Genomic DNA, 57,444 nt, shown 5'->3' with positions numbered 1-57,444 from the left:
GTAGAAGAGCGGGTCGCCCTCCGCGAGCACGGCGACCGTCCGGCCGGCGTCCAGGTGGGCGGCCAGCCGGGCGGCTGCGGCCTCGTAGAACTCCTCCATCGCGCCCTGGTAGCCACCGGGGTGGTCGGTGGTCTCGGTGGTGACCGGGTAGACCAGCGGCTCCTCGATGTGGGTGTCGCGCAGGTGCTTCGCGGCGATCGAGCGGGCGATGGACCGGCCGTGGCGGGCGCTGTGGTAGGCGACGACGTCCGCCTCGCCGATCACCTCGACGGCCCGCAGGGTCATCAGGTTCGGGTCGCCGGGGCCGAGTCCGACCCCGTACAGGCGGCCCTTGGGCTGCGCGTCGCTCATTCGGCCACGCTCGCGATGGCGTTGAGGGCGGCCGCGGCGATGGCGCTGCCGCCGCGGCGGCCGCGCACGACGAGGTGGTCGAGGCCGCAGGGGTGGGCGGCGAGAGCGTCCTTGGACTCGGCGGCGCCGATGAAGCCGACGGGCACGCCGATGACGGCGGCCGGGCGCGGGGCACCCTCCTCGATCATCTCCAGCAGCCGGAACAGCGCGGTCGGCGCATTGCCGACCGCGACCACGGAGCCCTCCAACAGGCCTCGGTCGCGCCACACTTCGAGGGCGGCGGCGCTGCGCGTGGTGCCCATCCTCGCGGCGAGTTCCGGGACCGCGGGGTCGGAGAGGGTGCAGATCACGTCGTTGTCGGCGGGCAGGCGCTTGCGGGTGACCCCGCTGGCGACCATCTGGACGTCGCACAGGATCGGCGCGCCCGCCTCCAGCGCGGCGCGGGCGCGCAGCACCACCTCGGGGGTGTACCCCAGGTCCTGGGGGAGGTCAGTCATCCCGCACGCGTGAATCATGCGCACCGCGACCTGGGCGACCGAGGCGGGCAGCCCGGAGAGATCCGCCTCGGCGCGGATCGTGGCAAAGGACTGGCGGTAGATCGCGGCGCCGTCCTTCTCGTACTCGAACACGGTGTACTCGCTCATTTCTTCACTGCGGCTTCGGACTCTGGGGTGATGAGGTGGTCTCGCGGGCGGCCGTCAGGGCGGCCGCCAGGTCCGGCCGGTGCGGCAGGGGCCGCCCGTGCACGGAGAGCCGGTATCCGTCGGCGGTGGCGAGCGCGTCGACCCACTGCGTTCCCCGCGGGTGGCCGCACCGGCGCTCGCAGCCGGACCAGTGCACGGGCAGCGGCCCCCGCGCCCGTTCCACGAGGGCGCGCGCGTCGGCACGTACGTCCGCCAGAGACTTCGCACAACCGGGCCGTCCCGTACAGGCCGTGACGGACTGCCAGGGGCTGTCCGCGGCGACGACCAGACCGGCGTCCTCCAGCAGGGCGGGGCCGTCGACGGGCCCACGGAGGGGGGCGCCGGGGAGGACGACGGTACGCCAGGGGGTGATCCGCAGCCCGTCGCCGTGACGGGCGACCTCCGTCAGGGTCCGCCACTGGCCGGTGGTCATCCGGCCCAGCGGGGGCAGGACGCACAGGTCGCCGCGCGGGCCCGGGCCCCGTCCCCAGGGCCGGGGCGGTGCGGCGTACGGCCAGTCCACCACGGCCTCGCGGACGGCGCCGATACCGGCGGCGGCCAGCCGGACCGCGAACTCCCCTTCGTCCAGGGCGTGTCCGGCGGGCAGTTCGGCCACGCGCCAGGCGCGGGTGCCGGCCGCGTCCACGGCGTCGAGGAAGTACTCGGCGGCAAGCAGCGCGGCCCGCGGGGCGTCCTCGTCGGCGACGGACACGGCTGCCGCGGCCGCCCCGAGACGAACCAGCGCCCGGTCGCCGGGCCGCCCGAGCACGGTGATGTCCGGATCCAGTGCGGCCACGTCGCCACGGCCGTCGTCGAGGGCGAAGAGGAAGCGGCCGGAGAGGGCGGTGACCCGGGTGTTCGCGCAGAGCAGCCGGTCCAGCTCGCGCACCCGGGGCAGTACGTCCTGCGAGGTCGGGGTGGCCACGATGTTGCGTACGCGTTCGTGCGCGGGCGCGGGCAGCAGCCCGGCGGCGTCCAGCACGGCGGCGAGTCCGGTGCCGCAGCCCTCGGTGAGGCCGCGCAGCTGCACGTTGCCGCGGGAGGTGAGTTCGAGGTGCCCGTCGCCGAACCGGTCGGCGGCGGACGCGAGCTGCGCGGCCTGCTCGGCGGTCAGCGCGCCGCCGGGGATCCGGACGCGCGCGAGGTGGCCGTCGTCCGCCGCGTGCAGCTTGAGCGCGCCGGGGCAGGCGTCACCGCGGTCCCGTATGACGGGTTCGTCCCGCGATACGGCGGAGGGGGGCTGGGGCATGGCGGCGAGCATACCCACGATTCCCTTCCCCGGAACTGTGTCCACCGCCACCCTCCGTCACCCACCGCACGCTCTCAGCCTCACCCGAACCCTCCTCCCGGCACCCTCCCAGCCCGGCCGCCCCCTTCCGGCCCGGCCGCACCCTTCCGGCCCCGCGCCACACTTCCAGCCCCGCCGACACTTCCCGGCCCGGCCGCCGCCTTCCAACCCCGCCGATGCTTCCCGACCCCGCCGCCCACTTCCCGGCCCATCGGCACCTCCCGGCCCCGCCGCACCCTTCCAGCCCCGCCGGCGTTTGAGGCGCGGGGGTCCGGGGGCAGAGCCCCCGCAGCGGCGCCGCACCAGCACACCCACAGGCCCGACCGCCGGAACCACCCGCAGAGCCCCCGCAGCGGCGCCGCACCAGCACACCCACAGGCCCGACCGCCGGAACCACCCGCAGAGCCCCCGCAGCGGCGCCGCACCGACCCACCCCCACTCCCGACCACCGGAACCACCCGCAGAGCCCCCGCAGCGGCGCCGCACCGACCCACCCCCACTCCCGACCACCGCAAACGCCACCTAGGATGACCTTCCGGCGGCCCATACGGTCCGCCGTCGCCGAGGACGGCGACATGGGAGGAAGCCCGGTGCGAATCCGGCGCGGTCCCGCCACTGTGAGCCCGGCAGCGTCACACCGCCGGGTGAGTCAGGAACTCCCGCTGTCCTCACTGCCCGGGGCGCGGAAACCCCGAGGAAGGCCTGCCGCCGCATGATCCTGCTGCTGTCGACGTCCGACACCGATCTGCTCAGCGCCCGCGCAGCGAACACGGCGGACGCCCCCGTCCCGTACCGGTTCGCGAACCCCTCCCGCCTTCCCCTCGACGACCTCCCCGGCCTCCTCGACGGGGCCGACCTGGTCGTCGTACGCCTCCTCGGCGGCCTGCGCGCCTGGCAGGACGGCCTGGACCTGCTGCTGGCCTCCGACCAGACCCGCCCGGTCGTGGTCCTGACCGGCGAACAGGCCCCGGACGCCCAGCTGATGGAGGCCTCCACGGTGCCGATCGGCATCGCGGCCGAAGCGCACGCCTACCTCGCGCACGGCGGCCCGGCCAACCTCGGGCAGCTGGCCCGGTTCCTCTCCGACACCGTGCTGCTCACCGGCCACGGCTTCGAGCCACCCGCCGCCGCCCCCACCTGGGGCCCCCTGGAGCGCACCGCGCAGCGGACGGACGGCCCCGAGGTCGCCGTGCTCTACTACCGCGCCCACCAGATGAGCGGAAACACCGGCTTCGTGCACACGCTCTGCGAGGCCATCGAGGCCCACGGCGCCCGGCCGGTCCCCCTCTACGTGTCCTCCCTGCGCACCCCGGAGCCGGAGCTCGTCGCGGCCCTGGGTTCCGCGGACGCGGTCGTCACCACCGTCCTCGCGGCCGGCGGTACCAAGCCCGCCACCGCATCGGCGGGCGGGGACGACGAGTCCTGGGACGCGGGCGCGCTCGCCGCGCTCGGCGTGCCGATCCTCCAGGCCCTGTGCCTGACCGGCTCCCGCGCCGCCTGGGAGGAGAACGACGAGGGCCTCTCCCCGCTCGACGCCGCGACGCAGGTCGCCGTGCCCGAGTTCGACGGCCGTCTGATCACCGTCCCGTTCTCCTTCAAGGAGCTCGACGAGGACGGCCTGCCCGCCTACGTGGCCGACCCCGAGCGGGCCGCCCGGGTCGCGGGCATCGCCGTACGCCACGCGCGTCTGCGCCACATCGAGCGGCGCGAGAAGAAGGTCGCGCTCGTCCTGTCCGCGTACCCGACGAAGCACTCCCGCATCGGCAACGCGGTCGGCCTGGACACCCCGGCGAGCGCCGTGGAACTGCTGCGCACCCTCATCGCCGAGGGCTACGACTTCGGCCCGGTCACCGAGATCCCCGGTCTGGTCTCGGGCGACGGCGACGAGCTGATCCGCGCCCTAATCGAGGCCGGCGGCCACGACCAGGACTGGCTCACCGAGGAGCAGCTGGCCCGCAACCCCGTCCGCATCCCCGCCGCCGACTACCAGCGCTGGTTCGCGGAGCTGCCGGCCGAGCTGCGGGACAGCGTCGAGGAACACTGGGGCGAGGCCCCGGGCAACATGTTCGTGGACCGTTCGGCGAACCCCGAGGGCGACATCGTCCTGGCCGCCCTGCGCCGCGGGAACCTCCTCATCCTCATCCAGCCGCCGCGCGGCTTCGGCGAGAACCCGATCGCGATCTACCACGACCCCGATCTGCCGCCCTCGCACCACTACCTGGCCGCGTACCGCTGGATCCAGGCGCGCGCGGAGGACGGCGGCTTCGGCGCCGACGCGATGATCCACCTGGGCAAGCACGGCAACCTGGAGTGGCTGCCGGGCAAGAACGCGGGCCTGTCCGCGGCCTGCGCACCCGACGCCGCGCTCGGCGACCTCCCCCTCATCTACCCGTTCCTGGTCAACGACCCGGGCGAGGGCACCCAGGCCAAGCGTCGCGTCCACGCCACCCTGGTCGACCACCTGGTGCCGCCGATGGCCCGCGCGGAGTCGTACGGCGACATCGCGCGCCTGGAGCAGCACCTGGACGAGTACGCCCAGATCTCCGCGATGGACCCGGCGAAGCTGCCGGCCATCCGCGCCCAGATCTGGACCCTGATCCAGGCGGCGAAGCTCGACCACGACCTGGGTCTGGAGGAGCGTCCGGACGACGACGGCTTCGACGACTTCCTGCTGCACGTCGACGGCTGGCTGTGCGAGGTCAAGGACGCCCAGATCCGTGACGGTCTGCACGTGTTGGGCGGTGCCCCGACGGGCGAGGCCCGGGTCAACCTGGTCCTCGCGATCCTGCGCGCCCGCCAGATCTGGGGTGGTACGACGGCCCTGCCCGGGCTGCGCGAGGCCCTCGGCCTCGACGAGTCCAAGGCCACCCGTACCTCTGCGGACGACGTCGAGGAGCAGGCCCGCGCCCTGGTCCGGGCGATGGAGGACGCCGACTGGTCGCCGGACGCCGTCGCCTCGGTCGCGGCGGACCAGTCGGCCGACGTCGCGGCGGTCCTGTCCTTCGCGGCCCGCGAGGTGGTCCCGCGGCTGGCCGGCACGACGGACGAGATCGCCCATGTGGTCGCGGCCCTGGACGGCCGGTTCGTCCCGGCCGGCCCCTCGGGTTCCCCGCTGCGCGGCCTGGTCAACGTCCTCCCGACGGGCCGCAACTTCTACTCGGTGGACCCCAAGGCCGTGCCGTCGCGCCTCGCGTGGGAGACGGGCCAGGCCCTGGCCGACTCCCTGCTGACGCGCTACCGCACCGACAACGGCGAGTGGCCGGCCTCGGTGGGCCTGTCGCTGTGGGGCACGAGCGCGATGCGCACGGCGGGCGACGACGTGGCCGAGGCCCTGGCGCTGCTCGGCGTCCGGCCGGTCTGGGACGAGGCCTCGCGGCGCGTGACCGGGCTGGAGCCGATCCCGCTCGGGGAGCTGGGCCGGCCCCGCATCGACGTGACGCTGCGCATCTCGGGCTTCTTCCGTGACGCGTTCCCGCACGTGATCGGCCTGCTGGACGACGCGGTGCGGCTCGCCGCGTCGCTGGAGGAGCCGGCCGACCAGAACTTCGTCCGGGCCCACGCCCAGGCGGACCTGGCCCTGCACGGTGACGAGCGCCGCGCGACGACCCGTATCTTCGGCTCGCGGCCGGGCACCTACGGGGCGGGCATCCTGCAGCTGATCGACTCGCGCGACTGGCGCACGGACGCCGACCTGGCGGAGGTCTACACGGTGTGGGGCGGTTACGCCTACGGCCGCGGCCTCGAAGGGCGCCCCGCCCGGGACGAGATGGAGACGGCCTACAAGCGGATCACGGTCGCGGCGAAGAACACGGACACCCGCGAGCACGACATCGCGGACTCGGACGACTACTTCCAGTACCACGGTGGCATGGTGGCCACGGTCCGCGCCCTGCGCGGCACGGCCCCGGAGGCGTACATCGGCGACTCCACCCGGCCGGAGACGGTCAGGACCCGCACCCTGGTCGAGGAGACCTCGCGCGTCTTCCGGGCCCGTGTGGTGAACCCGAAGTGGATCGAGGCGATGCGCCGCCACGGCTACAAGGGCGCCTTCGAGCTCGCGGCCACGGTGGACTACCTCTTCGGCTACGACGCCACGACGGGCGTGGTAGCCGACTGGATGTACGACAAGCTCACCGAGACGTACGTCCTGGACCCGGTGAACCGCGCCTTCCTGGAGGAGGCCAACCCGTGGGCCCTGCACGGCATCGCGGAGCGCCTGCTGGAGGCCGAGTCCCGCGGTATGTGGGAGAAGCCGGACGCCCGGATCCTCGAAGCCCTGCGCCAGGTGTACCTGGAGACCGAGGGCAGCCTGGAGGGTGAGGCGGAGTAGCCCGCCGGCCGCCCCCGTACCCGGCGAAGGCCGTCCTCCCCACCCGTCAGCGGGTGCGGGGGGGACGGCCTTCTCGCGGTCGCCCTTCTCGCGGTCGCCCTTCTCGCGGTCGCCCTTCTCCGGCCGGAGCCGCGTACCCCGAGTACGCGCACCGCCGGAGGGAAGGGGTGCTACGCCTTGACCGTCTGGTTCAGCGCGACGAGCGCCTGCGCCCACCGTACGTACTTCAGCTGTCCGAAGTCGGCGACGGTCCTGACGCCGAACGCCTCGTGCAGCAGCTCGCCGTCCTTCTCGCTGACGCCCTTCAGGGCGGCCACGGGAGCGGCGAGCACGTCGGCCAGCGGCTTGTCGGCCCACGCCTTGTCGAGCACCTTGTCCAGATCGATCGCCATGAGTGTCCCTCCGGGAACATCGGCACCACATACGCGGGCAAACCTAACTCAATCAGACAATCAGCTCGCGCTGCGGCACGCCGCCGGTGTGTCAGGAGATGCCCTCGACCCGCTTGCCGTCGACGAGGTACCGGGGCAGATGCGGCAGCCGCTCCGGGTCGATCGGGAAGCCCTGGTCGTGGGCGAGGCAGGCCATGGCGAGCGGACCGAGCGCCACCCGGGCGCGCGGCGCCCCGGACTTGCCCCAGTAGCCGCCGTGTTCGGCGAGCGCCTCGGCCAGCACCTCGGAGAAGGCCTCGTGCTCCCGGGTGAAGAAGCGGTGGAAGAGGGAGACCGGCTGGAAGTCGATCCGGTTCACGAACTCGTCCGGCGCGTGCGTGAGCTCCTCGGGCAGGGACGTCCGGATGGCGGCGAGCAGCTTCTCCACGACCGCGTCGACGGGGCCACCGGAGAGGTAGGTCCGCAGGGTGTCGATCCAGTGCAGGACGTAGGCGTCGACGCCGTCGTCCTGCCGCAGCGTCTCCAGCGGGACCGCGCACAGCCGGGCCACCTGGTCGTGCGCGCGGCAGGCGAGCGCGAGGTAGACGGCGTCGAGCCAGGCGCGGGCGTCCGCGGGCGGGGCCGCGGACGTGGCGGGCAGCCGAAGTGTGTTCGCCTCGCCCAGATACCACTGCTCCGGCCCGGAGCCGGCGAACAGCGCGGTACCGAGCCGCACGGCCGTCGCCCACGCGTCCCACGTGTCGAGCTCGGACACGACGGGATCGGCGATACAGCGGACGTGGGCCAGCGCCAGGGCCGAGGCGAAGGCGTCACCCAGCCCCGACGGATCCTCCGCGAGCCGGGCCACGGACTCGATGGTCGTACGGGTCAGTTCGGCCGGATCGGGGGCGTCTCGACCCGCGAGGATCCGGCCGGCGCCGTCGAGCCGGACCAGCCCCTTCATCAGGGCCTCCAGCTCCTGCGGCGGCTTGAGCGACAGCGTCCGCGTCTCCTCGTCGACGACCGTCAGCGAGGTCAGGCCGCCCCGGTGCCACCAGTACACGCGCGGCGACAGGCGCCCGGGCCCGTCCTCGTAGGCGCCGAGGCCGTACATGGCCAGGTCGTTGACGGCCTGCACCACCGAGCCGTCGGCTATCGGATGGAAGGCCAGCAGGTGCCGGGTGGGGACGACCACGAGCGCACCGGCGGAGGGCAGCGACGCGCCGGTGACCTGCAGCGCGAGTTCCCCGAGGTACAGCGCCTTCGAGGCCACGAAGTGCGAGTCGCCGAAGACGGAGTGCAGCGTGGCCCGCCCCTCCAGGGTGATCTCCTCGTACTCGACGGGCACCCGCATCAGGTTGGCGCGCCCCGCCCGCCCCACCTCCTCGGCCCCGGCGCGCTCCACGTCCGCGTCGGTGAGCGAACGCACACTGGTGGGCTCGTCGAGGGCGTACGCGAAGACCAGTTCGTCGGCGACCACCCGCGCATACCGCATCCCCCCGGCGACCTCGGGGGTGATCAACCCGACGGGCAACAGCCGCGCGTGCACCCCCCGCAACAGCTCCTCGCCACTCTCGCCACCACGACCGGCCCTGAATTCACCTGAGTTGTCTCGATTCACCCCCGAACCCTACGAGACCCCGCCGACAATCACGGCACCCAGCGCCGGGGGTTCCGTTCCCACTCCGGAGCCACCGTCAGGCTCCGATCGGTACAGGCGTTAACTCGACAACACCCGCACCGTGCCCTGCCTGCTTCCCAATCCCGGTAACCGCGACTCCGCGATTACATCTGAGGTTGAAAGGGTGAGGTGCCAGGGGGCGTTGGCGGTGCTACATCCTCGTCATGAGGTACGCGGATGGAGGCGGTCTGACCGTTGCGGGGCGGGCGAAGCGTGAGGCGGTGACCTCAACACCGTCGAAGGCGTCCGGGCCCACCTGACGAAGTCCCTGGCCAACCTCGCACCCCGCACGATCGACGACCTCACCCCGCTCGTGAAGAACCGCCTACGCGGCATCCAGCGCCGACCCGAGACCCTCGACGGCTTCATCGCCGAGACCGGACTCGGGCTGGAGCCCCCGCAACCCTGTCACCCCACCCTTTCAACCTCAGCGTCATCGTTGCCGTCGAACGCCCCAGAAGTCCCGCCAGAAATTAATCTGGCGGGGCCTCTTTGGGCTGCTGCATCTACCGCTCGAACGCGCCCACTAGAGCCGCTGTTCGCATTTCCCTCAGAGCGGACTGCTACTTCTGCGGACTCTTGCAACGCCCAAGCCAGAACTGCGAGAACTCGGTTGCTCCCAGTTCTGTGTGCGGATGCGCAGCCAGGGAGTCGTATACATCTTGACTACTTTTAAGTCATTCCACAATGCACACACACCACCCCCCGGCCGTCGAATAAGCCATCCACCCCGGGAAGCGGGGTTAGATATGATCGCGGGGAATCAGGGTGATAATTCGGTTCTCGATTTCGACATCCGAGAGATTCCCCCCGATGGCATGCCATTGCGAAATCTCCTTGGCTTCCCCCAAGGACATTTCGAACGCATCATGCATTGACGTCACCACCCCAAAGGCGGTCGCCCCTCGACCATCGCCTGGACCTATCTCAGATACAGCCAGAAGCAGGACGGAGGTTATGGACCTCTCAGCCATCCAGCACTCTTGAAGCTTAGACGCGATTTCCCGCTTCCTTGCCGGAAGGTCGCTCGAATCCATTTTCCCCTAGATCACGAGAATGTTACGAAGAATTCGGTAAAGTTTCCGGGATTTCCGGCAACGAAATCAGGCTCAATCGTGGCACGAGTGAAGCCGTTTCTCCGCGCAAATTTCCCGGTAAACGTATGCCAAACGGCCTGCCGGGGGGGCAGCCCCATCTGCACTGCAGCATTGAGGGACTGCAGATTAGAATCCAGCTCACCCTCGTTCCAGACGCCGTGAATCCCATTGACCTGCCTGCCGGCACCTCGCCAAGCCTCCATTGCGTCAGTGAGCATCTGCGACCCTCGAGGAAGTCCGGGAACATCTCCAGGAGCACGAACAATCGTCTCCAGGATCCCATCCCGATCCAATGATGCTTCAATTCCCTGAAGTCCCGAATCTCCGCCGTACCCATTCACCCACTTCCCGCCTCCAGAAGTGGATGTTCCGCAATTGTGGACCAGGACTGGCGTGGCGCCTGCCAACACATAGTACGTGTGCGCGCTGGGGTGGCTTCATCTGCAATTTCGCAGGTCAGCGCGATTCGGCCAGTCCGTGGGTGTGAGTGGAAGTGCCCTGCTGTGCTCCCCTGTTGCCGTCGGCATTGCCGTCAGACGGCTGCGCGCGTGAGGGCGGTGGAGTGGGCTTTGGCCGGTGTCCTGCCCGGGTTGGGGTCGGGCATGGTCAGGGGGCCTTACGCTGGCCCGGCAAACTCGGGCAGGTCGTGATCCTGCCCGGAATTTGAACGAGTGGCCCCCGGCCTTGCCCGACGCGGGCCCCGACCTGGGGAGGTGGGTAAAGCCCACGGAGCCGACCGCCCCCACCTCCGGGCCTCCGCCCCGGCCAACTCCCCGCCGTCGCCTCACCGTCGGCCTGGCGCTCGCCGGGCGGGCGCGTCCGGCTTCTCCTCGCTTCCGGCGCAACGCTGTGCTGTTTCTGCGCGGCCTGGTCGCCGGCCGGCCCGCGGTGGCGGAGCCGAGAGCGGGCCGGGTGGGCGGCCGTGCCGCGCGCGACCCGCGTCAGCGGGTCGCCTTGACGACGTAGAGAAAGTTTGGACGCATCCCGCTTCGGTGGAACGCCCTGGCTGTCGGTTGAGCGTTCGGCTGGGCTGCTGGCCCGGTGAGATGGCCTGTGGGTGTGGGTCCCGCTACGGCCGCCGGTGGGGCCCTACTCGGCGCGGCTCACCTTGGCGTGATCAGTGAAGATCCGTCTGAAGAGGTCGTGGCCAGTGCTCCCGGTGTGACGGAGTGCCCAGTCCTGCCCAGCTTCCTGCTCATCATGAGGGCCGGATTCGGCCTGACACCCATCGGTGACGCAGAACGCTTCGTAGGTGACGCCACCTTCAGGAACGTGGCGGATGGTGTGGGAGATAATTCGGTAGACGGCACGCGTGGTCACTGGTGGCCCTCCGGATGGCGTCGCATGTAGACGTTGCAGTCGCTGACGGTGGTCATGTCTCCGACCACACGGGCCCGGTCACGTACGTTGGCCAGCTCGACACAGCCCGCACAGCCTTCGACGGGCCTCGGCTCCGGATCCAGGCGCAAGGGGAGTTCGACTGGCGGGGTCGAGTACCTGGTCGGCTCCGTCATGTAGATCGCCACCTCTCGAACGTCACATGGCCGACCCCTTGACAGGTCGGTGCTCTAGTTCAGTATTCGAGTGGCCGAAGCACTCCCGCTACGGTTCGTAGTGCACTAGTGTGCTCTCACTGACAGCACGTCAACTCATTGGAGGGGCACGCCTTATGCCCAGTCCCAAGACGTTCACGAAGATCGCGGATCACTTCCGGGAGCGCATCCTGTCGGGAGAGCTTGAGCCAGGCGCCAAGCTGCCGACCAACCGCGAGATCGCCGGCCAGTGGCAGGCCGCGGCTGCTACTGTCTCCCGGGCCTTGCAGGCCCTTCAGGTGGAGAATTTCATCCGCACCACCCCGCGCGGCACGTACGTCGCCGACGACCCGCGCTGGACCTTGTCGGCGCGGGACCGGCTGGCTCGGGTCCAGCGGGTGAAGTCGTTCCTGGCCGAGGGGGAGACGAGCCGGGTGACGGCTGCCGAACTGATCACCCCGCCGCTGTACGTGGCGGAGATCTTCGACCTGGAGCCCGGGGACCAGGTGGTGCGGCGCGAGTGGCTGGCCGGCCGGGGCAAGACCAGGACCGTGTTCGCCGTGACCTGGTACCCGGCCCCGTTCGCCGCCCTCGTACCCGACCTGCTGAACACCGCCCCAGGCCGTAACCACGGACTGTCCGCCCGGGTCCTGGAAGCCACCGGGCGCACGATCACCCACGCCCGAGACGACATGCACGCCCGCCCCGCCGACGCCCGAGAGGCGAGCGCGCTCGGTCTGCCGGTCGGCTCCCCGATCCTGGCCGGCGCCCACCGATGGTCGGACGCGGAAGGAATCATCGAGTACGGAGAATGGTGCCTGCCGCCCCGCTTCACCATCGGCTACGAGTACCAGCCCTGACGGTCAACGCGAGGCGTCCCCGAAAGCCACGAACAAGCTTTCGGGGACGCTTCACGTTGAGGCGCCCGTCTCAGTTGGCGTCGCGGCCTTCGAGTCGCTCGACGAGTTCTTCCCGTTCTTCGATCCGTTCAAGCACCCACTGAGCGCGTGGGCGCACATGCTCGGCTTCCGCGGACACCTCTCCACCAAGACCCGCACCTACTCCATCACTCTCGATTCGCTCCATCATGTCCGCGCGGCCTGGTACCGCCGCCACGCCTCCGCGCGAATTCGGCACGCTCGTGATCGGCCACTGGGCCTTCGACGGCATCGGCCTCACCCCCGACCTCGAACGGTTTGCCGCCCTCATCGGCGGCCGGCCCCGCTCCGAGGCGGTGACGGCCTGTGCCTGACGACGAACTCCTCACCGTCCCCGAAGCCATGGCTCGCCTCGAGATCGGCCGCTCCGCCCTCTACAACCTCCTGCGCGCCCGACAGTTGGCCTCGCTCACCGTCGGCCGAGCCCGACGCATCCCCGCCCACGCCCTCAGCGACTACATCCAATCCCACCTGGAAGAGGCCGCCCGATGACCGTCTCGAAGCGGAAGGCCCGTGCCAACGGCGAAGGCGCCATCTACTGCATTCGGTGCTCAAGTCAGCCTTGGAACACGCCGTCCGCGAAGACGAGCTGCCCCACAACGTCGCCCGGAGCGTCAAGACCACCGCATCCCGGCCGAGGCGCATCCGACCCCTCACTGCGGTCGAGGCCCGCCAGTTCCTCGACGCTGCCCGCGCCGACCGGCTCCACGCGCTGTACGAACTTGCCTTGCGCACCGGCCTCCGGAAGGGAGAACTCCCCGGCCTGCACTGGGAGGGCCTCGAACTCAACGGCGGAACGGCCGGTATCCGACGCTCGCTCCAGCGCACCCGCGTCGGCGACCTCAGCCGCCCGCCCGAGCATCCGAACGCCGAATAGCCCTCCCCACCGAATGCCTCCACTCCCTCAAGAAGCACAAGGAACGGCGGGGCAAGGAGCGTGAGACGGCAGGACCGGACTGGAGAGACAGCGGCCTCGTCTTCACCACCCCGACTGGCGGCCCGCTCGACCCGGCCAACCTCACCCGCCGTTTCCGTAGCGTCCTCGACCGAACCGGGCTCCGCCGCATCCGCTTCCACGACCTTCGGCACTCCACCGCGACCCTGCTCCTGGAACAAGGCGTCGACCTCGTCGTGATCAAGGAGCTGTTGGGCCACGCACACATCGGCGCCCGCCGCAGACGTCGTCCGCTGACGTCGCCGTCACCGTTGCCGTCAGACGCCCCAGGTGCCCCGCCGGAGCCGAATCCGGCGGGGCACCTTTGGGCTGCTGAGTCCCGCTCTAGAAGGCGCTGGGAAGACCCGCTATATCGCACCCTCCCCGGAGAGGACTTCGCCGTAATTACGGAGGAGGACCGGGGTGGCGTCTGCGAGCACGTAGCGGGCATACGCGGGCCGACTTACCGTGCACCAACCGCTGTTTCGACAACTACCAACGGCCCCAACGGAAACGAATCCGCTGGGGCCGCCAAGTAACTACCTACACGCCAGCAAGTCACAGGTGGTACATATCCGCACTGGGCGCCATTTGATTTATGCTTCTCGATTTCTTGCCGAGTCGCGCCGCTGCCACCTCAGAAATGAAATTTTCCAGAGCCGATGCCTTGACAGTCAGCAGCTCGATAGAAGCGAAAGAAGCCGACCGGCGGAAGCTGCCACTCTGCGGTCTGCATCCCGCGCAAGAACCTCGACGACTTGCCTGTGCGCTAGCACCGCATCCTTCGCCGCCACCTCCCAGGCGACCTTTTCTTCGAACGCTGAACGATATCTCGGATCGGCCGCATCCGAAGCATCTGCCCACTGCGTTGTCTCGTAAATCGAGGTGATCAACTCCAGCACCTCCACTCGACACTGCGCCTCGGGGTGACCTGCCAGTTCCACAAGGAATGGAACAGTGACCGGCGTGACCTCAGACACCACGAAACCGAGCGCACAGACCCTATCCGACAACTCATCCACAGCCGCACATGCGGCTGGCCCATCGGCCCACGCTGCCCGCGAAAGCAAAGCGGGAATTCCCCCTGCCGGGCCAGTTGCGTCCGACAGATCGGCCCAGCGCACTGCAGCCAACCGCTTAAGAACTCTACCCACTACGGCGCCCCATTTCCTGGGTACAGGTCAGCGATTCGGAGCCTGGCCATGACGAGTTGACACGACTCACAAGCCGGGAGGAGGTCCCTGTATCGCGGGTGATCGAATGGCTTACGGAGGACCGCCAAGCTACTGCTCCCTCGCACTAGGTCCCCGGCTTCCATCGCCTGCGCAATACATCCGATCTCGGCACAACCACCGTGATGTCCTGTCTGATCAAGAACCCTACGAAGGGGAAGGGGAAGGCTCCGCCTTGCCTCTCCAACCCTGCGCGTACTTACGTCAAAATACGCACCTCCCGAAGGAGTCAGTAGAACACTTGCCGCGCCCTCGTTTTTCCCAGGACCCAGACGACTGAGATCCGCGAATGCGCGGAGATCACTTTCGGCACCCCCGCAGTTGTGTACGAGGACCGGGCTGGGGAGGCGTCGTCCTCAACCAGGGACCGAAGGGGAACACCTCCCTGTTGCTCTTCCCCAACCACCAGACCAAGACGTGGGAGTTCGGCCTCGCCAATCCCCAGGCTGCCGGGTGGCCCTACGACACCACCAACCGGACCAACAGTGCGGCAGCCATAGCCTTCAAGACCTGGACCCGGCTCACGGCCGTCTACGACCACACCACGGGCCAGATGCGCCTGTACGTCAACGGCACCCTCGCGGGAACCGGTCACCACAACGCTTCCACGGGCCCGGCCCCCGCCGGCCCCCTCACCCTGGGCCGGTACGAGGAGGGCGACGCCGCCTCCGGCCTCGTCGGCGGCGTCAGCAATCCGGCCGTCTACCCCTATGCCGCCTCCGTGACCGCCGCGGAAGCAGCCGGCCCCATCAGACTGACCGCGGCCGCCGGCAACTGCGTCGACAACAACGGGAACAGCCCCGACGACGGCAACCGGATCCAGATCGCCGCCTGCAACGGCACCGACGCCCAGAAGTTCCAGATCCGCGACGACGGCACCATCCGGACGAACGGAGCATGCCTCAACGCCACCGCAGCCGGTACCGCCAACACCACGCCCGTCGAGCTCCGCGCGTGTGACGGCAGCGCGCCGAGCCAGAGGTTCCTCCCCCGCGCCGACGGAACCATCCACAACCCCGTCTCGGGCCGCTGCCTCGACCTCGGCTACGCCGACACCACGCCCGGTCGGCAGCTCTGGCTCTGGGACTGCACCGGTTCCGCCGCGCAGCGCTGGAGCGTCCCGATCCTCGGCACCGCGCCGCTTCCCGTACCTGTCCCGTAACGCCGACCGCGATCACCGCACGGAGGCCGTCTTCCCGTCCCCGGGGAGGCGGCCTTCGGCGCTTCCCCGGGGACGGGGCGCAATCCCTCGAAGGGGGGCATCGACACCTCCGGGTGATTCGAACGGCCCGTAGCCGCGCCACCGTTGGGGTCCGGGGCGACGTCGCAAGTGTGTGCGGGCGTTCGTTCCTCGCGGGCCGTGACGCCGCTCTGAGCAGCCACGTTCTTCCGGCGTCAGTTCGCAGCCGCAGCGTCTCGGGAGGAATCTTGCGATCCTTGCACGTTCATGTGGTGTTCGACCCGGCATCGGGCGGAGGTGGCCGCGCATGAGGCTCCTCAAGCGGCCCACGGCCCTCCAGCCCGCCGTCTCGGCGAGCGAGCGGCGGCTCTTCGGCGGACCCCTGCGCTACGACGCCGGCTGGTCCCACCACGACTACGCCCGACTCGAAGGGCGGCTGCTGTCCACCCTGCGCTCCATGCCCCGCATGGTCGCCGGGACCCTGCGCCTGGCCTGGGACACCGACCGGCCCGCCCTGCTCACCGTCGCCGCGTCCGAGGCGGGCCAGGGGGTCACCTCCGCCGTCGGGCTGCTCGTCCTCAGCGAGGTGCTCCGCACGCTGCTCGGCGCGGGCAGTCCCGCCGAGCGGCTGCACGCCGCCATGCCCGCCCTGGCCGCAGGCGCGCTGGTCGCCGTGCTGGGCGCCGTACTGGCCTCCCGGTCCACCGCCGCGGCCGGACGGCTGGAGCCGAAGATCGAACGGGCCGCGCACGAGCAGTACTTGAAGGCCGCCGTGGAGGTGGAACTCGAAGCCATCGAGGACGGGGAGTTCCGGCGGCTGCTGGACAGCGCCCAGTGGGGGCCGCCCTCGGCCCGCCGTACCGTCGGCGCCTGCGTGGCCACCCTCGGCGGGGTCATCTCCCTCGTCGCCACCGCCGGGGTGCTGACCGTGCTGCACCCGCTGCTGCTGCCCATGCTGCTGCTGATCGCCGCCCCGCGCGGCTGGGGCGCGATGCGCGTGGCCCAGCGCCGCTACCTGTCGGTCATCACCTGGGTCGAGCACGTACGGGCCGCCCGGCTCATCGGCCAGCTGCTGATCTCCCGTACGTCGGCCCCCGAGGTACGGGTGCACGGCGTCGGCCGCTATCTGCTGGGCCACTACCGCAACATGGCCGAGGTCGCCGAGACCGAGGCCACCCGCCTGGCCAGGGACAAGGCCGCCACCGAACTGCTGGCCGCCGCGCTCTCCGGCACCGCGGCGCTGGTCACCTACGGGGCGATGGTCGCGCTCATCGTCACCGGGCGGATGGACCTCGCCGTCGCCGGCACCGCCGTGATCGCGGTGCGCACCGGCTCGGCGAGCCTGGGCGCGCTGGTGGCCACCACCAACACCCTGCACGAGGAGTCCCTCTACGTACGGGACCTGGAACGGTTCGTCGCCGAGGCCGGGCGGCGGGCCATCCCCGGTGGCGGGCTGCCGCTGCCGGAGCGGCTGGGGACGGTACGGCTCGAAAACGTCCGCTTCGGCTACCCGGACCGGGACGAGCCCGCGCTCGACGGGGTCTCCCTCACCATCGAGGCGGGCACCGTGGTCGCGCTGGTCGGCGAGAACGGCTCCGGCAAGAGCACCCTCGTCAAACTGCTCGCCGGCCTGCACCTGCCCGACTCCGGGTCGCTGACCTGGGACGGGGTGGAGGTGCGGGACGCGGACCGGGAGCAGGTCTTCGACCGGGTCGCGCTCCTCACCCAGGACTTCGAGCGCTGGCCGGTGACCGCCCGTACCAACATCGCCATCGGCCGGCCCGGCGCGGCAGGGGCCGAGGAGGCGGTCGAGCAGGCGGCGGACGTGGTCGCGGCGGCCCGGTACGCGGGTGCCGACCGCATCGTCGAGAAGCTGCCGGGCGGCTACGAGACCCTGCTGGCACGGGTGTTCAGGGGGGCGTCGGAGCTGTCCGGGGGCCAGTGGCAGAAGTTCGGGCTGGCCAGGACGCGCTTCCGGGACGCCCGCGTCATCGTCGTGGACGAGCCCACCTCGGCACTGGACCCGGAGGCGGAGATCGCCGCGTTCGACAGCATCCGGGGGCTGGCCGGGCCGCGGCGCGCCGTCGTCCTCGTCACGCACCGGATGTCCGGTGTGCGGTTCGCCGACGTCATCTACGTGCTCCACGAGGGGCGGCTCGTCGAACAGGGCGGTCATGAGGAGCTGTTGGCGCTCGGCGGCCGGTACGCGTCGATGTTCCGGATGCAGGCCGAGCAGTTCGCCCAGCACCCTCCGACCACCTCCACCTCCACCTCCGCCTCCTCTTCCCCGTCCCCATCGCCGTCCCCATCCCCGTCCGCGCCGCAGTCCGCGCCGCGCTCCGTGGCCTCCCCTATCCCCCGACAGGCCGGCGCGTCGCCCAATGACACCTCCGTCACCTGATGCGGTGAACTCCTCCTTGGCCCGCGGACAGCACGGGTAGGGCACTGCTGATCTCTTGCGGGGGCCGGACCACCGGCCCCCGCACCTTTGGACGAAAGGCCTACCCCGCCGTGACGCAGCCGTTCCGACTGCCGGATTTCTACGTGCCGTATCCGGCACGACTCAACCCCCACCTGGACGTGGCGAGGGCCCACACCAAGCAGTGGGCGCGCGACTTCGCGATGCTGGAGGGTTCCGGCGTCTGGGAGGAGAGCGACCTCGACAGCCACGACTACGCGCTGCTCTGCTCCTACACCCACCCCGACTGCGACGCCGAGGCGCTGTCGCTGGTCACCGACTGGTACGTGTGGGTGTTCTTCTTCGACGACCACTTCCTGGAGACCTTCAAGCGCTCGCAGGACCGCACCGGCGCCAAGGCCTACCTCGACCGGCTGGCCGCCTTCATGCCCATGGATCTGGCCGAAGGCTTCCCCGAGCCCACCAACCCCGTGGAGGCGGGCCTCGCCGACCTGTGGCGGCGAACCGTTCCGTCGATGTCCGCGGACTGGCGGGAACGGTTCTCCTTGTCCACGAAGAACCTCCTCGACGAGTCGATGTGGGAGCTGGCCAACATCGACATCGGGCGGGTGGCCAACCCTCTTGAGTACATCGAGATGCGCCGCAAGGTGGGCGGCGCCCCCTGGTCGGCCGGTCTGGTCGAGTACGTCGCCGCCGAGGTCCCGGCACGCGTAGCGCACTCGCGCCCGCTGGGCGTCCTGCGGGACGCCTTCTCGGACGCGGTCCACATCAGGAACGACCTCTTCTCCTATGAGCGGGAGGTCACCGACGAGGGCGAGCTGTCCAACGCCGTGCTGGTCCTGGAGACGTTCCTCGGCTGCACCACCCAGGAGGCGGCGGAGGTCGCGGGCGACCTGCTGACCTCCCGCCTCCAGCAGTTCGAGCAGACCGCCCTGGCCGAACTCCCCCAGCTCTTCGTCGACTTCGCACTGGGACCGGACGAGATCGCGGCCGTCCTCGCCTACACCAAGGGCCTCCAGGACTGGCAGTCCGGCGGCCACGAATGGCACATGGTCTCCAGCCGCTACATGAACAAGGAGGCGCGGCCGACCGCCCCGCTCACCCTGCCCTTCATGCCGACCGGGCCGGGCACCAGCGCCCTCGACCTGCGGTCCGTCTTCAACCGGCGCTCGATGGAGCTGCGCCACCGCTCCTTCACCCACGTCCCCTTCGAACCCACCGGGCCCTCCGTGATCCCGGAGATCCACATGCCCCACCGGCTCTCCCTGAGCCCCCATCTGGTTCACGCCCGCGAGGAGTCGGTGGCGTGGGCCCGCCGGACGGGCCTGCTGGAGCCGCAGCCGGGTGATCCCGGCTCCGCGATCTGGACCGAGGAGAAGCTGCGCGGCTACGACTTCGCCCTCTGCTCCGCCGGAATCGACCCGGACGCCACACCCGAGGAGCTCGCGCTCAACGCCTGCTGGCTGACCTGGGGCACCTACGGCGACGACTACTATCCGGTGGTCTTCGCGCGGGCCAAGGACCTGGCGGGGGCCAAGGCGACCACGGCCCGGCTGACCGCCATGATGCCCGTCGACCACGCCGCACGGCCGCAGCCGGCCACCGCGATGGAACGCGGCCTCGCGGACCTCTGGGTGCGCACGAGCGCCGCCATGCCGGTGGAGCAGCGCAGCGAGTTCCGGGCGACGGTGGTGGAGATGCTGGAGAGCTGGCTCTGGGAGGTGGACAACGCGGTCCACCATCGCATCCCGGACCCGGTGGACTACGCGGAGATGCGGCGGCACACCTTCGGCAGCCACCTCACCATGTACCTGTGCCGGCTCGGGCACCGGGGGCGGGGCATTCCCGAGGAGATCTACGCCTCGGGGACCATCCGCTCACTGGAGAACGCGGTCGCCGACGCGGCCTGCCTGATCAACGACGTCTACTCCTACCAGAAGGAGGTGGAGTTCGAGGGCGACGTCCACAACCACATCCTGGTCACGCGGAACTTCTTCGACATCGGCTACCCGGAGGCTCTGCACATCTGCCACTCGCTGATGACCCTGCGCACCGAGGAGTTCGAGCACATCGTGGCGAACCAGCTGCCGCTGCTCTACGACGACTGGAAGCTCGGCGCCGGGGCGCGGACCGCCATGGACGCGTATGTGCAGGAACTGCGGGACTGGCACGCCGGCATCCTCAACTGGCATGCGCGGTGCCGGCGTTACCGGCCCGAGGATCTGCGCCGGCCCGACGACGGGCTGGCCGCCGCGGTCCTCGGCCCCGGTTTCGGCATGGCGGCCTCCAGGCTCTCCCTGCCCGCGTGAACCGGGCGGTGGGGGCGGGATGGCCTGACCCCCACCGCGACCGCCATCCCACGCGGACTAGAACTCGTCGCTCGTGTGCGGCAGTACGGGCGTGTGCAGGGCCGCGTCCAGGGCGTCCGCCGCCCCGGGCGTGAGTTCCTGCACCAGCCCGGCCGCGACGAGGTCGGCGACCCGGGTCCCGCCGAGGTAGCAGGCGGCCAGCTCGCGGACGTCGAGGGCGAGGTCGGCGGCGCCGTCGGCATGGTCGTACGTCGTCCCGTACGGGCCCGCCTTGAGCCGGAAGCGCCCGGCGTTGTCGGGGAGCCGCGCGTCGTGCACCTCCAGTACGAGCTCCACCGGCGCGGCCCAGGACCGCGCGGTCAGCGCCGCGCCCACGTCGACCAGGCGCAGCCAGAGCGCCGGGAACTGGGCGGTGATCCGTACCTGGTCCCGGTCGGCGGCGAAGTGCAGCAGCGGGTCGTCGGCCGGGCGGCCCCAGGCGGAGACCTTGCCGGTGAGGTCGAGGGCGGCCACGCACTCCCAGAGGGCGGCGGCGACGGCCGGGGTGTCGGCCTCCAGCTCGTCGACGCGGACCAGGCCCGGGGTGCGGGCGGCTCCGCCGCCGTCCTCCGGCTTGGTGCGGTAGATCACGTACCCGGCGACGGGCTCGCCCGGGTCGCCCAGGACGATGATCCGGGGCGGGCTCAGCTCCTCGTCCTCCTCGTCCTGTTCGGTGAGCCACTCCTCGCGCCAGCGCTCGGGGCTGCGGCTGGGGCGGCCGGGGCGGCCCGCGCGGGCCGCCTCGTGGAAGGGGCCGATCACGTCGACGGCGTCCTCGGGGTCGACGAGGCGCAGCGGGCGCCGGTCGGGGTCGATGCGCAGGGCCAGCGGCCGGGTGGAGTCGATCTCAACGGTGGCGCCGGTGGTGGCGCCGCCGTAGCCGAAGCGTCCGTAGATGGCGGCCTCGGAGGCCCAGAGCGCGGCGATCGGGCGGCCGGAGTCGGCGGCGCGGCGCATCATCCGCGTCATCAGTGCGGTGAGCACGCCGCGGCGCCGGTGGGTGGGCGCGACGCAGACGAAGGTGAGCCCGGGGCAGGGGAGGTCCGCCCCGGGCACCGAGAGCCGGAAGTCGTGCGCGGCCATGAAGCCGACCAGGACCTCGCCGTCGTAGGCGCCGATGCGGTCGCAGCGCGCGAGGAGCGCGTGGTGCCGTTCGCGCGCCTCCTTCTCGGGCCGGTCGTGGAAGACCAGGTAGGCGAGCTCCAGGGCGCGGTCGATGTCGGCCTCGGGTACCTCACGGATGTCCACCATGATCGCGAGACTAATCGGTCATCGTGGACCAGTCACACCATATTGGCTTGATCTGCGGGTTCGGCCGGTTTCCGCTCCTTCCTCCTACCGGCCGGCCGGGCCGGTCCAGGAGGCCGGGACATGGCCGAGGCGGATGCGCTGGGGGTGGTCACCGACGGGTACGGACACCCGCTTGGCGCCGGTCGCGAAGTCGATGGCCGTCACCCGGTCGGTTCCGCTCTCGGAGATCACGCAGGCCGTCCCGTCGCCGGAGACCGTGGCCCAGTACGGTTTCGCGGCGGGCACGAGCGGCCCTTCGGCGAGGGTGGCGCGGTCCACGACGGTCGCGTAGTCGTCCATGGTGCCCGCGATGCAGAGCTTCGTCCCGTCGGGGCTCATCGACATGCCGTGGTGGCGGGAGTCGTTGACCCAGCGGGTGCGGTCGGTGCTGGTGGCCGGGTTGGCGGGGAGGTCCTTGAGGCGGGTGATCCGGTCGGAGGCCACGTCGTACTCCAGGAAACCGCCGAAGAAGGACACCTGGAAGTAGAGCTTGGACTCGTCGGGGCTGAAGGACACCGGGCGCACGGAGTCGGACAGGTCCCGGCGGCCGAAGGCGTCCAGCCGCTCCCGCATGTCGATCACCCGGACCGTGTGGAAGGACCGGGTGTCGACGACGGTGATCTTCCGGTCGCCCTTCGTCCAGTCCAGCCAGGGCGCGTCGAGCGCCGTGTTGACCTCGCCGATGGAGCTGTTCCACAGGTAGCGGCCGTCACGGGTGAAGGTGTTCTCGTGCGGTTTGTCGCCGGTGCGGAAGGAGCCGGTCTGGCGTCCGGTGGCGATGTCCAGGACGTGCACGGTGTTGGAGGTGGAGGCCGAGACGGCGATACGGGTCCCGTCCGGGGAGACCGCCATGTGGTCGGAGCGGTAACCGGAGACCGGGAAGCGCCAGTTGATCCGTCCGGAGGCCAGGTCGATGGAGACGACGTCGGCGAAGCTGGGACGGGAGACGACGACCGCGGAGCCGTCCGGGGTGGTGAACATGTCGTCGACGAACTGGTCGTGACCCTCTCCCGCGCTCTCCCGGATGCCGAGGAAGAAGGCGAGCTTGACGGGGTTGAGGTAGATCTCGCGGAGCCGCTCCGACTTGTCGGGGATCACGTCGATCCGGCCGACCCTGGCGAGATCGCCGGTGGAGGCGAGGACGTCTGCCGTGCCTTCCCAGTTGTTCCCCACGAAGAGCACCTCGCGCAGGCCGCCGGCCGGGGCGGCAGGGGTGTCGGGCGGGGCCGGGGCCGGCGTGAAGGCGGTCAGCAGGGCGGCCGCGGCCAGCACGCCCAGGGTTCGCACGGTACGCAACATCCGCTCAACTCCGTTGTGAGGAAGGGCTGGAGAGGGTGCTCCTCCGATTACCGGCGGGTAAGATAGGGGGAATGCCAGAAGGGCGCAACCCCCACGGGGTGCGCCCTTTCCTCACCTTCGGCCGTCATTCCTTCAAGCGACGGATCCGATCCTGTCGATCACCGTGTTCGCGACGTCCGGGTGGATCGGGATGTGCGCGCCGGTGAGGGCCGCGCCGCTGCCGCCGCGGCGGTTCGCGACGATCTCCGCGGCGATGGACAGCGCGGTCTCCTCCGGGGAGCGGGCACCGAGGTCCAGGCCGATCGGGGAGCGCAGCCGGGCCAGTTCGAGCTCGGTGACGCCGACGTCGCGCAGCCGCTTGTTGCGGTCCTCGTGGGTACGGCGGGAGCCCATGGCCCCGACGTAGGCGACGGGCAGCCGGAGGGCCAGCTCCAGGAGCGGGACGTCGAACTTGGCGTCGTGGGTGAGCACGCACAGGACGGTCCGGCCGTCCACCGAGCCCTCCGAGGACTGCGCCTCCAGGTAGCGGTGGGGCCAGTCCACGACGATCTCGTCGGCCTCGGGGAAACGGTTCTTCGTGGCGAAGACGGGCCGCGCGTCGCAGACGGTGACCCGGTAGCCGAGGAACGTGCCGATCCGCACCAGCGCGGAGGCGAAGTCGATGGCCCCGAAGACGATCATCCGCGGCGGCGGGACGCTGGACTCGACCAGCACCTTCAGCGGTTCTCCGCAGAGCCTGCCGTCGGCGCCGATCTCCAGCACACCGGTCCGGCCGGCGTCCAGCATGGCGCGGGCCTCCTCGGCGACGGTGCGGTCCAGCTCCGGGTGCCCGCCGAGGCCGCCCGCGAAGGGCCCGTCCGTACGGACCAGCACGGCGCGGCCCATCAGCTCGTCCGGCCCCTCGGCGATCCGGGCCAGCGCGGCGGCCTCGCCGCGGGAGGCGGCGGCCAGCGCGGCCTCGAACACCCCGCGTGCGGCGGAGCCGACGGGGACCGGGGTGACGAGGATGTCGATGATCCCACCGCAGGTCAGGCCCACCGCGAAGGCGTCGTCGTCGCTGTAGCCGAAGCGCTCCGTGACGGTCCGGCCGTCCTCCAGGGCCTGCCGGCACAGCTCGTACACCGCACCCTCCACGCATCCGCCGGAGACCGATCCGATAGCCGTGCCCTCGCTGTCGACGGCGAGCGCGGCACCGGGCTGCCGGGGTGCGCTGCCGCCCACCGCCACGACCGTGGCGACGGCGAAGTCACGTCCCTGCTCGACCCACCGGTTCAGCTCTTCGGCGATGTCCAGCATGTGCGGCCTCCTCGGAGGATTCGGTTTCCAGTATGGGATACGTGGCGGGTGCGGGTATCACTGCGGGTGACCGGCACCACCGGGGGTGCGCGGCCGTTCTACGGGGGTCAGCCGACCCCGAGCCAGCCCTCGATCGGGTGGAGCGCGAAGAAGACCAGGAAGATTCCGGTCAGCGCCCACATGAAGCCGCCGATCTCACGGGCCTTGCCCTGAGCGACCTTGATGGCGACGTAGGAGATGACGCCCGCGGCGACACCGGCGGTGATCGAGTAGGTGAACGGCATGATCACGACGGTCAGGAAGACCGGGATCGAGGTGGAGGTGTCCGCCCAGTCCACGTGGCGGGCGTTCTGCATCATCATCGCGCCGATGACGACCAGGGCCGCGGAGGCGACCTCACCCGGGACGATCTGCGTGATCGGGGTGAAGAAGAGGCAGGCGGCGAAGAACAGGCCGGTGACGACGGAGGCGAGGCCCGTGCGGGCACCCTCACCGACGCCGGTGGCGGACTCGACGAAGACGGTCTGGCCGGAGCCGCCCGCGACGCCACCGATGGCGCCACCGGCGCCGTCGATGAACAGGGCCTTGGACAGACCCGGCATGCGGCCCTTGTCGTCGGCGAGCTTGGCCTCGGTGCCGACGCCGATGATGGTGGCCATCGCGTCGAAGAAGCCGGCGAGCACGAGGGTGAAGACGATCATGCCGACCGTCATGTAGCCGACGTCGCCCCAGCCGCCGAAGGAGACGTCGCCGAAGAGCGAGAAGTTCGGCATCGAGACCGCGGAGCCCTCCAGCTCCGGCGGGCCGTTCTTCCATGCCTTCGGGTCGATGTCCACGATGGCGTTGAGGATCGCGGCCAGGACGGTGCCGCCGATGATGCCGATCAGGATCGCGCCGGGCACCTTGCGGGCCTGGAGCATGAAGATGGCGACCAGGGTGATGGCGAAGAGCAGGACCGGCCAGCCGGACAGCTCACCGGTCGCGCCGAGCTGGACGGGGGGCATGAACTCCGCGCCGTTGCCGACGAAGCCCGCCTTCACGAAGCCGATCAGGGCGACGAAGAGGCCGATGCCCATGGTGATGGCATGCTTGAGCGCAAGCGGGATCGCGTTCATGATCATCTCTCGGAGGCCGGTGACGACCAGGAGACAGATCACGACACCGTAGAGCACGCACATGCCCATGGCCTGCGGCCAGGTCATCTGCGGGGCCACCTGCGAGGCGAGGACACCGGAGACGGAGAGTCCGGCGGCCAGCGCGAGCGGGACCTTGCCGACGAAGCCCATGAGGAGCGTGGTCACGGCGGCGGCGAAAGCCGTGGCGGTGATGATCGCGGAACCGTCCATCGTGGTTCCGGCGACGTCCTTGCCCGAGAGGAGCAGGGGGTTGAGCAGGAGGATGTACGCCATGGCCATGAAGGTCGTGATACCGCCACGAACCTCGTTGCCGACGTTGGATCCTCTGTGGGTTATATGAAAGTAGCGGTCGAGCCAAGAGCGCCCGGCGGGGTTGCGGGAGCCGTCTCCGGCTTCCTCCGCGGTGGTCTTGGACTCCACTGACGACTGGGTCATGGTGCCTAACTCCCAAGGTTCAAAGGGGCACCCGCGTGGGGATTGGAGATTGCGGGATTTGGGATGCTGCGTTTGGCTGCACGACCCGGGGTGACGGCCCGAGGCGACGCGAATGTTCACTGCGTGTACTGCGGGTAGTGCGGGGTGACCGCTGGTACTACATGGGGGTTTTCGCAGGGGTACTGCCGGCTGAAGGGACCGCGAGCGGTGCGGTGCTTCGTAGGTGCTCCGGGCGGTGCGGCGGTGAAGTGTGACGTTCCCGAGTCACACCGCCCGGAGAGTCCGAGGTGGTCCGGGGGCCTCGCGGCCCCCGGACCGGGTCCGTCTAAAGGGTCCCGGTGAGGGCTTCCGGACGGATCGGGGTCTTGTTGAGCTCCAGCCCGGTCGCGTTCCGGATCGCCGCGAGGACGGCCGGGGTGGACGACAGGGTCGGGGCCTCGCCCAGACCGCGAAGGCCGTACGGGGCGTTCGGGTCGGCGAGCTCCAGGACGTCGACCGGGATGGTCGGGGTGTCGAGGATGGTCGGGATCAGGTAGTCCGTGAAGGAGGGGTTGCGCACCTTCGCGGTCTTCGGGTCCACGATGATCTCCTCCATGACCGCCACGCCGAGACCCTGGGTGGTACCACCCTGGATCTGGCCGACCACGGAGAGCATGTTGAGGGCCTTGCCCACGTCCTGGGCGGTCGCCAGCTCGACGACCTTGACCAGGCCGAGCTCGGTGTCCACCTCGACGACCGCGCGGTGCGCGGCGAAGGTGTACTGGACGTGGCCGTCGCCCTGGCCGGTCTTCAGGTCGAAGGCGACCGTCGGACGGTGACGGAACTCGAGTTCGAGGTCGATCGCCTCGTTCTCCAGGATGTCGGCGATGTCCGCGAGGACCTCGCCGCCGTCGGTGACGACCTTGCCGCCCTCCAGGAGGAGCTCGGCGTGGGCCCAGGCCGGGTGGTAGGAGCCGTTCTTGCGGCGGCCCATCTCCAGCAGCGCCTCGCGCACGGCCTCACAGGTGTTCTTCACGGCGCCACCGGTCATGTACGTCTGCCGCGAGGCGGACGTGGAACCGGCGGAGCCGACCTGCGTGTCGGCCGGGTGGATGGTCACCTGCGTGACGCCCAGCTCGGTACGGGCGATCTGCGCGTGGACGGTGACACCGCCCTGGCCGACCTCCGCCATGGCCGTGTGGACCATCGCGACGGGCTCGCCGTTGATGACCTCCAGGCGCACCCGGGCGGTGGAGTAGTCGTCGAAGCCCTCGGAGAAGCCGACGTTCTTGATGCCGACCGCGTAGCCGACGCCGCGGACGACGCCCTCGCCGTGGGTGGTGTTCGACAGACCGCCCGGCAGTGCGCGGACGTCAGCGCCCTCGCCGGCGGTCTCCCACTGGCGCTCCGGCGGCAGCGGGCGGGCCTTGACCCGGCGCAGCAGCTCGGCGACCGGCGCCGGGGAGTCGACGACCTGGCCGGTGGGCATGATCGTGCCCATCTCCATGGCGTTCAGCTGGCGGAACTCCACCGGGTCCATGCCCAGCTTCGCCGCGAGCTTGTCCATCTGGGCCTCGTAGGCGAAGCAGGCCTGGACGGCGCCGAAGCCGCGCATCGCGCCGCAGGGCGGGTTGTTCGTGTAGAGCGCGATCGCCTCGATGTCGACGTCGTCGATGACGTACGGGCCGACGGAGAGGGAGGACGCGTTGCCGACGACGGCCGGGGAGGCCGAGGCGTAGGCGCCGCCGTCGAGCACGATCCTGCACTTCATGTGCGTGATCTTGCCGTCCTTGGTGGCGCCGTGCTCGTACCAGAGCTTCGCCGGGTGGCGGTGCACGTGGCCGAAGAAGGACTCGAACCGGTTGTAGACGATCTTGACCGGCTTGTTGGTCGCGAGAGCCAGCAGGCAGGCGTGGATCTGCATCGAGATGTCCTCGCGACCGCCGAAGGCACCGCCGACGCCGGAGAGCGTCATGCGTACCTTCTCCTCGGGCAGGCCGAGGACGGGGGCGATCTGCTTGAGGTCCGAGTGCAGCCACTGCGTGGCGACGTAGAGGTCGACACCGCCGTCCTCGGAGGGCACGGCGAGACCGGACTCCGGGCCGAGGAAGGCCTGGTCCTGCATGCCGAAGGTGTACTCGCCCTCGACGATCACGTCGGCGCGCTTGCGGGCCTCCTCCACGTTGCCGCGGATGATCGGCTGGCGGTGCACGATGTTCGGGTGCGGGACGTGACCGGAGTGGTGGTCGTCGCGGCCCTCGTGGATGAGCGGCGCGTCGGCGGCGAGGGCGGAGGCCTCGTCCGTGACGAGCGGCAGCTCCCGGTAGTCGATCTTGATCTTGGCGGCCGCGCGGCGGGCGGTCTCCGGGTGGTCCGCGGCCACGAGGGCGACCGGCTCACCGTGGTGGCGCACCCGGCCGTTGGCGAGGACCGGGGTGTCCTGGATCTCCAGGCCGTAGTTCTTCATCTCGGCCGGCAGGTCGTCGTACGTGAGGACCGAGTAGACGCCGGGCATGGCCAGCGCCTCGGAGATGTCGATGGAGACGATCTCGGCGTGGGCGACGGTGGACCGCAGGGTCTGGCCCCACAGCATGTCCTCGTGCCACATGTCCGAGGAGTACGCGAACTCACCGGTGACCTTGAGGGTGCCGTCCGGGCGGAGCGTGGACTCGCCGATGCCGCCCTTGTTGTGCTTCTGGGTGACGTTCGTCGGCGTACCGGAAGGCACGGTGCGAGTGTTGGCCATGATCAGACAGCCTCTCCCTGACGGGCGGCCGCGAGGCGGACCGCGTCGAGGATCTTCTCGTAGCCCGTGCAGCGGCAGAGGTTGCCGGACAGGGCCTCACGGATGTCCTGGTCGGACGGGTCGGAGTTCTGCTCCAGGAGCGCGTCGGCCTGCACGAGCAGACCCGGGGTGCAGAAACCGCACTGGACCGCGCCGGCGTCGATGAACGCCTGCTGGATGTCGGAGAGCAGGGCGCCCTCACCGGTCTGCGAGTCGGTGCCCTTGGCGGACCACTGCTTGGCCTCGTCCGTGGACACGCCCTTGCCGCCGCCGCACGCGCCGGTGCCGCAGCCGTGGCCGTGCTCCTCACGCTGCTTGGCGAAGTCGGCCAGGCCCTCGACGGTCACCACGTCACGGCCCTCGACCTGACCGGCGGCCACCAGACAGGAACAGACCGGCACGCCGTCGAGACGGACCGTGCAGGAACCGCACTCGCCCTGCTCGCAGGCGTTCTTCGAGCCGGGCAGGCCCAGGCGCTCACGCAGGACGTAGAGGAGGGACTCGCCCTCCCAGACGTCGTCGGCTTCCTGCGGACGACCGTTGACGGTGAAATTGACGCGCATGATTACGCAGCCCCTTCAAGCGAGCGGCCGTTCGTGCCGCGGTACTGCTCCCAGGTCCAGACGAGCTGGCGGCGAGCGAGGATGCCAACCGCGTGACGGCGGTACTTCGCCGTGCCACGGACGTCGTCGATCGGGTTGCAGGCGGCGGAGGCGAGCTCACCGAACTGCTTGGCGATCGACGGGGTGATGACCTTGCCGTTGTCCCAGAAGCCGCCCTCTTCGAGCGCGGCGTTCAGGAACTCCTCGGCGGCCTTGGCCCGGACCGGGGTCGGGGCGGCCGAACCGATGCCCGTACGCACGGTGCGGGTGTCGGGGTGCAGGGCGAGGCCGAAGCCGCACACCGCGATGACCATCGCGTTGCGGGTGCCGACCTTCGAGTACTGCTGGGGGCCCGTGGCGTTCTTGATGTGGACCGACTTGATCAGCTCGTCGGCGGCCAGCGCGTTGCGCTTCACGCCGGTGTAGAACTCGTCGATCGGGATCATGCGCGAGCCGCGTACGGACTCCACCTCGACCTCGCAGCCGGCGGCCAGCAGGGCGGGGTGGGAGTCACCGGCGGGCGAGGCGCAACCGAGGTTGCCGCCGACGCCGCCGCGGTTGCGGATCTGTGGGGACGCGACCGTGTGCGAGGCGAGCGCGAGACCCGGCAGCGTGGCGCGCAGGTTCTCCATGATCTGGGTGTACGGGACGGAGGCGCCGAGCTTGGTGACCTCCTCGCCTACCTCCCACTCCCGCAGCAGCTCGATGCGGCCCAGGTCAAGGAGGTAATCCGGACGGCGGTGGTCGAAGTTGATCTCGACCATGATGTCGGTGCCACCCGCAATCGGCACAGCTGTGGGGTACTCGGCCTTAGCGGCGAGCGCCTCCTCCCAGCTGGCGGGGCGAAGGAAGTCCATGTGCGGCTCTCTTCTTCTTCATCGTGTCGTTCACTTCAAGCCAGGAGGCCAAAGGGCCCTCGACTGGTCGTTCACGTGCTGTTAACGCGGTGTGGACTCAGTACACAAGCCGCCCGTCCCTCGGGTGCAGTCACCGAAACCATGAAGGAGTTGGCTGACGGCCTCCCTCGTCTTGTAGATTCGTATGAAAGGCAGGATGCGACGACCTGCCCGATTTCCAACGGCAACATTCGAGACAGATCGGCGGCGACATCATGCGGCTGCGCGCACTGCTGGAGACCGAGGCGCTGGGGCTGCGGCTGCTCGGCGGCGAGGACGAACTCGACCGTACGGTCCGCGGGGTCATGACGACCGACCTGCGCGATCCCAGCCGGTACCTGTCCGGGGGTGAACTCGTCCTCACCGGCCTGGCATGGAGACGAAATTCAGCCGACTCCGAGCCGTTCGTACGAATCCTCGCCGGCGCCGGCGTCGCGGGGCTCGCGGCGGGCGAGGCGGAGCTGGGTGACATCCCCGACGATCTCGTTTCGGCCTGTGTCCGCAACCGGCTGCCGCTGTTCGCCGTGAACGAGGACGTTGCATTCGCCACGATCACCGAGTACGTCGTACGGCAGGTCTCGGGCGAGCGCGCCGGGGACCTGGCGGCCGTCGTGGACCGGCACCGCCGCCTGATGACATCGGGTCCGGCGGGTGGCGGCCCCGACGTGGTGCTGGATCTGCTCACCACCGACCTCGACCTCCGGGCCTGGGTGCTGTCCCCCACCGGCCGGCAGATCGCCGGGGCGGGAGAGCCGCTGGCGCCGGGCATCTGCTCGGCGCTGGCGAGCGAGCACCTCGCGGCGGTCCGGACGGGCCGCAGAGGGCCGCACCGGATCTCCATCCAGGGTATTACCTACTCGCTCTTCCCGATCAGGGGACACGGTCGCGGCGCCGGCGGACCGGCCGTCGCCCGCGACGTGCGCGAGACCGTGCTGTCCGACTGGCTGCTCGCCGTCGAGGCGGACGCCGGTGACTGGCCGGCCGAGCGCCTGGACCTGCTCCAGGGCGTCACCCAGCTGATCGCCGTGGAACGCGACCGGCGCGACGCCGCCCGCACCGTGCGCCGCCGCCTCGCGCAGGAGGTTCTGGAACTGGTCCAGACGGGCGCGCCGCCCGCCGAGATCGCGGCCCGTCTGCGGGTGGCGGCGCCGGTGCTGCTGCCCGGCCTGGGCGCCGCCCCGCACTGGCAGGTGGTGGTGGCCCGGGTCGACTGGGACAACGGGGACATCCCCGGCGGCCCGGTGGCCCAGTCGCTGCTGGAGGAGATCCTCGTCGACCCGTCGGTCTCGGGGCCGGAGCCGTCCGACCGGATCGCGGTCGCCCATACGGGTGACGAGGCCATCGCCCTGGTCCCGCTGCCCTCGCTGTCGGGGGACGCCGGGGAGGACAAGGGCCCCGACTCGGCCCTGCACGCCGACGAGCTGCTGGCGACCGTACGGGACCCGCTGGCGGCCGGGCTGGCCGACGACGGCCGGCTCACGCTCGGCGTCAGCGCGGCCGTGCACTCCGCCGAGGGGCTGCGCGGGGCGCTGGAGGAGGCCCGGCACGCCCGGCGCGTCGCGGCGGCCCGCCCGGGCCGGGTCTGCGCGGCGGGCCACCACGAGCTGGCCTCGCACGTCCTGCTGCTGCCGTTCGTCCCGGACGACGTGCGCCGCGCCTTCACCGCCCGGCTGCTGGACCCGCTGCGGGACTACGACCGGCGCCACCGGGCGGAGCTCATCCCGACCCTGGAGGCGTTCCTGGACTGCGACGGCTCCTGGACGCGCTGTGCGACCCGGCTGCACCTGCACGTCAACACGCTGCGCTACCGGGTCGGGCGAATCGAGCAGTTGACGGCGCGGGACCTGTCCCGGCTGGAGGACAAGCTCGATTTCTTCCTCGCACTGCGCATGAGCTGAGCAGATCCTCGGCGCCACCGGCCACGGCGTGGCCGGTGCGGCTGATGATCCGTCCGGACTTTGTGAAAGAGTTCACCCGACCCCTTGGCCGGAGCCGCCGATCCGTGCTCTCATTTCGCCCCAGGGCTCAACGATGTGCTGCTTGATTGCTTCGGGGAGGGCAATGTGGCGGATACCGCCATGTCGGGTGCCGGTTCCACCGGGGGAGACGACCCCCTCCAGCGGGCGATATGGCGGCTGCGCTCGCGCGGCTGTTGGACCGACGCGGCGGCACTGCTGACGCCCCACGCCGGCCGGGCCGGTCAGGCCACCGCCGCGGTGCAGCGGACCGCGCTGCTGGTCGAGCGGTGTCTGTTCACGGGCCAGGGCTGGGCCGAGGCCGAGGACGCGCTGCGCGTCGCCGAGGCGGTCGCCCAGGACGACGACGACCGGGGCGCGGCGGCATGCGAACGGGGCCAGCTGGCCTACGCCGCGACCGTACTGGGCGTACGCGACCGGGCCGACGAGGCCCGCTCCGCGCTGGGCCGGGCCGCGGCCCTGCTGTCACCGGGCTCCCGGACCCGTCCGCTGCTGGACTTCCGCAGGGGCCTGGTGGCCGAGCACCTCGCGGACGCCCCGCAGTCGGCGCGGCCCGCGTACCACCGGGCGCACGCGGGCGCGGAGGCGCACGGGGACACCCTGCTGCTGTCGTTCACCTTCCGGCACCTGGCCGCGCTGGCCCTGCGGGACGGCGAGGTGGCGGAGGCCCGCAAGGGCTTCGCGGAGTCGCTGCGGATCCGGGAGGACCTGGGCTTCCTGATCGGCACCGCCCCGGCGCTCGCGGCACTGGCCGAGGCCGAGCCGGAGCCGGAGGCGACCCGGCTGCGCGCGGAGGCCCGTCGGCTGTTCCATCTCCTGGGCGGCATCCCCACCTGGCTGGCGGACCAGCTCCACCCGGCACCTGCCGTGTAGCAGGCCGACCCGGCGCTTCACCGACCGACCCGACCTGCGCCGCGGGCATCCGCACGGCGTTCCGTGCCGTACGGCGTTCCGTGCCGCACGGCGTTCCGTGCCCGCGCCCCGAAAGCCGGCGCGGCTCCCGGAAGGGTCAGGAGCCGGCGAAGTGTTCGCGGACCAGGGCCTCGACCACCGTGAGGTCCCGCGCGATCAGCGCTTCCAGCAGCGCCGAGTGCTCCGCCGCATCGGCGACGAGATCGGCCCGCCGGACCCGCGGAGCGCCCGGCAGCGGCCACTGGGCGCGCCGGTGGAGTTCCTCCGCCACCTGGACCAGCTGGTCGTTGCCGGCCAGCCGCAGTACCGCCCGGTGGAAGGCCCGGTCGGCCTCCGCGTAGCCCGGCAGGTCGCCCGCGGCGGCCGCCTCGGCGGTGGCCGCGGCGGCCGGGCGCAGGGCCTGCCAGGAGGCCTCGGGCACGGTGCGGGCCAGTCGCAGCATGACGGGGACTTCGAGCAGTGCCCGGACCTCGGCCAGCTCGGCGCGTTCCCGCGGGGTGCGTGACAGGACGCGGAAGCCCCGGTTCGGGAGGCATTCCACCGCTCCCTCGACGGCCAGCTGCTGCATCGCCTCGCGCACGGGGGTCGCGGAGACGCCGAAGCGCTCCCCCAGCGCCGGGCCGGAGTAGATCTCCCCGGGCACGAGCTCGCCGTCCACCAGGGCCGCGCGCAGGGCGTCGAGGATCTGCCCGCGCACCGAATGGCGTACTACCTTCCGCTTTTGTGCCGGTACCCGGGCGTGGGCCGTTTCGTGCACTCGGTCCTCCTCCGGGTCGTGACCTGTCCCGAGAATAGGTGACGCGTCGCGGGAGGAGTGGGTGCGGACCGGCGGATATCGAGTAAGGTAAGGCTAACCTGTTAACGATCGTGCGATCGGTGGTCCGTCATGGCCGTCTCGACCCTCCCGGCGCTCGCCCCCGCCCCGCCCGGCTCCGCGGTGGCGGATGCGTACGCCCGGCTGGCCGACGTGTACGGCGGGCTGCGGGTCGTCGAGCGAGCCCCGCACGAACCCTCCCCTCGCGGTGCGGGGTGGGTCGGCGCGGACGAGCTGGCGGCCGGCGGGGCCGCCCTGGACGCCTTCCTCGCCTGGGACAACGCCCAGGTCCTGAGGGACTACGGGACCCAGGCGCGGCCCGACGTGATCGCGGGTTTCGGGCTGCACCGGTACGCGTGGCCCGCCTGCCTGCTGGTCACGCTCCCGTGGTTCCTCCAGCGGCGGGTCCCCCGGCTCCCCGTCGCCGAGGTCGCCTTCCACCGGAACCTCGGCCGGATGGCCATGCGCGTCGAGAGCTTCGCCTGCCTGCCGGACGATCCGGCGTCCGTCCTCCCCGGGGCCCGTGTCGTGCCCGACGAGGAGGCGCTGCGCGCCGAGGTGCGGGCTGCGGTGGCCCAGCACCTCGAACCCGTGCTGGAAGGTTTCGCCCCGCGTATGCGGCGCGGCCGCCGCGCCCTGTGGGGCATGGTGACCGACGAGGTCGTCGAGAGCCTCTGGTACGTCGGGCACCTGCTCGGCGAGGAGCACCGGACGATGGCCGAGCTGGAGGCCCTGCTGCCGGGCTCGACGGCCCCGTACACCGGGGGTGCCGGGTTCCGCGCGCTCACGGGTCCCGACGGTCGTGAACTGCCCACCCGCGACCGGGCCAGCTGCTGCTTCTTCTACACGATCCGCCCGGAGGACACCTGCGTGACCTGTCCGCGCACCTGCGACGCGGACCGCATCACCCGCCTCACGGCGGAAGCCGCCTGACCCCCGGCAGGAACGCCGGCCCGCGGAGCGTTCCGGGCGGCCGGCTCCAAGCCACCCGTAGAGGTGGCAGTATTCGAACGCAACTCTGGCCACACGGGCACCAGTTCGAGATACGACACCCTATCCGGCGTGGCCCGCACCCCGATGGCGTCCACTTGCCCCGAAACCCGCGTGCACGGCGCACCGGCTGCGCCACTATGGCGCCCGGAAAGCCGCACAGCCGCATACGCGAGGCAAGGGACATCCGCATGAGACTGACCGACATATCGCTGGACTGGCTGCTGCCCGGCAGTCTGCTGATCCTGGGCGTACTTGCGGCGGTTGCGGTACTGGCACGGGGCAAGCGCGAGAGCGAGAAGGCCGCGGCCGACGACAGCTGGGAGCGCAGCGAGGAGCGGCGGCGGCGCAAGGAAGCGGTCTACGGGACGGCCTCGTACGTCCTGCTCTTCTGCTGCGCGGCGGTGGCCGCCGCGCTCTCCTTCCACGGGCTGGTCGGCTTCGGCCGGCAGAACCTCAGCCTCTCCGGAGGCTGGGAGTACCTGGTGCCCTTCGGCCTCGACGGCGCCGCCATGTTCTGCTCGGTGCTCGCCGTCCGCGAGGCCAGCCACGGCGACGCGGCCCTCGGGTCGCGCATGCTGGTCTGGCTGTTCGCGGGAGCGGCCGCCTGGTTCAACTGGGTGCACGCCCCGCGAGGTCTGGGCCATGACGGCGCTCCGCAGTTCTTCGCGGGGATGTCGCTCTCGGCAGCCGTCCTCTTCGACCGCGCCCTCAAGCAGACCCGCCGCGCGGCACTGCGCGAACAGGGCCTCATCCCGAGGCCGCTGCCGCAGATCCGGATGGTCCGCTGGCTGCGGGCACCCCGGGAGACCTTCGGCGCATGGTCCCTCATGCTGCTGGAGGGGGTCCGCACCCTCGACGAGGCCGTGGACGAGGTGCGCGAGGACAAGAAGCAGAGGGAGCAGGACCGGCACCGCAGGCGCGACCAGAACCGGCTCGACCGGGCGCGCATCAAGGCACTGGGCCGGCAGAACCGGGCGTTGGGGCGGTCCCGCGGCCGCCAGGTCGAACTCCCGGAGCTGACGCAGGGAGCTGGCTCCGCGCCGGTCGGCGCGGAGCCGGCCATACCGGAACCGGGACAGCTGCCCCTACGCCGCCGGCCCTCCCTGCAGGCCGTCAACCACACCGAATCCACTGACGTGACCGGCACCCGGATGGTGGACCTCACCGCCGAGGACGACACCCAGACCATTCCCCGGCTGGACTCGCTGGAGCGCAAACTCAAGGACCTGGAGCAGCAGTTCGGCTGACGGGTCAGAACAAGGGGACACCCCGCAGGGCCCGCCCGTTCAGGCGGGCCCTGCGGCGTACGGGGCCGGGGCCGGGGCCGGGGCCGGGACGGGACCGTCGCGGCGGCCGTCGAGCTCGAACCACACCACCTTGCCGCCGCCCAGGGCGAGTGCGTCCACACCCCAGTCGTCGGCCAGCGCCTCCACCAGCACGAGTCCCCGGCCGTGCGTACCGTCGTCGGCGGTCGGTACGTACTGCCGGGGACGGCGTGCCGCGTGGTCCCTGACCTCCACCCGTAACCGTGCGGCCGTGAGGCTGACGGACACCTCCGCGCCGCGGTCGGTATGGACGAGGGCGTTCGTGACGAGCTCCGTGATCAGCAGTTCGGCCACGTCGGTGGCCTCGGTCCGGCACCGGTGGCGCATCAGCTCCCTGAGGGCCCGGCGGACGTCGCCCACCGCCTTCAGGTCCGCGCGGCGCACGCTCCGGCTGATCCGCAGCGTCTCCACCGCTCCCCCGACCTCGACGGTGGACGGTTCGCGCGGTACCGGCCCGCCTCTCCTCCACAGCTTCCCCGTCTTCGCCCCCACCCGCACGGCGGTGTCCCTCCCGTGTCCGTTGCTCTCGAACAGGCCTACGGGATGCATGCCCCCGGGGTGGATCCGCACTCCTGCGGGCTTACGGACGGGGCACGTTGCGGAGATCGGATCAAGCCATCCGGATCGTCCGCCCGGCCCTCCGTCGAACGTGACCCCGCTGTCGGACCGTGCGAATCCGGTCACCGTTTCGGCCCGCGTCTTCGGAGGAACCGACAGGGCGCAGGGGTCGGTCACCACGTCCACCAGCGCGGGTCCGCGGTGCCGGCAGGCGCCCTTCGAAGCCCCGCTGAGCTGCCCGGGTTCCTCCGCCCGGACCCTGCGGGCGGCCGTCTCGCGGCGATCGGGGCGAAGTCCGGGTTCGTGCGCTCCGCCCCGCAGGGAGGAAGGCCGGAAACCGGCACCTCCCACTCGACCGTGACGCGGGGCGAGTTGTGGAAGAGGACCACTTCGACGGGGAGGTCGTACTGCACCAGTGTGAGGGAATCTCCCCTCAGCGGGGAGCAACCACCGTCGCCGGACATCGACACCACTTGACGACCGTGATCGGCGAACCGTGCGCCGATGGCGTGCGGGAAGGCGTCGGCCATCGTGGCCGCGGCTGAACGAGCCGACGACGCGCCGCTTGCCGTTCGGGGAACGATAGCGCGCCGCCCACACCTTGCACATGCCCGTGTCGACCGTGAACACCGCCACCCGGTCGGGCAGTTCGCGGCGGGTCGAGGCCACGTCCCGGCCTCCACCCGCGCGGTCGGGGCGCACCGGGTCCCGCGTACGTCGAGCACGGCGCTCCGGGCCGGCGCCGCCGGCCGCTGGGCGTGTTCGGCCCTGCCTCCCACCCGGCCCGTGCCCGGGCCGGTCACGCCTCCCAGACCGCAGCGGCCGTACGGTCGTCGGCGTACCCCTTGAGGCGGAGCTGGGTGTCCGCCAGGAAGGCGGCGAGGCCGGGCGGCTCCGGCTCGGACCAGCGGGCGGCGAGTTCCGCCCGGAGGTCGGCCTCCTCCCGCATCGGCTCCGCCAGGCCGCCCGAACACAGGAGCAGGACGTCCCCCGGTCCTGCCACCGAGGCCCGGAACCGGAAGTCGCCCCCGGGCCCGCCGGCCGTGTCGGCCGGACCTGCGGCGTCCGCTGCCGGGGGCGACGCGGTCCCGGCGGGTTCCAGGTCCTGCCATCGGCCCGAGCGGAGCCGGAAGAGCCCGCCCGCACCAGCACCGAAGGACACCCGGATGCGGCATTCCGGGTCCACCGGCAGCAACAGCCCGCGCAGCCCTGCCGTGTACTCCTCCTCCGCGAGCCCCAGCTCCGCGGCACGGGCCCGCAGGCGCCCGTAGCCGCGGTCGCTGAGCCGCTGGAGGCCGGAGCGCAGGGCGTCGCGGCGCCCGGCCCTGATGTCGTCGGCCAGTCGGCCCTGGCTGCGGCCGACGGCCGCGGCGACCGTGCGGCACAGTTCGGCGGCGGCTTCGGCGGCGCCGGGGGCGGCCCGGTCGCCGCCGGCGAGGGCCACCAGGACCAGGGCGTCGTCGCCGGTGCCGAAGCGGGCGGTGAGCAGGAAGTCCCGGCGCATCTCCCCGCGGTAGCGGGCGGAGTCGCCGCGCAGGGAGGCGGCGCGGAGGGTGTGGCCGCCGTAGCGGGCTCCCTCCAGGACGGTGTCCGGGACCAGCGCGTCGAGGGCGGCCGGGTCGGCGGGCGGGAGCGGGCCCGGTTCGGCGGCGTAGGTGGGGGCGCGGTCTCCGAGGTGGTGCACCTCGGGCCGCGGTTGCGGCGCGGCGGCCTCCGTGGCGGGTGCGCGTACCGGTGCCGGTGCGGAGGTGGGGGCGGGGGCGGGCCGGGACGCCTCCTCGGTGCGGTCCTCCGGGCGCGGCTCCTGTGCCCGCCGGGCGGGCGGCACGTCGACGCCCCCGAGGGCGTAACCGGTGGCGCCGCCGGTCCGCGGATCGCGGGGCTGCGCCCCGTGCCAGGGCGGCGCGGCAGCCGGCGCCGGCCCGAACGGCTCCCCGGCCGACACGCCGAGCGGGGTGCCCTCCGCGGCCGGTGAGGGCGGTGGGGGCGATGGCGGCAGTGGGGGCGGTGGCGGCGGCTGGGACAGCACGTCGGGCGCGCCGGAAGCGTCCGCCTGGGGCACCTGCGGCCCGAACCCCTCACCGGGCGGAACCCCCGCCTCGGCGGGCGGCAGGACAGCCGACTCGGCCGGCTCACCGTGCCGTTCACCGGGCGCCCGCACAGGGGCCGGCCCGAACGGTGTCCCGGCGGGCGGCACGGCCCCGGGCACGGGCGGCGGACCGCTGCCTTCAGCGGGCGACGGCGCCTGCGGCAGCCCGGCCGGGGCGCCGGACGGAGCGTCCGGAGTGGACGCCGGCGGCGGGAAGCCCCGCACGTCGGGCGCGGGCGCTTCCACCATGGGCGGCGCGGCCGGCGGCACGGCCGGAACAGGCGGCGAAAGGTACCCCTCGGCGGGCGACGCGGGCAGCGCGTCGGGGGCCGGGCGCGGCGGCGGGACCGGCCCCGCCGCCGGGGGCCGGGCTGGTTCCCGCCGGACGGCGTCCGGCAGCGGCGGCCGTGCGGGCAGACCGGTGTCCGGCTCGGGGCGCGGGGAAGGCAACGGCCCGCGCCCGGCCTCCCGGACTTCCGGCGGCGTGGGGGACGGCGCCCCGGCCGGGTCCCCCGTGACACCCGCCGCCGACCGGAACCGGTTGTCGAGGGTGTCCCCGGGGTCGGGTGCCGGCCCCGCGTCCGGATCCTCGTAGAGCTTCTGCCACCAGTCGTCCGCGCCCTGCTGACTCATGCCCTCATTCTCGGCTGCCGGTGGGGGCGGAAAACGCCGAATGCACGAAAAGCCACTCCATGGCGGTGATCCATGAGCCGAGGCCGTAGCCCTCGTCGTCGAGGACCGTCCCGCTGGGTGGCGGCGAGGACAGCCGCCGCGGTCGCCCCGATCGCCGTGCGCGATATCGGGCGCATCGCTCTCCCCAGGTGAATTCCGGCCAACTACTGCATTGCACGGCAAAGATGCCGCCCAAATGACCTCCGGCCGACGGATGTTGGTGCTGCGGTGGCGCAACCTTGGCAGAGGGGCGGGGGGTACGGCGATGATGTCGGCGGCGGGTTTGCGCCGTGGCCGCTTCCCGCCAGGCGTTGTGTCGAAAGGTGGTGGACGGGTTGCTGGGTGCCATAGGCCTGGACGAGGGCCAGGAGTCCGCGTACCGCGCTCTGGTGGCGCTGGGCGCGGCCGAGGTCCCCGACCTGGCACACCGGCTGACCCTGCCGGTGCCGCAGACCGAACGGGCCCTGCGCCACCTGGAGCGGCACGGGCTGGCGGCGCAGTCCTCGGCCCGGCCGGGGCGCTGGGTGGCGGCTCCGCCGGGTGTCGCCCTCGGGGCACTCCTGACCCGGCAGCGGCAGGAGCTGGAGCAGGCGGAGCTGGCGGCGGCGCTGCTGGCGGAGGAGTACCGGGCGGAGGCGGCCGAGCCGGCGGTGCACGACCTCGTGGAGGTGGTGCAGGGCGCGAGCGCGGTGGCGCACCGCTTCCACCAGCTCCGGCTGGGCGCGGAGAAGGAGGTGTGCGCGCTGGTCAGCGGCCGACCGCAGGTGCCGACGGGCCCGTACAACGAGGCGGCGGACCGGGCTTCGGTGCGTGGCGTCGACTACCGGGTGGTGATCGAGCGGGAGGCGCTGACCCTGCCGAGCGGGATCCGGGAGGCCTCCTCGGCGCTGGCCCGGGGCGTGCAGGTCAGGGTGACGTCGGAGGTCCCGACGAAGCTGGTGATCGCGGACCGGACCCTCGCCATGGTCCCGCTGACGGCCCGCGGCGCGGAGCCGGCGGCGCTGGTGGTGCACGCGTCCGGGCTGCTGGAGTCGCTGACGGGCCTGTTCGAGGCGGTGTGGCGGGAGTCGATGCCGCTGCGGCTGGGTGCGGCCGGGGCTGCGGAGGAGTCGGGGGGCGTCCCGGACGCCACGGATCTGGAGATCCTGTCGCTGCTGCTGGCGGGCATGACGGACGTGAGCGTGGCCAAGCACCTGGAGCTGGGCCTGCGGACGGTGCAGCGGCGGGTCAAGGGCCTGATGGAGCTGTCGGGGGTGACGACCCGGCTACAGCTGGGCTGGTACGCGTACGAACGCGGCTGGGTGGCCCGGTAGAGCCACCGGTCGGGCACGCCGGGCGGGTGGACGTGCCGCGGCGTTCCTGCTGGTAGCGGCAGGGCGGCTGGTGTCGCCGACGGTGCACGGGTGGCCGCACGGGTTCGGGCGGGCCTGCTCGTCGTCGAACCGGTCGTGCCGCCGCCGGACTTCCGGCCGGCCGACGCCGATGGCAGGGCCCACCCGCCGACCAAGATCACCAAGGGTGCAGAATGACCCGTATGCCCATGACGAACACCCCGAAGACGGCCACGGTCGACGATGCCCGTACGGTCGGCCGCACCCTGGCCGCCGCCTTCGACGACGACCCGATGATGCGCTGGTTCTTCCCCGACGACTCCTCTCGCGGGGCGGGGCTGATCCGCTACTTCACCACGCTGTTCACCCGGCAGTACGTCCACCACGGCGTGTGCGAGCGCACCGACGTCGCGGCCTCCTTCTGGGTGTCGCCGGAGGGCCGGGAGAAGGCCGTGCCCGACGCGGAAACCGTCCGGGAGCTCCAGGCCATCCTCGGCGACCGGGCCGAGCTGTTCCGCGAAGCCGTCGAGGAGGCCGCCAAGCACTCCCCGACCGAGCCCCACTGGTATCTCGCGGTGATCGGCGCCGACCCGGCCGCCCGGGGCCAGGGTCACGGAGCGGCCCTGCTGCGCTCGGGCCTGGCCCAGGCCGACGCGGCGGGCCTGCCGGTCTACCTGGAGTCGTCCAAGCCCGACAACCTGCCCTTCTACGAGCACTTCGGCTTCAGCGTGCTGGGGGAGGCCCGGCTTCCCGGGGGCGGCCCCGTCCTGTGGGCGATGCGCCGCGCTCCGCGCACCCCGGCCGCAGCCTGACACCGCCGCCGCGGCCGGAGGGGTTCTACGGTGAACACCCTCCGGCCCGGCCGGATACGCTCCCGGTCTCCGAGGCGGCGCCACCGCCTCCGCCCGGCCGGGGAGCCGCCGTGGACACGCCCGTACCGGACCCGCCCGTTCCCGGCCCGCCCGCCGAGCCGTCGGACGCCGGCGAGCCGGCCTGCCTGCTCCACCGTTCGGCGTGACCTTCCAGGCCACCGCCCGGCCCCCTCGGACGGTGGCCCGCAGAGGCGGCGCCCGGGGTGCAGGCGGTGGGCCGGGCGACGGTGACGGCCGGGCCGTCGCTGTAGGTCCTGGTCTCCCCCCGGGTGGGGACCGACGGGCCGGCAACGTGCTGGACGGCCCCGGCGTTCGTGGCGAGCCCGAGCGTCAGCACGCCCGCCATGACCGAACACGCGGCCGGACGGCTGCCCGCAGGGGCCGCTCTGGGGCGGTGGACGGTGTCCATGCGTCCTGCACCGGCCCTTGCCGCCACGGCCCGTTCCGCCCGTCACGGCCCGTCCTGCCGCCACGGCCCGCGCGGCAGGCGCCGCCCTCTTCGCGGCGAGGTCCGTCCGCCCCCGGACCGGGGCCCGGGGGCGGACGGCCCGGGTCAGACCCGGCCGCCGCGCTTGGCGGAGTAGTTGGCCCGGCCCTCCGCCAACTTCAGCCGCCAGTCACGGCGGATCTCCGACCGCAGCCGGGCGTCCGTCTTCGCGACGATCCGCTGGTTCTCCCGCAGCAGCTTGCGGTAGCTCTCCAGGCGTCGCTCCGACAGGGCCCCCGATTCCAGCGCGGCGAGCACCGCGCAACCGGGCTCCGCCTCGTGGGCGCAGTCATGGAAGCGGCAGTCGGCGGCGTAGTCCTCGATCTCGGAGAAGACCTGCCCGACCCCCGCCTCCGCGTCGAACAGCCCGACGCCGCGCAGGCCCGGGGTGTCGATGAGGACCCCTCCGCCCGGCAGGACGAGGAGGTTGCGGGTGGTCGTGGTGTGCCGGCCCTTGCCGTCGGTGTCACGGGTGGCCTGGACCTCCATGGCGTCCGCGCCGAGCAGCGCGTTCGCCAGGGTGGACTTGCCCGCGCCGGACACGCCCAGCAGGACGCTCGTACCGTCGGCGACGATCGCGCCGAGGACGTCGGTGCCCTCCCCGGTGTGGGAGGAGACCGTAAGGACCTGGACGCCCGGGGCGGTGGTCTCCACGTCGTGGACCAGGTGACCGAGGGCGACCGGGTCCGCGACCAGGTCCGCCTTGGTGAGGACGACCAGCGGCTGCGCCCCCGACTCCCCGGAGTCCGCCGACGTACGCAGCAGTGCCCCACCGCTCGAACTAGACATCGCGAGCGCGAGGAACCGTTCGATCCGCCCGAGGTCGAGTTCGACCGCGAGCGACACGCAGATGACGATGTGATCGATGTTGGTGGCCAGCACCTGCCCCTCGGACCGCTTGGACGACGTCGACCGCACGAACGCGGTCCGCCGAGGCAGGATCGACCGCGCGTACCGGGGGTCACTGCCCTCGGGGTCGACGACGACCCAGTCCCCCGTGCACACGACCTTCATCGGGTCGCGGGGAACGACGAACTCGGTGTCGGCCCGGATGACGCCGACGGGGGTGGCCACATCGCACTGGCCACGATCGACACGTACGACCCGGCCCGGGACCAGGCCCTGGGCGGCGTACGGAGCGAACTCCGCTTCCCAGCGCTCGTCCCAGCCGTAGGCGGCAAGGACCTGCTGAGCATCGGAAGCGGAAGAGGTGTTGAGCGAAGCGTTGAACAAGGGGGAACCCTTCGAAGGGTGGCCCCGGCGGCGCGCTTCGAGCGCGCGGATCGAGTGGGTGTCAGCCGGAGGCCACAGGGGTGGGAACGATGAACTCCTGAATGCGGGCAGAGCCCGTCACCGTGACAGTCATCAATGTCCTCACCTCCTGCTTCTTCTCGACGAACCGACACCGCCCCATCGGAAGCGGATGAGCAGCAGCCTAGCCCCGCACCGGGGCACGGCACCACCGATTAAATCCGGGGCCCCACGCACCCCGCACCGACCGGGCGGGGATCTCGGCGGCACGAGGCTGAAGCCGTGCGCTGAGGTCGCGAAGCCACCCCCCGATCACCCCCGGTCAGCCTCCGGCGGTGGCGAGTTTGGCCGCGAAGCCCAGGAACAGGGCACCGGCCCCGGCGGTGAGCGCCGCGGACAGACGTTTACGTCGGCGGAACTGGGCCGAGAGGTAGGTGCCGCCGAGGATCAGGGCCGTGATGTAGCAGAGGCTGATCGACTGGTAGACGAGGGCGAGCAGCGCGAAGGACAGCGCGGGATGCGGGTAGGCGGGGTCCACGAACTGGGCGAAGAAGGAGATGAAGAACAAGATCGCCTTCGGGTTCAGCAACGTGATGAGGACGGACCTGCGGAACGGCCGTTCAGTGCCGGTGGCATCCGCCTCGGATCGTACGGCCTCGGATCGTACGGCCGATGAGGCCGCCTCCTTACGGGTCCGCCAGGCCGCCCATGCGCCGCGGAGCATCGCCAGGGCGATCCACCCCAGGTAGCCGGCGCCGACGAAGCGCACCACGGCGAAGGCCACGGGGTTGGCCTTGAGCAGCGATCCGACACCCACAGCGGTCAGCAGCATCAGGATCATCTCGCCGAGGAAGACTCCCGCGGCAGCCCCGTACGCCGTCCTGACCCCACGCCGGACCGCCACCGACAGCGTGTACAGCGAGCTCGGCCCGGGGAAGAGAATGATCAGCAGAGTCCCCAGCGCGTAGGTCGGCAGGTTCGCCACTCCCAGCATCGGCACCACTCCACTGTCTGTCTGTCTGTCTGTCTGTCTGTCCGGCTGTCCGGCTGTCCGGCTGTCCGGCTGTCTGATCGGCCACGGTCACCGCCGATCCGGACACGCTAACAGCACCGGCCTTTCGGGTTCGACGCAATTCGGCGACCTGGAGGATCGAATCCGGGGTCCGAACCGGGCGGACACGGATGTGGCCACGGGGAGGGCGCTTCTCCGGTCGGTGGCGTTCGCGCTGGTCGGCGAAATGCGGCCCGGTGCCGGCCGCTGCACGCATTCCACCCCCGGGAGCGGGGTTCCGGTCCACCGCCCACCTGATCCGTGGCAGCGCGGATGCCCCGGCCGGGACCGGGCAGTGACCTCGGGGCGTAGGGGCAGCGTTTTGCGCGCCCCATACGACCTGGGTGGTGAAGAGGGTCCTGCCGGTTCGTCAGGAGCGTGCGGGGCGAGAAGGCAACCGCGAGCACGGCCGGCGGGCCCGACCGGAGGGGAGGAGGGGCGTGACGCAACGGATCTCACCCGAGTACGTCGACGAAGTGGCCGCGTTCTTCGAGAGGGAGCAGACATCGCTGGTGAGGTACGCGAGGCTGCTGAGCGAAGAAGCCGCCATCGCCGAAGACCTGGCACAGGTGACCTTCATGGAAGCCGCCCGCCAGTGGCGCACGGTACGGGAACTGAACCCCGTCCAGCGGCGCAGGTGGCTCCGGCGGGTGTGCTCGAACAAGTGGATCGATGAAGTCCGGCGTCGCAGCACGTTCCGTCGACTGCGCAGCAGCCTGGCGGTGCCGGAAGTGGACCTGAGACCTGATCCCGCTGTCCGGGTCGAGGCGCGGAGCGCCCTGGAGGCCGCACAGTCGGCAATGGAGCACCTGCCGCATCAACGCCGGGCCATCGCCCTCCTGTACTGGGTTGCCGACTACTCGACCAAGGAGATATCCGAGCACCTCGACATCGCGCAGTCAGGGGTACGCAAACAGCTAGCGCTGGCCGGCCGGGAGATCCGTTCGGCGGCGGAACCGTACGTCCGTGTGCCCATGCCCCAGGAATGCCTCTACCCCGTCGCCCAGGAGCAACCGGCAGGACCCGTCACCGCGGAGGAGGGCGGATGAAGGAGAACAACAGCGACAGGTTCGACGACGACTCGGCCGGAATCTCACTGGCCGGCCTCATACGCCAGGCGGACGCGCTGGTCCCTGCCCCCATGGAAACCGATCTCCGACGTCGAAAGGAGCAACTGATCGCATGGATGACCGCCGACGTCGACCCCGCCACGGAGACCGGCTCGGACGGGCACCTCGGCGTCCCCGTGAGCACGCAGGATCCGGGCACGGACGCGGACCCGGCGCCACCCATCCCTTCCGCAGGGCGAGCCGGCGAACAGTGCCCGCCCACCACGCCGGAGCAGCCCCCGCAGGAACACTCCCGGCAGGAGCCGGAGGTGTTCCGCATCCAGCCGGTCCGCCGGCCGCCCACCCACGGTCCTCGGCAGACCGGCCGCCGGTCCTGGGTCGCACAAGCGACGTGGCACATCTCGGCTGCCGCCGCAGCGGCAACCGCCGGTCTGCTGCTGGCCCTCGGCGGTACATCAACCCCTGACCCCGGCAGCACCCGCGCCAACACTCGGCCCAGCGTCGTGACCTCACCACCTCACACGAAATCCCAGGGGCTCACTGCGTACCCCACACCAGCCGGACACTGGATCGTCCAGCTGGCCTCCGTACCCAAGAACGACGGCGAGCCCGCACGAGACCAAACCCTCGCAGCCATCCGGGAGAAGGTACCCACGGCCCGAGTCCTCGACAGCGACCGGTACGCCTCGCTGCGCCCCGGCTACTGGGTCGTCTACGAACCCGGCCCCTACGCCACCGGCGCCGATGCGGTCGCCTTCTGCCACCAAGCCGGTCTGACCAGCAGAAACGACTGCCGCGGAAGGTATCTGTCGTCCCGCGCCGCGGACTCCGCCCTCGTGTGCGAACCGGACGCCGCCAAGCAGCCGAAGGTCTGCCGAAACGAAGCGGAACAGGAGGAGAACTGACCAGGGCCTACCGGGGCCGACCGGGGCCTACCGGGGCCTACCGGGGCGAGGCCGACCTGCTTCATGGGGAGCCGGCCCCCTCTCATCCCATCCGGTGCATCTGAACGGAGGCCGTCACTGTGCTTTCCACCCTCATCCTGGGAACCCTCGTCGTCGTGGCTGTCCTGGCGGGAGCCCTGGCCACAGCCTGGCTGACGTACCGCCATCCGACCATGCGTCACCCCATTCAGGCAGCCGCGACGTTCACCATGCTCGCCGTGACGGCCATGGGCATCCTGGTCGCCACCGCCCAGTACCAACAGGGCCCTCACCGCCCGCCCCCCGTCCCCAGCCACCCCCTCCCGGCAGTCTCCCCTGCGGCACCCCGCCCATAGCCACAGGAGCAGCGCGGCAGACGTCCACGAACGCGGGCACCGGGGCGGGCCACACCGCGCCGGCTGCCCGAGTGGATCACCCAGCCGATGCCGTTCGCGGCGCGCTCACCTCCTCCCCTCCTACGTAAGCCCTTGACTCGTATCCGGCGCCTGCAACAGACTCGACCTGCTTGCTGATCTTCACTGGGGGGTGTGGACGGTTTGATCGTCTTCTATATGTGTCTCGGACTGCCGGTCGCCGCACTGGTTGCGTTTCTCCTCTGGAGCGACAGGGCCACACGGACCAAGAACCTTGAGGGGCTACAGATAGAGGAGCAGGTCCGCCAACAGGCCCGCTTCGACAGGTTGTCACCTGCGCGCAGGCTCTACACCCCGGCGGGTGAACCCAAGCACCGCCGCTGACCCGGGCAGCCGTCCGACGGCGTCGACCAGCCGGACCGGTCGTCGGCGGCCGGGCAGGTCGGCGGAGGCGCCGCCGCCTCGATCCGCGCCCGCAGTTGGTGGCCTTGCGACGGAGCGGGCACACGGGCGAAGGACCGGACATGCCCCGTGAGTGCTTCCGGTGCGGGGTAGTTCGCCAGTACGGCCCAGTCGGGCGTGGCGGCATCAGGCACGCGCCTGCGCCCTGGTAGACACGCGGCATGGCTGTTCGTGTCGTCGTCGTGTGGTGCAGGGCCCGGTCGGGCTCTCCCCGTGTCGCGACGGCGGTTCTCGCAACGATCGGCGCCGGCGTTACCGGGGTCGGGCCTTCCGGTGCCGTGGTGCGATGCGGGGACGAGCGCGTGCGATGAGTGGTGCAGGAGGGGGCGAGCGGGCTTCGCGTTCCACGAGGTTCAGCGTTGTCCATTTGTGGATCACCACGCTCACAGGCCTGGTCGCCCTGGGGATCTCGCTGTACAACTTCGCGGTGCTCCAGGGCGCTCCGGACGTCGACGTCGCGCTCCCCCGCCTGGTGAGGATCGAGCCGCGCGCGCCGGGCGACGCGGTCCACCTGTTCCTCCAGCCGACGCTGTCGATTCGCCGCAAGAGCGAAAGCATCGAGGTCGTCACCGATGCGCAGCTCGGGCTACGGCCGGCCGAACCCACCACCCCGCGACCGGAGTTCTACTGGCTGGATTTCGGAAACTACGTCTACGACTTCGAAGCCAACAGCGACCACTGGGAAAAGAGCGGCGACCCCACCCCGATCCTGGTCGGCCAGGAAAGGCCAAGCCTTTCTACCTTCAACTTCAACGCGGACAGATGGAGCTTCCGGCCCGGGAGGTACGCAGGATCGCTGGTCCTGCGCCGCTCGGGTGGCCCTCCCCTGACGGCGAAGTTCTGCCTTCTCGTTTCTGATGACGACGTGAGGAGATTCAAGGAGAGCCCGGAGCGCACCGCCTTCACGTTTCGCAATGACGTACCCGGCACCTCGGCCGTCACTCGGAACCCCGGCTGCTACTCCTCGGTCCTTTGACACCACGCGAGCGGGAGCGCCGGAACGACCGGAGGCCGGGGGGCGGAGGGGCGATCAGCCAGTGGCGGTGCCTGGTGGCCTCGCTTCCGAAGCGGGCCAGGTCCGTGATCATCCCGTCGACGCGCTCCCGCTCGTGCCGGAGTCGGGCGACGAGCTGTCCGGTGGCCCTGGTACGGACCTCCGTCCGCGTTCGGCGCGCAGGGCCGGAACTCCGCGGCCCCACAACGGACCGGCTCGCCAGGTCCTGGCCTCGGGGCCGACGACCGCGCGACACACGGCGCGCTTCGAGCAGGCCTCCTGGCTCGGACAGGCGTGCGACGCACCGTACACCGCGGACCGCGACGTCAGTCCCCGGACGTCCGGCAGGGTCCCACCGCGGGCTCGCGTCCACCGCGGTGGACGACCTCGTACATCCACCCCACCCCGAACGCGTCGCCGCGGCTCCCCACCGCTCGGCGGGAACGGCCCCACCGCGGCCCCACCGCGGCAAGCACGCTCGTGTCGGGGCCACTTCGTGTTCCGCGCCGTCAGCCGGCGGCTGCGGCGAGCCGCCGGGCCAGCACCTGTCCCGGCCAGTCCCCGGACAGGGGGAGGTCCGTCGGGACGAAGCCGTTGCGCTCGTAGAACGCGACCAGTTCACCCCCGCCGCCCGCCCAGCAGTCGACGCGCAGGAGGCCGACACCGGCCCGACGGGTCTCCTCGGCGGCGTGCTCCAGCAGTGCCGCCCCGATGCCCCGGCCGGCGTGCCGCCGGTCGGAGACCAGCAGCCGCACGTACCGCTCGGGTTCCCCTGCCGGTGCGATCGGCAGTTGCGGACTCGGCCCGGAGTCCAGCACCAGCGCTCCGACGGGCACCCCCTCCCACTCCGCGACGTAGGGGGTGTTCTCGGTCGTGTACCGCTCGACGCGTTCGGCCCCGCCGGGCCGCTGCGAGTACGGCGTCGTGCCCCACTGCTCGGTGTTGCCGCGGGCGTTCATCCAGGCCACGGCGGAGTCGAGCATGTCCAGCAGCGCCGGTGCGTCCGCCGGGCCGCCCGGGCGGATCCGTATCGCGTGTGCGGTGTCGTTCACGCCGGAAGCCTATGCGGAGCCGGCCTCGCGCCGCCTCATCCGAAGCGGACCGGCAGGTACTTGATGCCGTTGATGAAGTCCGAGCGCAGTCGGCGGACCTCGCCGGTGAGCGCGACGTCCGGGTGCCGGCACACCAGTGCACGGATCAGCGCCTTGATCTGGGTACGGGCCAGCCCCGCGCCCAGGCAGAAGTGGGGGCCACCGCCACCGAAGGCGAGGTGCTCGTTGGGCGTGCGGCGGATGTCGAAGGTGAAGGGGTCGCCGAAGACCTCCTCGTCCCGGTTGGCGGAGGTGTAGTAGGTCACCACTTTCTGGCCGGCGGCGATGTACCGCCCGCGCAGCACGGTGTCACGGGTGGCGGTGCGCCGGAAGTTGTGGATCGAGCCGCCCCAGCGCAGGAACTCCTCGGTGGCCGAGTTCCACAGCAGTTCGTCGTGCGGGGCGGCGGCCAGTTCGGCCCGGGCGACGGGGTGTTCGACCAGGGCCAGCAGCGTGTGGGACAGCAGGTTGCGGGTGGTCTCGTTGCCCGCGACGCACAGCAGCACGAAGAACATGTTGATCTCGTGCTGACTGAGCCGGTCCCCGTCCACCTCGGCGTGCACGAGCGTCGACAGGATGTCCTCGCGGGGGCGGGCCCGTCGCTCGCCGGCCAGAGCGTCGCAGTAGGCGTAGATCTCGGCGGCGGCGAGGTCGCTGTCCTGCTTGCCGGCCGAGAGTTCCGGGTCCTGGCCGCCGGCCATCCGGTTGCTCCACTCGAAGACGAGCCGCTCGTCCCCGGGCGGTACGCCGACCATCTCGCAGATGGTCTGGATCGGGAGCCGGGCGGCCACCTCGGCCACGAAGTCCATGTCCCGGCCGGGGGCGACGGCCGTCTCCACCAGGGCGGCGGCCCGCTCGCCGATCCTGGCCGCAAGACGGCGCACCACCCTTGGGGTGAAGCCCGCGCTGACCAGGGCGCGGTAACGGGAGTGGCGCGGGGCGTCCATACCGAGCAGGACCAGCCGGAGGGATTCCAGGGACTCCGGGCTCTGGTCCCGGATCATGAAGGAGCCGAGCTCCGTGGACCACAGCTCGGGATCGCGGCTGACGGCCTTGACGTCGGCGTGCCGGGTGACGGCGTAGAAACCGTCGTGGCCGCCCGGGACCTCGTGCCAGTGCACCGGGTCCTCCTTGCGCAGCCGGGTGAGCTGGGCGTGCGGGACCTCGCGGGCCCAGGTGTCTTCCAGGAGGTCGATCTCACCGGTGGGGATCACGGTCCACCACTTCCCTTCGGGGTCGGGTTCCGGCGGGGCGGCACGGGGCGGCTCCCGCAACCGCGTCGGCCTCCCGATACAAACTGCGACTTGATCTGACACATCGTCAATCCTTGTGCACGGGCCGGCCCGTCACCCCGATCCCCGCACCCCGATCCCCGCCCGCCGCACCCCGCACGATGTCCGTTTCGTTCAAGACCGGCCCGGCCCGGCGCGCCTAGCCTGCCGGCATGACTCCACGACTCGACATGATCGGCATGGTCGTCTCCGACATGGCCGCCTCGCTCGCCTTCTACCGCCGCCTCGGTCTGGACGTCCCGGCCGACGCCGACGGCCTCCCCCACGTCGAGGCCACACTGCCGGGCGGGCTGCGGATCGGCTGGGACACCGAGGAGACCGTCCGCTCCTTCGACCCCTCCTGGGCCCCGCCCAGCGGCGACGGACGCCGCGACCTGGCCTTCCTGTGCGACTCCCCCGCCGAGGTGGACGCCCTGTACGACGACCTGACCCGCGCGGGGTACCGCGGCCATCTGAAGCCCTGGGACGCCTTCTGGGGCCAGCGCTACGCCGTGGTCCTCGACCCCGACGGCTGCGGTGTCTCCCTCTTCGCCCCGGCGGCTCCCCCCGCGTAGGCGGTCAGCGTGGTCCCGGCCAGAGCGCGCACCTCGCGGGCGAGGTGCGCCTGGTCGGCGAATCCCGCCGCGTACGCCACATCGGCGTACGGCCGGCCACGGTCGACCAGGGCCAGCGCCCGGCGCAGCCGCAGGATACGGCCGAGCGTGCGCGGCCCGTACCCGAAGGCGTGCAGGGAGCGCCGGTGCAGTTGCCGTTCCCCGAGGCCTGCCGCGGCCGCGATCGACGCCACCGTCCGTCCGGCCCGGAGCCCGGCGACGACCTCCGCGGCGAGGGGATCGGGCGGCCCGGTCCGCGCCGCCCGCGCCCGGGCCAGCGCTTCGAGCCCGGCGCGCGGGTCCGCGTACCCCGCCACCAGCCCGGTGAGGCGGCGCACCTCGCGGGCGGACCACAGGTCGGCGAGCCCGACGCGCAGGTCCCGCAGGGCGTGCGCCGGTACGCCGAGCAGCGCGGGCGCGGTGCCGGGCGCGAGCCGGATCCCGGAAACGGCCCCGGCGCGGACCTCCCCGGCGGGATGCGGCCCGATGTCGGGCCCGGCCACCAGGAGCCGCCCGTCGGCCCAGAGGAGGTCCATGCACCCGTCGGGCAGCACCACCCCGCCGCCGCCCTCGGTGTGCCACAGCACGGCCCCGGGGATGCAGGCCGACGGCGTCTCCTCGTACACGCCCCCAGGCTACGCCCGGCCCTCCCCCGCGATCGTTCGACGGATCGGGGGGAGCCGCGGCATGGCCGAAAGGGCCGGGACACCGGATCCCGGACGGATCGCGCCGATGCCGGGTTGCGCCAATGCCGGATTGCGTCGATGCCGGATTGCGTCGATGCCGCGGGAGTCGCCGCACCCCCGGCGGTCAGTGCTTGCGCAGGCGTGAGGAGTAGTCCTCCGGCGGCAGGAACTTCGACCAGCGCTCGGGGAACTCCGACGGCATGCCCTCGTCCTCGTCGTCCTCCGACTCGCCCTCCGCCATCGCCCGCCACGCGGCCGCCCGCGCGATCAGCTGCGCGGCCTCCACCTCCCGGGCCCGCTCGTTCGCCTCGCGCGCCGCCGCCGTCGCCACCGACGGCCAGACGCGGTCGATCGCGGCGTTGACGGCCGCCCCGACGAGCACCGCGAAGGCCGAGATGCCGATCCAGAGCAGGACGGCGACGGGCGCGGCCAGGGAGCCGTAGATGGTCGGCCCCTCCACCGTGTTGGTGAGGTAGATCCGCAGCAGGAACGAGCCGAGCACCCACATCGCCAGGGCCACCAGCGCACCCGGCACGTCCTCGATCCACGGCGAGCGCACCGGCACGGACACGTGGTACAGGGTGGTCAGGAAGGCGATGGACAGCAGGGTCACGGTCGGCCAGTACAGGACGGCGATCACCTCGGTGCCCCACGGCACCAGCCGGACGACGGCATCCGGCCCCACCACCATCAGCGGCAGCACGATCGCCCCGATCAGCAGGGCGATGACGTACAGCAGGAAGGCGAGCAGCCGGGTCTTGACGATGCCGCGCTGCCCGTCGAGCCCGTACATGACGGTGATGGTGTCGATGAAGACGTTGACGGCCCGGGATCCCGACCACAGCGCGAAGGCGAAACCGAGCGAGATCAGGTCGGGTCTGCCACTGCGGGTGACGTCGTCCAGCAGGGGTCTGGCGATGTCGTTGACGCCGCGGTCGGACAGGACCGTGCCGACCGCGCGCAGGATGTTCTCCTCGATGCTCTCGACGGTCCGGGTGTCCGTCCACCCGTCGACGTAGCCCAGCAGGCCCAGCAGGCCCAGGAAGAGCGGGGGCAGCGAGAGCAGCGTGAAGAACGCCGCCTCGGCCGCGAGCCCGAGGATCCGGTACTCGATGCACGAGTTGACGGTGTCCTTCAGCAGCAGCCAGCCCATTTTCCGCTTCGAGACGTTGCGGTAGAGGGCGCGGGCCCGGTGGAGCCGTCCTGGGATCCGCTCGGGTGTTTCTTTTGCTGGCTGCACGTCCTTACGGTATCCGCATGGCAGCCACCACCCACACAGTCAGCAACCAGGCCCCGCCCCTGGTCGGCCACGACGTCTACGGCGGCGACCGGGCCCTGAGCGAGGGCGTCGAGCGTCACCTGGCGTCCGCGGATCCCGAACTCCTCGGCGAGACAAGGGAGGAGCTCACGGACCTCGGACGCGCGGCCGGTTCCGCGCAGGCCCAGGAATGGGGCGCGCAGGCGAACGACAACCCTCCGAAACTGCGCACGCACGACCGGTACGGGAACCGGATCGACGAGGTGGAATTCCACCCTGCGTGGCACCGGCTGCTCGGACACGCCGTGGGCGCCGGGCTCACCGACGCCTGGGGGCGGCCCGCCGGGCACCTGCGGCGCGCCGCCGGCTTCTTCCTGTGGTCGCAGGCCGAGGCGGGCCACGGCTGCCCGATCTCGATGACGCACGCGGCCGTGCCGGCCCTGCGGGCCGATCCGTCGATCGCCGCCGAATGGGAGCCGCGGCTGACCTCGCACGTGTACGAGCAGGGACTGCGGCCGGCGGCGCAGAAGGCCGGCGTGCTCTTCGGCATGGGGATGACCGAGAAGCAGGGCGGCAGCGACGTACGGGCCAACACGACGACCGCCGTGCCGCTGGACGCGTCCGGCGAGTACCTGCTGACCGGGCACAAGTGGTTCTGCTCGGCACCGATGTGCGACGGCTTCCTCGTGCTGGCGCAGGCTCCGGGCGGGCTGACGTGCTTCCTGGTGCCGCGGGTGCTGGAGGACGGGACGCGCAACGTCTTCGCGATCCAGCGGCTGAAGGACAAGCTGGGCAACAGGTCGAACGCGTCGAGCGAGGTCGAGTTCGACGGGACCTGGGCGCGGCGGGTCGGCGAGGAGGGCCGCGGGGTGCGGACCATCATCGAGATGGTCGCGGCGACCCGGCTGGACTGCGTCATCGGCTCGGCCGCGCTGATGCGGCAGTCGCTGACGCAGGCCGTGCACCATGCGGAGCACCGCTCTGCATTCGGGGCGCTGCTCATCGACCAGCCGCTCATGCGCAACGTGCTCGCGGACCTCGCCCTGGAGTCGGAGGCCGCCACCACCCTGACGCTGCGCCTGGCCGCCGCCTACGATGCCGGGACCGAGCAGGAGAGGGCCTTCCTGCGCCTCGCCGTGCCCGCCGCCAAGTACTGGGTGACCAAGCGCTGTACGCCGATGGTGGCCGAGGCTCTGGAGTGTCTGGGGGGCAACGGCTACGTCGAGGAGTCCGGACTGCCGAGACTGCTGCGGGAATCCCCGCTGAACTCCATCTGGGAAGGCTCCGGGAACGTCCAGGCCCTGGACGTACTGCGCGCCCTCCAGCGCGAGCCTCAGGCACTGAACGCCTTCCTCCAGGAGGTCGGCCTGGCCCGTGGTGCGGACCACCGGCTGGATTCGGCCATCAAGGACCTGCTGACGGACCTCGCCGATCTGGAGGGCATCGAGGCGCGGGCCCGCCGGGTCGTGGAGCGCATGGCCCTGGTGCTGCAGGGATCGCTGCTGGTCCGGTGGGCTCCGCCGGAGGTCGCGGACGCCTTCTGCGCCTCACGGCTGGGCGGTGACTGGGGTACGGCCTTCGGCACGCTGCCGCACAGCCTGGACCTGCGCGCGGTCGTGGAACGGGCGCGGATCGCAGGCTAGGAGGGAGCCCCCGTCGGGCTCCCCTGCGGTCCCCAAACCGCACCGAGCCGGGATCCGGGCCCGTCGACCGGGACAGAGGTGGCGCCGCGCCGACTCGGCACCACCTCTGATCCGGAGCCCCGAGGAGGAGCTGTCACGCCGCTCGGGCGACGTCCGGACATTTTCGGTCGGACGACCGGGACTTGGCGAGAGTTGCATACCGTTGCAACCCTTGGGTCGGCTGCCGCCCGTCGGGAGCGCCGGGGAAGCGGCCGCCCAGGACGGCCCGGGCAGCTGCGGACCGCCGGGCGGCCGGCGTCGCACGTCCTGTTCGCACGGGGAGGTTCCGGTGGCCGACACCACAGGCATCACGGTCGATGTGGCACGCATCTCGGCCATGCACCCGCACGAGGCCACGCGTCTGCTCAAGGGGGTGCGCGCGGCCGCACTGGCGGGCGACCGCCCGCCGGCCGCACCCCGGCCCGAGATCGCGGAGTCCTGGCGCCGGATGCTGGCCGGCGGCGTGCACCCGGACCGGGACGCACGCTCACGGATGCTGTCGGCGGCCGAGACGGAGGAGCGGCGCCACGACTCCCCGCTGCGGGAGGTCCTTCCCGTACTGCGGGAGGGGCTGCTGCCCGCGCTTGACGGGGCGCTGCACATCATGGTCGTCGCGGACGCGGACGGGCGGCTGCTGTGGCGGGAGGGGCACAGTTCGATCCTGCGCAAGGCGGACCGGCTCGGCTTCGCGGTCGGGGCGGACTGGGACGAGGCCGTGGTCGGCACGAACGGGGTGGGGACGGCCCTGGTGGCACGGCGGCCGGTGCAGGTGTTCTCGGCGGAGCACTTCGTCTCCAGCCACCACGAGTGGACCTGCGCGGGGGCGCCGGTACGGGACCCGCGGGACGGGCGACTGCTGGGCGTGGTGGACGTCAGCGGACCCCTGGCCACCATGCACCCGGCGACGCTGGCGTGGGTGAGTTCGGTGGCCCGGCTCGCGGAGCGGGAGCTGCGGATCCGGCACCTGGAGTCGCTGGAGCGGCTGCGCGCGGTGGCGGCCCCGCTGCTGGCCCGGCTGCCGGGGCGGGCGGTGGCCGTGGACCCGCACGGGTGGACGGCCGCGGTGACGGGCCTGGCCCCGGTGAACCGGATCCCGCTGCCGCAGGACTTCACGCCGGGCCGGGTGTGGGTGCCCCAGCTCGGCGACTGCGTGGCGGAGCCGCTGCCCGGCGGCTGGCTGCTGCGGATCGCGCAGGAGCGTACGGGTGCGGCGGTGACCCGGGTCGTGGTGGACCTCAGCCGGGCGGGTTCGTGGTCGGCGACGGTGTACGGGTCGTCCGGGAGCTGGTCGCAGGAGCTGAGCCCGCGCCACGCGGAGCTGCTGTTCCTGCTGGCGGAGAGTCCGCGGGGGCGGTCGGCGGCCGAGCTGTCCGCGGAGGTGTTCGGTGACCCGACCCGCACCGTGACGGTCCGGGCGGAGCTGTCGCGCGTACGCCGGCACCTGGCGGGCGTCCTGGCCCACCGGCCGTACCGCTTCGCGGACGACGTGGAGGTGGAACTGATCCGCCCCGAGGACCCGGCCGCGCTGCTGCCGCACTCCACCGCCCCGGCGGTGGTCCGGGCCCGCCTGGGCCGGACGGGGCCCGGCATGATTCCCTGAGCTGCATGAGCACCATCACACTCACCACCTGGTCCCTGGAGATGACCTCTCCGGCGGACCTCGTCCCGGCTGCCGCGACGGGCCCGGAGATATCGATCGTGCGGTCGGAGGTCCCCTCCCCCGAGTTCAGCCGCTTCCTCTACGCCTCCGTGGGCGGCGACATCCACTGGACGGACCGGCTGTCCCTGACCCGCGCGCAGTGGGTGGAGCAGCTCGACCGGCCGGGCGTGGAGACGTGGGTGGCGTACGACCGCGGCACGCCGGCGGGGTACGTGGAGCTCGACCCGCAGGACGACGGCGTGGTGGAGATCATGTACTTCGGTCTGCTCCCGGACTTCCGCGGGCGCCGCATCGGCGGGCACCTGCTGTCCGTGGGCGTCGAGCGGGCCTGGGACCTGGCGTCGCGCTGGCCGGAGCGCGAGCCGACCCGCCGGGTGTGGGTCCACACCTGCAGCCAGGACGGCCCGACGGCGATAGCGAACTACCAGCGGCGGGGCTTCAAGGTCTTCAAGACGGAGACGGAGCAGAAGGAAGAGACCCCGACCCCGGGCCCCTGGCCCGGAGCGTAACGCCTCCGGCGCGGCCTGCCGATCCGGGGCGCTGCCCCTGCCCTCCGTCTGCGGTCCGGTGGCCAGACCGCCCCAGCTACCGCTGGGGGGTGCCCCCTGGCGGGGCTGGGTTTGGCCGCCTGGGCGGGGTCGGGGGGTGCCCGCCTGGGCGAGGTCGGGGGGTGCCCGCCTGGCGGAGCTGGGGTGTGGCCGCCTGGGCGGAGTCGGGAGGTGCCCGCCTGGGCTGGGTCGGGAGGTGCCCGCCTGAGCGGAGTCGGGAGGTGCCGGCCTGGGCGGGGTCGGGGTTTGGCCGCCTGGGCGGGGTCGGGGCGGGGGGGTGGGGGCGCGGGGCCGCCGGGGGGTGTCTCCTCGGCTCGGCGAGCGCGGCCTCGTCCCGGCCGCCGGTCGGCGGTCCCGCCTCGTCCTGCGGGGACCCCC

The 57,444-nt window shown here is 71.8% G+C and carries 47 protein-coding genes, 3 pseudogenes and 1 riboswitch (1 of these 51 only partly in view); of the genes and pseudogenes, 25 read left to right on the top strand and 25 right to left on the bottom strand.

The features are described 5' to 3' along the window. The 3 genes in view from ACIPXC_RS23625 to ACIPXC_RS23615 are tightly spaced (at most 4 nt apart) and all read right to left on the bottom strand, a layout consistent with a single transcriptional unit that may run on beyond the window. Window positions 1-351 carry the start of a precorrin-2 C(20)-methyltransferase gene (locus tag ACIPXC_RS23625; protein WP_401621540.1) on the bottom strand. The gene continues 1,149 nt to the left of window position 1, outside the view, so only the first 351 of its 1,500 coding nucleotides appear in the window; it begins with the start codon at window positions 349-351; the stop codon falls past the left edge of the window. Next, window positions 348-995: a precorrin-8X methylmutase gene (locus ACIPXC_RS23620; RefSeq protein WP_401621537.1), complete on the bottom strand. Its 648-nt coding sequence runs from the start codon at window positions 993-995 to the stop codon at window positions 348-350. The genes ACIPXC_RS23625 and ACIPXC_RS23620 overlap by 4 nt, the downstream gene beginning before the upstream one ends. 4 nt (window positions 996-999) lie before the next feature. Then, entirely contained in the window at window positions 1,000-2,283 is a 1,284-nt protein-coding gene (locus tag ACIPXC_RS23615; RefSeq protein ID WP_401621534.1) for a cobalamin biosynthesis protein CobG, read from the bottom strand. Between the two features lie 618 nt (window positions 2,284-2,901). After that, window positions 2,902-2,981: riboswitch (cobalamin riboswitch) on the top strand. 53 nt (window positions 2,982-3,034) lie between these two features. Here ACIPXC_RS23615 and cobN point away from each other — a divergent pair. Then, the gene (gene cobN, locus ACIPXC_RS23610) at window positions 3,035-6,652 is read left to right on the top strand and encodes a cobaltochelatase subunit CobN (protein ID WP_401621531.1); all 3,618 of its coding nucleotides are present in this window, start codon (window positions 3,035-3,037) and stop codon (window positions 6,650-6,652) included. A gap of 170 nt (window positions 6,653-6,822) precedes the next feature. Here cobN and ACIPXC_RS23605 read toward each other — a convergent pair whose 3' ends face one another. The 4 genes from ACIPXC_RS23605 to ACIPXC_RS23590 form a co-directional block, all read right to left on the bottom strand. Beyond that, entirely contained in the window at window positions 6,823-7,044 is a 222-nt protein-coding gene (locus ACIPXC_RS23605) for a hypothetical protein (RefSeq protein WP_030966080.1), read from the bottom strand. A 91-nt stretch (window positions 7,045-7,135) separates the two neighbouring features. After that, on the bottom strand, window positions 7,136-8,518 hold the full coding sequence (locus tag ACIPXC_RS23600; RefSeq protein ID WP_401621528.1) for an immunity 49 family protein: 1,383 nt from the start codon (window positions 8,516-8,518) through the stop codon (window positions 7,136-7,138). A gap of 1,234 nt (window positions 8,519-9,752) precedes the next feature. Continuing rightward, window positions 9,753-10,019 (bottom strand): hypothetical protein, encoded by a 267-nt coding sequence (locus ACIPXC_RS23595; protein WP_401621525.1) that lies wholly within the window; start codon window positions 10,017-10,019, stop codon window positions 9,753-9,755. A 1,098-nt stretch (window positions 10,020-11,117) separates the two neighbouring features. Then, window positions 11,118-11,315 carry a hypothetical protein gene (locus ACIPXC_RS23590; RefSeq protein ID WP_401621522.1) on the bottom strand — a complete coding sequence of 66 codons (198 nt, stop codon included), beginning with the start codon at window positions 11,313-11,315 and terminating at the stop codon, window positions 11,118-11,120. Between the two features lie 155 nt (window positions 11,316-11,470). Between ACIPXC_RS23590 and ACIPXC_RS23585 the strand changes: the two genes are divergently transcribed. The 5 genes and pseudogenes from ACIPXC_RS23585 to ACIPXC_RS23565 form a co-directional block, all read left to right on the top strand. Then, window positions 11,471-12,193, top strand: a complete 723-nt coding sequence (locus ACIPXC_RS23585; protein WP_383649489.1) for a GntR family transcriptional regulator — start codon at window positions 11,471-11,473, stop codon at window positions 12,191-12,193. Window positions 12,194-12,350: 157 nt separating this feature from the next. Continuing rightward, a pseudogene (locus ACIPXC_RS23580) lies at window positions 12,351-12,407 on the top strand (hypothetical protein); the annotation flags it as partial. A gap of 13 nt (window positions 12,408-12,420) precedes the next feature. After that, complete coding sequence (locus ACIPXC_RS23575) at window positions 12,421-12,585, top strand: hypothetical protein (RefSeq protein ID WP_401621518.1); 165 nt, start codon at window positions 12,421-12,423, stop codon at window positions 12,583-12,585. Then, a complete protein-coding gene (locus tag ACIPXC_RS23570; RefSeq protein WP_401621515.1) occupies window positions 12,578-12,763 on the top strand; it encodes a helix-turn-helix domain-containing protein in 186 nt (61 codons plus the stop codon). Before ACIPXC_RS23575 ends, ACIPXC_RS23570 begins: the two co-directional genes overlap by 8 nt. Window positions 12,764-12,809: 46 nt before the next feature. Next, window positions 12,810-13,438 (top strand): annotated as a pseudogene (locus ACIPXC_RS23565) (tyrosine-type recombinase/integrase); the annotation flags it as partial. A gap of 441 nt (window positions 13,439-13,879) precedes the next feature. On the opposite strand, the gene ACIPXC_RS23560 reads toward ACIPXC_RS23565, so the two are convergent. Beyond that, on the bottom strand, window positions 13,880-14,227 hold the full coding sequence (locus ACIPXC_RS23560; protein WP_401621512.1) for a hypothetical protein: 348 nt from the start codon (window positions 14,225-14,227) through the stop codon (window positions 13,880-13,882). A 598-nt stretch (window positions 14,228-14,825) separates the two neighbouring features. Between ACIPXC_RS23560 and ACIPXC_RS23555 the strand changes: the two genes are divergently transcribed. The 3 genes from ACIPXC_RS23555 to ACIPXC_RS23545 all read left to right on the top strand — a co-directional run bounded on the left by ACIPXC_RS23555 (window position 14,826) and on the right by ACIPXC_RS23545 (window position 20,345). Further along, window positions 14,826-15,599, top strand: a complete 774-nt coding sequence (locus tag ACIPXC_RS23555; protein WP_401621509.1) for a ricin-type beta-trefoil lectin domain protein — start codon at window positions 14,826-14,828, stop codon at window positions 15,597-15,599. Between the two features lie 325 nt (window positions 15,600-15,924). Beyond that, window positions 15,925-18,018 carry an ABC transporter ATP-binding protein gene (locus ACIPXC_RS23550; RefSeq protein WP_401621506.1) on the top strand — a complete coding sequence of 698 codons (2,094 nt, stop codon included), beginning with the start codon at window positions 15,925-15,927 and terminating at the stop codon, window positions 18,016-18,018. 110 nt (window positions 18,019-18,128) lie between these two features. Then, window positions 18,129-20,345: a germacradienol/geosmin synthase gene (locus ACIPXC_RS23545; RefSeq protein WP_401621503.1), complete on the top strand. Its 2,217-nt coding sequence runs from the start codon at window positions 18,129-18,131 to the stop codon at window positions 20,343-20,345. Window positions 20,346-20,402: 57 nt separating this feature from the next. Here ACIPXC_RS23545 and ACIPXC_RS23540 read toward each other — a convergent pair whose 3' ends face one another. The 7 genes from ACIPXC_RS23540 to ACIPXC_RS23510 form a co-directional block, all read right to left on the bottom strand. Further along, complete coding sequence (locus ACIPXC_RS23540) at window positions 20,403-21,635, bottom strand: GNAT family N-acetyltransferase (protein WP_401621500.1); 1,233 nt, start codon at window positions 21,633-21,635, stop codon at window positions 20,403-20,405. Window positions 21,636-21,719: 84 nt separating this feature from the next. Continuing rightward, a complete protein-coding gene (locus ACIPXC_RS23535) occupies window positions 21,720-22,973 on the bottom strand; it encodes a YncE family protein (protein ID WP_401621497.1) in 1,254 nt (417 codons plus the stop codon). Window positions 22,974-23,105: 132 nt separating this feature from the next. Further along, window positions 23,106-24,269, bottom strand: a complete 1,164-nt coding sequence (locus tag ACIPXC_RS23530) for an XdhC family protein (protein ID WP_401621494.1) — start codon at window positions 24,267-24,269, stop codon at window positions 23,106-23,108. A 107-nt stretch (window positions 24,270-24,376) separates the two neighbouring features. Further along, window positions 24,377-25,840, bottom strand: a complete 1,464-nt coding sequence (locus ACIPXC_RS23525) for an NCS2 family permease (protein ID WP_401621491.1) — start codon at window positions 25,838-25,840, stop codon at window positions 24,377-24,379. 325 nt (window positions 25,841-26,165) lie between these two features. Continuing rightward, the gene (pucD, locus tag ACIPXC_RS23520) at window positions 26,166-28,565 is read right to left on the bottom strand and encodes a xanthine dehydrogenase subunit D (protein ID WP_401621488.1); all 2,400 of its coding nucleotides are present in this window, start codon (window positions 28,563-28,565) and stop codon (window positions 26,166-26,168) included. Between the two features lie 2 nt (window positions 28,566-28,567). Continuing rightward, a complete protein-coding gene (locus tag ACIPXC_RS23515; RefSeq protein ID WP_401621485.1) occupies window positions 28,568-29,167 on the bottom strand; it encodes a (2Fe-2S)-binding protein in 600 nt (199 codons plus the stop codon). Between the two features lie 2 nt (window positions 29,168-29,169). After that, a complete protein-coding gene (locus tag ACIPXC_RS23510) occupies window positions 29,170-30,063 on the bottom strand; it encodes a xanthine dehydrogenase family protein subunit M (protein ID WP_046779741.1) in 894 nt (297 codons plus the stop codon). A 254-nt stretch (window positions 30,064-30,317) separates the two neighbouring features. Here ACIPXC_RS23510 and ACIPXC_RS23505 point away from each other — a divergent pair, with 254 nt between their 5' ends. Further along, the gene (locus tag ACIPXC_RS23505) at window positions 30,318-32,000 is read left to right on the top strand and encodes a PucR family transcriptional regulator (protein ID WP_401621483.1); all 1,683 of its coding nucleotides are present in this window, start codon (window positions 30,318-30,320) and stop codon (window positions 31,998-32,000) included. 165 nt (window positions 32,001-32,165) lie between these two features. After that, window positions 32,166-32,951, top strand: coding sequence for a hypothetical protein (locus ACIPXC_RS23500; protein WP_401621480.1), 786 nt, complete (start codon window positions 32,166-32,168; stop codon window positions 32,949-32,951). A 136-nt stretch (window positions 32,952-33,087) separates the two neighbouring features. Here ACIPXC_RS23500 and ACIPXC_RS23495 read toward each other — a convergent pair whose 3' ends face one another. Beyond that, on the bottom strand, window positions 33,088-33,747 hold the full coding sequence (locus ACIPXC_RS23495) for a GntR family transcriptional regulator (RefSeq protein ID WP_401621477.1): 660 nt from the start codon (window positions 33,745-33,747) through the stop codon (window positions 33,088-33,090). Window positions 33,748-33,876: 129 nt separating this feature from the next. Here ACIPXC_RS23495 and ACIPXC_RS23490 point away from each other — a divergent pair, with 129 nt between their 5' ends. Together ACIPXC_RS23490 and ACIPXC_RS23485 are read left to right on the top strand one after the other, a co-directional pair. After that, window positions 33,877-34,737 (top strand): (2Fe-2S)-binding protein, encoded by an 861-nt coding sequence (locus ACIPXC_RS23490; protein WP_401621474.1) that lies wholly within the window; start codon window positions 33,877-33,879, stop codon window positions 34,735-34,737. Between the two features lie 248 nt (window positions 34,738-34,985). After that, a complete protein-coding gene (locus tag ACIPXC_RS23485; protein WP_401621472.1) occupies window positions 34,986-36,044 on the top strand; it encodes a DUF2637 domain-containing protein in 1,059 nt (352 codons plus the stop codon). 39 nt (window positions 36,045-36,083) lie between these two features. Here ACIPXC_RS23485 and ACIPXC_RS23480 read toward each other — a convergent pair whose 3' ends face one another. The 3 genes and pseudogenes from ACIPXC_RS23480 to ACIPXC_RS23470 all read right to left on the bottom strand — a co-directional run bounded on the left by ACIPXC_RS23480 (window position 36,084) and on the right by ACIPXC_RS23470 (window position 39,402). Next, window positions 36,084-36,506 (bottom strand): ATP-binding protein, encoded by a 423-nt coding sequence (locus ACIPXC_RS23480; protein WP_401621642.1) that lies wholly within the window; start codon window positions 36,504-36,506, stop codon window positions 36,084-36,086. Between the two features lie 226 nt (window positions 36,507-36,732). After that, a pseudogene (locus ACIPXC_RS23475) lies at window positions 36,733-37,349 on the bottom strand (thiamine pyrophosphate-dependent enzyme); the annotation flags it as partial. A gap of 130 nt (window positions 37,350-37,479) precedes the next feature. Next, the gene (locus ACIPXC_RS23470; protein WP_401621469.1) at window positions 37,480-39,402 is read right to left on the bottom strand and encodes a protein phosphatase 2C domain-containing protein; all 1,923 of its coding nucleotides are present in this window, start codon (window positions 39,400-39,402) and stop codon (window positions 37,480-37,482) included. A gap of 374 nt (window positions 39,403-39,776) precedes the next feature. On the opposite strand from ACIPXC_RS23470, the gene ACIPXC_RS23465 reads away from it, so the two are divergent. The 3 genes from ACIPXC_RS23465 (at window position 39,777) to ACIPXC_RS23455 (ending at window position 41,584) form a co-directional block, all read left to right on the top strand. Then, window positions 39,777-40,754: a helix-turn-helix domain-containing protein gene (locus tag ACIPXC_RS23465; RefSeq protein ID WP_401621639.1), complete on the top strand. Its 978-nt coding sequence runs from the start codon at window positions 39,777-39,779 to the stop codon at window positions 40,752-40,754. A 90-nt stretch (window positions 40,755-40,844) separates the two neighbouring features. Then, window positions 40,845-40,970 (top strand): hypothetical protein, encoded by a 126-nt coding sequence (locus ACIPXC_RS23460; protein ID WP_401621467.1) that lies wholly within the window; start codon window positions 40,845-40,847, stop codon window positions 40,968-40,970. Beyond that, window positions 40,967-41,584, top strand: coding sequence for a GNAT family N-acetyltransferase (locus ACIPXC_RS23455; protein WP_401621465.1), 618 nt, complete (start codon window positions 40,967-40,969; stop codon window positions 41,582-41,584). Before ACIPXC_RS23460 ends, ACIPXC_RS23455 begins: the two co-directional genes overlap by 4 nt. Window positions 41,585-42,197: 613 nt before the next feature. Here the strand turns inward: ACIPXC_RS23455 and rsgA are convergent. Next, complete coding sequence (rsgA, locus tag ACIPXC_RS23450; protein ID WP_401621463.1) at window positions 42,198-43,364, bottom strand: ribosome small subunit-dependent GTPase A; 1,167 nt, start codon at window positions 43,362-43,364, stop codon at window positions 42,198-42,200. A gap of 340 nt (window positions 43,365-43,704) precedes the next feature. Beyond that, window positions 43,705-44,376 (bottom strand): leucine efflux protein LeuE, encoded by a 672-nt coding sequence (gene leuE, locus ACIPXC_RS23445; protein WP_401621636.1) that lies wholly within the window; start codon window positions 44,374-44,376, stop codon window positions 43,705-43,707. A 497-nt stretch (window positions 44,377-44,873) separates the two neighbouring features. Between leuE and ACIPXC_RS23440 the strand changes: the two genes are divergently transcribed. The 5 genes from ACIPXC_RS23440 to ACIPXC_RS23420 all read left to right on the top strand — a co-directional run bounded on the left by ACIPXC_RS23440 (window position 44,874) and on the right by ACIPXC_RS23420 (window position 48,238). Continuing rightward, entirely contained in the window at window positions 44,874-45,482 is a 609-nt protein-coding gene (locus ACIPXC_RS23440; RefSeq protein WP_401621460.1) for an RNA polymerase sigma factor, read from the top strand. Beyond that, window positions 45,479-46,408, top strand: coding sequence for a hypothetical protein (locus ACIPXC_RS23435; RefSeq protein WP_401621457.1), 930 nt, complete (start codon window positions 45,479-45,481; stop codon window positions 46,406-46,408). The genes ACIPXC_RS23440 and ACIPXC_RS23435 overlap by 4 nt, the downstream gene beginning before the upstream one ends. Window positions 46,409-46,527: 119 nt before the next feature. Continuing rightward, entirely contained in the window at window positions 46,528-46,782 is a 255-nt protein-coding gene (locus ACIPXC_RS23430; protein WP_401621455.1) for a hypothetical protein, read from the top strand. A gap of 192 nt (window positions 46,783-46,974) precedes the next feature. After that, window positions 46,975-47,184 carry a hypothetical protein gene (locus ACIPXC_RS23425; RefSeq protein WP_401621452.1) on the top strand — a complete coding sequence of 70 codons (210 nt, stop codon included), beginning with the start codon at window positions 46,975-46,977 and terminating at the stop codon, window positions 47,182-47,184. 445 nt (window positions 47,185-47,629) lie between these two features. Next, window positions 47,630-48,238 (top strand): hypothetical protein, encoded by a 609-nt coding sequence (locus ACIPXC_RS23420; RefSeq protein ID WP_401621449.1) that lies wholly within the window; start codon window positions 47,630-47,632, stop codon window positions 48,236-48,238. Between the two features lie 527 nt (window positions 48,239-48,765). Here ACIPXC_RS23420 and ACIPXC_RS23415 read toward each other — a convergent pair. Next, complete coding sequence (locus ACIPXC_RS23415; protein WP_401621446.1) at window positions 48,766-49,308, bottom strand: GNAT family N-acetyltransferase; 543 nt, start codon at window positions 49,306-49,308, stop codon at window positions 48,766-48,768. 35 nt (window positions 49,309-49,343) lie between these two features. Then, entirely contained in the window at window positions 49,344-50,561 is a 1,218-nt protein-coding gene (locus ACIPXC_RS23410) for a cytochrome P450 (protein ID WP_401621443.1), read from the bottom strand. Window positions 50,562-50,791: 230 nt separating this feature from the next. Here ACIPXC_RS23410 and ACIPXC_RS23405 point away from each other — a divergent pair, with 230 nt between their 5' ends. Next, window positions 50,792-51,193, top strand: coding sequence for a VOC family protein (locus tag ACIPXC_RS23405; protein ID WP_401621440.1), 402 nt, complete (start codon window positions 50,792-50,794; stop codon window positions 51,191-51,193). Here the strand turns inward: ACIPXC_RS23405 and ACIPXC_RS23400 are convergent. Next, window positions 51,124-51,858, bottom strand: a complete 735-nt coding sequence (locus ACIPXC_RS23400; protein WP_401621437.1) for a helix-turn-helix domain-containing protein — start codon at window positions 51,856-51,858, stop codon at window positions 51,124-51,126. The two genes, ACIPXC_RS23405 and ACIPXC_RS23400, sit on opposite strands and share 70 nt — an antisense overlap. Before the next feature lie 184 nt (window positions 51,859-52,042). Further along, window positions 52,043-53,158: a YihY/virulence factor BrkB family protein gene (locus ACIPXC_RS23395; RefSeq protein ID WP_401621434.1), complete on the bottom strand. Its 1,116-nt coding sequence runs from the start codon at window positions 53,156-53,158 to the stop codon at window positions 52,043-52,045. Window positions 53,159-53,175: 17 nt separating this feature from the next. Here ACIPXC_RS23395 and ACIPXC_RS23390 point away from each other — a divergent pair, with 17 nt between their 5' ends. From ACIPXC_RS23390 to ACIPXC_RS23380, 3 genes are all read left to right on the top strand, one after another. Then, window positions 53,176-54,819, top strand: coding sequence for an acyl-CoA dehydrogenase family protein (locus ACIPXC_RS23390; protein WP_401621432.1), 1,644 nt, complete (start codon window positions 53,176-53,178; stop codon window positions 54,817-54,819). 376 nt (window positions 54,820-55,195) lie between these two features. Then, a complete protein-coding gene (locus tag ACIPXC_RS23385) occupies window positions 55,196-56,458 on the top strand; it encodes a GAF domain-containing protein (protein WP_401621633.1) in 1,263 nt (420 codons plus the stop codon). Between the two features lie 5 nt (window positions 56,459-56,463). Continuing rightward, window positions 56,464-57,027 carry a GNAT family N-acetyltransferase gene (locus ACIPXC_RS23380; RefSeq protein ID WP_401621429.1) on the top strand — a complete coding sequence of 188 codons (564 nt, stop codon included), beginning with the start codon at window positions 56,464-56,466 and terminating at the stop codon, window positions 57,025-57,027. Window positions 57,028-57,444 lie beyond the last annotated feature (417 nt).

This window comes from Streptomyces sp. NPDC090021, from assembly GCF_044748225.1.
GTDB lineage: Bacteria > Actinomycetota > Actinomycetes > Streptomycetales > Streptomycetaceae > Streptomyces.
This window is presented reverse-complemented; position numbering and strand designations above follow the sequence as displayed.

Bases quoted from the DNA above. Each gene is read 5' to 3' on its own strand.
- ACIPXC_RS23620 (WP_401621537.1), bottom strand. From the start codon at position 995: ATGAGCGAGTACACCGTGTTCGAGTACGAGAAGGACGGCGCCGCGATC.
- ACIPXC_RS23615 (WP_401621534.1), bottom strand. From the start codon at position 2,283: ATGCCCCAGCCCCCCTCCGCCGTATCGCGGGACGAACCCGTCATACGG.
- cobN (WP_401621531.1), top strand. From the start codon at position 3,035: ATGATCCTGCTGCTGTCGACGTCCGACACCGATCTGCTCAGCGCCCGC.
- ACIPXC_RS23605 (WP_030966080.1), bottom strand. From the start codon at position 7,044: ATGGCGATCGATCTGGACAAGGTGCTCGACAAGGCGTGGGCCGACAAG.
- ACIPXC_RS23600 (WP_401621528.1), bottom strand. From the start codon at position 8,518: ATGCGGTATGCGCGGGTGGTCGCCGACGAACTGGTCTTCGCGTACGCC.
- ACIPXC_RS23595 (WP_401621525.1), bottom strand. From the start codon at position 10,019: ATGCTCACTGACGCAATGGAGGCTTGGCGAGGTGCCGGCAGGCAGGTC.
- ACIPXC_RS23590 (WP_401621522.1), bottom strand. From the start codon at position 11,315: ATGACGGAGCCGACCAGGTACTCGACCCCGCCAGTCGAACTCCCCTTG.
- ACIPXC_RS23585 (WP_383649489.1), top strand. From the start codon at position 11,471: ATGCCCAGTCCCAAGACGTTCACGAAGATCGCGGATCACTTCCGGGAG.
- ACIPXC_RS23575 (WP_401621518.1), top strand. From the start codon at position 12,421: ATGTCCGCGCGGCCTGGTACCGCCGCCACGCCTCCGCGCGAATTCGGC.
- ACIPXC_RS23550 (WP_401621506.1), top strand. From the start codon at position 15,925: ATGAGGCTCCTCAAGCGGCCCACGGCCCTCCAGCCCGCCGTCTCGGCG.
- ACIPXC_RS23540 (WP_401621500.1), bottom strand. From the start codon at position 21,635: ATGGTGGACATCCGTGAGGTACCCGAGGCCGACATCGACCGCGCCCTG.
- ACIPXC_RS23535 (WP_401621497.1), bottom strand. From the start codon at position 22,973: ATGTTGCGTACCGTGCGAACCCTGGGCGTGCTGGCCGCGGCCGCCCTG.
- ACIPXC_RS23530 (WP_401621494.1), bottom strand. From the start codon at position 24,269: ATGCTGGACATCGCCGAAGAGCTGAACCGGTGGGTCGAGCAGGGACGT.
- ACIPXC_RS23525 (WP_401621491.1), bottom strand. From the start codon at position 25,840: ATGACCCAGTCGTCAGTGGAGTCCAAGACCACCGCGGAGGAAGCCGGA.
- pucD (WP_401621488.1), bottom strand. From the start codon at position 28,565: ATGGCCAACACTCGCACCGTGCCTTCCGGTACGCCGACGAACGTCACC.
- ACIPXC_RS23515 (WP_401621485.1), bottom strand. From the start codon at position 29,167: ATGCGCGTCAATTTCACCGTCAACGGTCGTCCGCAGGAAGCCGACGAC.
- ACIPXC_RS23510 (WP_046779741.1), bottom strand. From the start codon at position 30,063: ATGGACTTCCTTCGCCCCGCCAGCTGGGAGGAGGCGCTCGCCGCTAAG.
- ACIPXC_RS23505 (WP_401621483.1), top strand. From the start codon at position 30,318: ATGCGGCTGCGCGCACTGCTGGAGACCGAGGCGCTGGGGCTGCGGCTG.
- ACIPXC_RS23490 (WP_401621474.1), top strand. From the start codon at position 33,877: ATGGCCGTCTCGACCCTCCCGGCGCTCGCCCCCGCCCCGCCCGGCTCC.
- ACIPXC_RS23485 (WP_401621472.1), top strand. From the start codon at position 34,986: ATGAGACTGACCGACATATCGCTGGACTGGCTGCTGCCCGGCAGTCTG.
- ACIPXC_RS23470 (WP_401621469.1), bottom strand. From the start codon at position 39,402: ATGAGTCAGCAGGGCGCGGACGACTGGTGGCAGAAGCTCTACGAGGAT.
- ACIPXC_RS23455 (WP_401621465.1), top strand. From the start codon at position 40,967: ATGACCCGTATGCCCATGACGAACACCCCGAAGACGGCCACGGTCGAC.
- leuE (WP_401621636.1), bottom strand. From the start codon at position 44,376: ATGCTGGGAGTGGCGAACCTGCCGACCTACGCGCTGGGGACTCTGCTG.
- ACIPXC_RS23435 (WP_401621457.1), top strand. From the start codon at position 45,479: ATGAAGGAGAACAACAGCGACAGGTTCGACGACGACTCGGCCGGAATC.
- ACIPXC_RS23405 (WP_401621440.1), top strand. From the start codon at position 50,792: ATGACTCCACGACTCGACATGATCGGCATGGTCGTCTCCGACATGGCC.
- ACIPXC_RS23390 (WP_401621432.1), top strand. From the start codon at position 53,176: ATGGCAGCCACCACCCACACAGTCAGCAACCAGGCCCCGCCCCTGGTC.
- ACIPXC_RS23385 (WP_401621633.1), top strand. From the start codon at position 55,196: ATGCACCCGCACGAGGCCACGCGTCTGCTCAAGGGGGTGCGCGCGGCC.
- ACIPXC_RS23380 (WP_401621429.1), top strand. From the start codon at position 56,464: ATGAGCACCATCACACTCACCACCTGGTCCCTGGAGATGACCTCTCCG.